The following is a 56,141-nucleotide window of genomic DNA, read 5'->3' as shown; positions in this document are numbered from 1 at the left end:
GCCTAAAAAGGACGTGCATATTCACGTCTATCAGCCCGAACACTCGCAGGTCAGCGACTATATTGCCCTGCGCAATCACCTGCGCGCTAATGCGGATGACCGTGATCTCTACGCGCGGACCAAACGTGCTCTCGCCGAGCAAACCTGGTCGGATATGAACGACTACGCCGATGCCAAAACCGACGTGATTTCGGAGATTCTGGGGCGAGCGCGGGGCCGCCTGGCCGAGTAGCCCCCAGGATTCACGCGCAAAAGCGGCCAGTCTTTCACAGAGAGCGGATCGCGATTACCCCAGGGGTCGCGCAATGTCGTCATGGAATTACTGCGGCTTTTTGTGGGACCGTTGCGCCGGACGTGGGCGAAAAGGGGTAAGCCACCACCAGCGATGGCGTGACGCTCTCTCGGCCCGTCGTTGCCCCCTGGCAAGATAGTCCTCCAACGCCGCATCAAAGACTTCCGGAACCAATTCGAGTGGTGCAACGCCCATCCTCTGTCCGGCCAAGGACTCATTGATTCTCCCGGGAATCTCGCGCATTCCGCCGGAAGTGTTCACCGAACGTCTCAGTTCCGCACCCGACTCCGTAAGCCGGATGTCCCAGGTGGATGGGTCAATCTCGGCCAACCCGGTGCCTACCAGTTTCGCCATTGCGCCTTCGACCCGTTCCCGAGAGGGAACATCGACGTCAAGCATGTCCCACCCCGACAGCAGGAATCCAATCGACAACGGACGCTTGGTGCCGGGCACCAGCGTCAGGATGATGGCAGCGTCGATTCTATCGGTGTCTTCCACACAGGCAGGTTAGTACATGGCGATCCGCTCGCGTGTCAGAACCACTCAACACGTCATCGCCGGCACCCCGCGCCGACGCACGATACCGCCCCAAAAAGCGTGGCCGCCGAGAACACAAGTTCACGGCGGCCACGTATAAGTTGACGGAGCGTCAAGGATTAGACGTTGAAGCGGAACTCCACCACGTCGCCATCCTGCATGACGTATTCCTTGCCCTCCATGCGGGCCTTGCCCTTGGAACGGGCCTCTGCGACCGAACCGGTCTCCACCAGGTCGGCGAACGAGATGATCTCGGCCTTGATGAAGCCACGCTCGAAGTCGGTGTGGATCACACCGGCGGCCTGCGGGGCCTTGGCTCCCTTGGGAATGGTCCAGGCGCGCGACTCCTTGGGGCCGGCGGTCAGGTAGGTCTGCAGGCCCAGGGTGTCAAAACCGATGCGGGCGAGCTGGTCGAGACCAGACTCGGTCTGGCCGGTCGAGGACAGCAGCTCGGCGGCGTCCTCCTCGTCCAGGTCGATCAGCTCGGATTCCAGCTTGGCGTCGAGGAAGATGGCCTGTGCGGGGGCCACCAGGGCGGCCAGCTCGGCGCGCTTCTCGGCGCTCTGCAGGACCTCCTCATCCACGTTGAACACGTAGATGAAGGGCTTACCGGTGAGCAGACCAAGCTCGCGCACGGGCTCCAGGTCGATCTTGGTGGCGGAGAGCGGGGTGCCGGCGTTCAGCGCGGCGAGGACCTCGTTGGCGGTCTCCAGGGCGGCGGGATCGATGCGCTTGCCCTTGACCTCCTTCTCCAGACGCGGGATAGCCTTCTCAACCGTCTGCAGGTCCGCGAGGATCAGCTCGGTGTTGATGGTCTCCATGTCGCCGGCCGGGTTGACCTTGCCATCCACGTGCACCACGTCGGAGTCGGCGAATCCACGCACAACCTGAGCGATCGCGTCGGCCTCACGAATGTTTGCCAGGAACTGGTTTCCCAGGCCCTCGCCCTCACTCGCTCCGCGCACGATGCCCGCGATGTCCACGAAGGAGACCGCGGCGGGCAGGATCTTCTCGCTGCCGAAGATCTCGGCCAGCTTGGTCAGGCGCGCGTCGGGGAGGTTCACCACCCCGACGTTGGGCTCGATCGTCGCGAACGGGTAGTTCGCCGCGAGCACCTGGTTCTTGGTCAGGGCGTTAAACAGGGTTGACTTGCCAACGTTGGGCAGTCCGACAATTCCGATAGTGAGGGCCACGAGGATCTATCGTACCCGGCGAGAAGGACCGGGGCCAGCCGAGCGCGCGCGGCGAAGGTTCTGAGCATCCGTTATTCTCACACGCTGCGTTGTTAGCCTGCGCTTCATATGCTCGCTCACGACGGCAACCTCGAGGACACTCATGCGCACATCAGGCACTCCCAGCACGCCCCTCTCGCTCACCCTGTCCCGAGAGGGAGAGGTCCCGCTCTACCGTCAACTCGCCGCCCAACTCCGCGGAGCCATTGCCGACGGGACGCTTCCGCCGGGGAGCCGGCTCGACAACGAAATCGTGCTGGCAAACCGGCTGGGCGTCTCTCGACCAACAGTGCGTCGCGCGATTCAGGAGATCGTGGAAGAGGGTCAGCTGACCCGCCGTCGCGGGGTCGGAACGCGCGTCGTCCACGTCCGCATCACCACGGCGGTCGAGACGCTGGGCATCGTCGAGACCCTGGAACGCGACGGACACCATCCCGAAGTCCGGATACTCGACCGGCACACCCTGCCGGCGATCACCCCCATTGCCCGGCTCCTAGGGTGCGCGGTCGACACCCCGGTTCTGCGCCTGCGACGTCTCCTCACCAACAATCAGGAGCCCTTCGCGGTCCTCACGGATTTTCTGCCCGCGGGGCTCGGCGGCCCCGCATCCCAAAATCAGGGACTCTCCGGCTTTGATTCGCTCCTGCACGCCGCGGGAATTCGCATCCGTAGCGTCGAGGAACGGCTAATCTCGCGGCCGCCCACCGATACCGAAACCGAGCTTCTTCGCCTCGGATCTGACGGAGTCATCCTGGAGCGAACCCGCGTACTGAAGGATCCCGAAGGCGGGCCGGTGACCGTGGGCATCCACGCGTTTCGGGGTGATCTGATCGCCGTGGGTGTCACCGCGAGCCTGGGCTCGCCGTGACCGTCGACGGGGCGGATGCCCCGGTCCACCCTTCCTCCACAACCTGGGGTTTCTCCTCGATTTTCCACAGATAGCCACTATCCACCGAGGGTGTCGGCGGTCTCGGGCACACTGAGGTCATGGACTCATTACTCCCACTCATCATCGGACTCCTGCTGGGCCTCGTGCTCGGTGGGGTCCTCGGCGGCGTTTTTGGCGGGCTGACCGCGCAGCGTCGCGCGACCTCGGCGCTGCGGGCGGCCGAGGTTCGCGCCGATGCCGCGCGCGCCGATGTTGAGGTGTTGACGGCCCAGCACTCCGCCGAGCTGATGTCACAGGGCGCGCGCGAGTCCGAGATTCGCGGCACCCTGCGAGCGGAGCTGGCTGCGCTCGAGGCCACCACGGCCGAGCTGCGCGATCAGATCGATACACAGCGACGCTATGCCGCCGATCAGGAGCGCCGCCGCGAGGAGGAGGCCGCGAACCTGCGTGCGCGTGAGTCTCAGGAAGGGCGAGTCTTGGAGGCCCTGGCTCCGGTCGCCGAATCCCTGCGCACGATGCAGACGGCGGTCTCCGCCATCGAAAACCAGCGCAGCCTGCAGCACGGCGAGCTCAGCGCACAGCTACGCGCGGCCACCGAGGCCGAGGAGCGTCTGCGGGCCACCACGGACACCCTGGCCGGTGCCCTGAAATCGAATAACGTTCGCGGGGTCTGGGGCGAGACCCAGCTGCGAAACGTGGTCGAGGCCGCCGGATTGATCGAGCGGGTTGATTTCAGCGTGCAGTCCTCGGTGTCCACCGATGCGGGGGCCGGCCGCCCGGACATGGTGGTGCACCTGCCCGGGGGCAAGAACATCGCCGTGGATGCGAAGGTGCCCTTCAACGCCTATCTGGAGGCCAGCGCGATTCCGGCCACCGCGACCGGTGCCGAGGCTGCCCGCCGCGATTCGCTGCTGCGTGATCATGTGAAGGCCGTGCGCGAGCATGTGACCGCGCTGGGCAATAAGACCTACTGGGAGGGCCTGCCCGCCTCCCCCGAACTGGTCATCGCGTTCATCCCTAGCGAGTCCCTGGTGTCCTCGGCGCTGGAAGCAGACCGCACCCTGCTCGACTTCGCGTTCTCCAAGCGGGTCGCGCTGGCATCCCCGGTGACGCTCTGGTCCGTGCTCAAGACCGTGGCCTTTAGCTGGCAGCAGGATGTGCTCACCAAGGAGGCCACCGAGCTCTTCGACCTCAGCCGAGAGCTCCACTCGCGTCTGGCCACCACCGCGACACGGCTGCAGAAGCTGGGGCGCTCGATCGAGCGCTCGGTGAAGGACTACAACGTGGTGATCGGGTCCCTGGAACATCAGGTGCTGCCCAGCGCCCGCAAACTCGGCCGCATCGACAAAACCAAGATCATCGCGGACCTCGTCTCCATCGAGGAACCCCTGCGCGAGATCACCGACGTTGACCTGGTTGCCGGCCTCGAAGAGGGCCGCTCCCCCGTCACCTCCATCCCCAACGAAACCGACGTTGAGCAGAGACAGCAGGAACATCCCGAAGCCTAAACGGGCAGCAAAAAGCGGGCGCACCGCCATTGGTACGCCCGCAGCTCGGGACCCGCGTGTGGGCGGGTTGGGATCAGCGGCTTAGCGCCACTTCTCCACCAGGTGGTCGGCCACGATCCGGCGGATCGTTCCCGACTTCGAACGCAGCACGATGCTCTCCGTGCGGATGATCGGGCCGCGGTGCTGAACACCCGCGACCAGACCGCCATCGGTCACACCGGTTGCCACAAAGAACGTGTTGTCGCTGCGCACCAGCTCGTCGGCACCATAGACGTAGTCCATCTTCAGACCGGCCTCGATGCCGCGCTGACGCTCGGCGTCGTCGCGGGGGTGCAGGCGGCCCTGAATGTGGCCACCCAGTGCCTTAATCGCACACGCGGTCACGATGCCCTCGGGGCTTCCCCCGGTACCCAGGCACATGTCGATGCGGGTGCCATAGCGGGCGGCGTTGATACCACCGGCTACGTCGCCATCCAGCATCAGACGGGTACCCGCACCGGCGGCGCGAATCTCCTCGATCAAGCCCTCGTGACGCGGACGGTCCAGCACCGCGACGGTGATGTCCGAAACCGGAACCTTCTTCGCCTGGGCCAGCGCCTGAATGTTCTCGGCCACCGACTGGCGAATATCCACCACACCGATACCCTCGGGGCCGGTCACGATCTTGTCCATGTAAAACACGGTGGACGCATCCAGCATCGAACCTCGGTCGGCCACCGCGATGACCGACAGGGCGTTCTGGCGACCGGCGGCGGTCAGGCTGGTTCCATCGATCGGGTCCACGGCGATGTCCACCGCCGGGCCCTGTCCGTTGCCCACGCGTTCGCCATTGAACAGCATCGGGGCCTCGTCCTTCTCGCCCTCACCGATCACCACGGTGCCATCAAAGTTGACGGTGCCGAGGAACGCGCGCATCGCATCCACCGCGGCACCGTCGGCACCCAGCTTGTCGCCGCGACCGATATACGGTTCGGCACGAATCGCCGCGGCCTCCGTTGCCCTCACCAGCTCCAGTGCAAGATTTCGTCCGGGCTGCAAATACAGGGACTCGGTGGTGGGCTGACTCATGAAAAACGCTCCTCAACATCTGGGCAAGGCGAACCGTTCCACACTAACCCCGCGCCCACAAACACGCCGCGGCGTGTGGGCCAATCCTGCTGTTAAAAAGCTGTGTTCTTAACGAATCGAACGTTTTACGCGGGAATTTCGGTTCCCGACCACGACCAGATTCGTGCATCCTGACCACGACCCTCGGCCGCGCGCAGCGGCGCACCGGGCACGATCAGACACTCGGTCACCGCACTCACCAGGATCGCCGCGCGTCTCCCACACAGCCGGTCAAGACTTAGCAGCTCGTCCAGGTTGATGCCCGCGGCCTCGATCCGGGTACGCTCCGACCGCGACTGCGGCGCGAACCGGGCCTGCATCGATCCGCCCAGCGCACGCACGGCGGCGGCAACCACCAGGCCCTCGGGGGCTCCTCCGATTCCGGCAACCAGGTCCAGATCCGCATCCGGCTGCAAGACCCGAAGCGATCGCTCGACCTCGCCGTGTTCAAAGAAGTCGCAGCGCACCCCGGCCTCGCGGGCGATCCGCATCAGCTCGGCGTTACGCGGACGATCCTGAATCGCCACGTGCAGCTCCTCGACCGGGACGCCGCGGTGGGCGGCAATGTCGGCGAGGGTCTGCTCAAAGGGCGCATCCAGACTCACCTCGGGTGCACGTGCACCCGCCACAATCTTCGACAGGTAGTAGGCCGGACCGATCTGCGCAAACGAGCCGGGCTCGGCAACACCCAGCACCACCATCGCGCCGGGCTCGCCGGCCGCCGCCAGGCGGGTACCGTCCACCGGATCCACGGCGATCTCCACCGCCGGGCCGCCGGTTCCAAAGGTCTCCCCGGCCGCGAGCATCGGGGCTTCGTCCTTCTCGCCCTCGCCGGCAATGACCACGCCGGAGAGCGCGAGCGTGTCGAGCTCGGCGCGCAGCGCGTGCACGGCGGCCCCGTCCACGGCGAGCGGATCTCCCGATCCCACGTGGTCCGCGGCCGCGGTGGCCGCCGCAACGGTGGCCAACCGCAATCCGCGCAGGGCCTCGGCACCGGGCCATCCCACGGGCTTCGCGGGCTTCGGCTTAGCCGAACGCGGTGCCGGAGAACCGGCGGGACGGAAGAACGCGGACCCCGGGCGCGGCCCGGTCGAAGAGTCACTCATACCCTCAATTGTGCCCGACGATTGGATCGATCCGCACGGACGTGCACCCAACGGGCCCCGGTGCCGGTCAGCATCCGACACCGCATCCGGCACTCCAGACGTATCCGCACGATTTACCGAGACATCCGGGAAGCCCGGTCGCTAGACTCGAAGTGTTCCCTGCAGACATTCCTTAAGGAGAAGTAATGCCTATCGCAACCCCCGAGCAGTACGCACGGATGCTTGACACCGCCAAGGAGAACGCATTCGCTTTCCCGGCGTTTAACGTGTCGTCATCGCAGACCATTCACGCAGTACTTCAGGGACTCACCGAGGCTGGCTCCGACGGCATCATCCAGGTCACCACCGGTGGTGCCGACTACTTCGCCGGCCACACCGTGAAGAACCGCGCCTCCGGTGCCCTCGCCTTCGCCAAGTTTGTGCACGCGATCGCCGACAACTACCCGATCACCGTGGCCCTGCACACCGACCACTGCCCCAAGAACGCACTGGACGACTTCGTGTACCCGCTGATCGCCGCCTCCGAGGAAGAGGTCAAGGCCGGTCGCAACCCGATCTTCCAGTCCCACATGTGGGACGGCTCGGCCGTGCCGCTGGGTGAGAACCTGGAGATCGCCAAGGAGATCATCAAGAAGACCAAGAACATTAACGCCATCCTCGAGGTCGAGATCGGTGTTGTGGGTGGCGAGGAAGACGGTGTCAGCCACGACATCAACGAGCACCTCTACACCACCCTGGAAGATGCCATCCAGACCGTCGAGGCCCTGGGCCTCGGCGAGCAGGGCCGCTACATGGCCGCGCTGACCTTCGGTAACGTGCACGGTGTGTACAAGCCGGGTAACGTGCAGCTGCAGCCGGGTCTGCTCAAGGAAATCCAGGAGGGCCTGGCCGCCAAGTACGGTACCGCCGCCAAGCCGCTGGACCTCGTCTTCCACGGTGGATCGGGTTCCACCGACGCCGAGATCAGCGAGGCCGTCGCCAACGGTGTCATCAAGATGAACATCGACACCGACACCCAGTACGCGTTCAGCCGCGCCATCGCCGACAACGTGCTGCGCAACTACGACAGCTTCCTCAAGGTCGACGGTGAGGTCGGAAACAAGAAGGTCTACGACCCCCGCGCCTGGGGCAAGATCGCCGAGACTGCCATGGCCGCCCGCGTCATCGAGTCGACCCGTCAGCTTGGTTCGCACGGCAAGTCGCTGACCATCTAGGTTCGCCACGAAGAACCCCGGTGATGCTGCGGCATCACCGGGGTTCTTTTATGGGCCGACGTGGTTACGGCTGGAACTTCTTCACGTATTCCTGGAAGGCCGGGTCATTGGCCATGACCGGGGCCAGCACCATGCTCATCACCAGGAGGGCAACCACGGCCCCGAGCAGCGGAATCCACCAGGAGGACTTGCCCGCTCGAATCCGGCGCATCGTCCACCATGCCGAGAGGCACCAGACGGCGATCATGATCGCCGCCATCACCCATCCCGACACGTTGATCGACTGCCCCAGCGAGTCGCCCGAGATACCGAGCTCCTTGAAATACTCAACAAACGCCTCGCGCAGGTTGAGCAGGGCGGGGACGCTGGTGAGGATCGAGAACGCCCCAAAGGCCAGCAGGATCAGCGAGATGAAGCGGTCCGCCGGGGCCTGGACGGGCAGCCCGTCGTTCGCGAGAGCGGCGGCGGGGCGTTTGGCAGCTCCGGCCGCCGGTGCCCCCGCACGGTTCACGCAGTTACCGACGGGCGCGCCGGCTCGTGCGCCAGCCGAAGCCTGGACGGCCGACCGGTTTCCCACGTTCACACCGCTGAAGGATCCCGCGGCATAGCGCGGAATTCCGTCGGCGGGGGCGGCGGGAGTTGACGGTGCCGAGGCGTGGGTCGGGGCGTCCGTGGTGCGCTCACCATATTCGGGCGGCGGCAGCTGCGAGGCGGCAACACGCTCGCCGTACTCGGGCGGCGGCAGCTGGGAGGCGGCCACTCGCTCGGCATGTGCGGGCGACGAGTCTGTGGCAGCGGGTTCGGTTCCCTCGGTCTTCTCCGGGTCCGTGCCCTCGGCCACCCGCTCACCGTACTGCGGAGCGGCGACCGCGCGCGGGGCAGAAGCGGATTCGGGATCCTTCGGCACAGCCGGCTCGCTCGGAGTCACGGCGGCAGCACCGTCCTCGATCCGCTCGCCAAATGATGGACGACGCGGGATCTGATCGACGGCGGGCGCCGACGCCTTCTCGGCGTCGGGCCCGTTCATCTGATCGCGTTGCTCCTCGGGAGTCGCGAATTCACCAAAACGGGGTTGCGGGGTCATCGTTGCCTCTCGAACAGCTCAAATGGAAATTAGGACGAGCGACGGCCACCCAGGGCGCGCTCGTCACGGTTGCCCTCGAGGTCCTTACGGAGCTCCTTGGGCAGGGAGAACATAAGGTCTTCCTCGGCGGTCTTGACCTCCTGGACGTCACCGTATCCGGCACCGGCGAGGTCTCGCAGGACCTCGTCCACCAAAACCTCGGGCACCGAGGCACCGCTGGTCACACCCACGGTCTGCACGCCATCGAGCCACTCCTGCTTGATCTCGCTGGAGTAGTCGACCCGGTAGGCGGCCTTCGCGCCGTATTCCAGGGCAACCTCAACCAGGCGAACCGAGTTGGAGGAGTTGGCCGAACCGACCACGATCACCAGGTCCGCACCGACGGCGACCTTCTTGATCGCAACCTGACGGTTCTGAGTGGCATAGCAAATGTCGTCCGAGGGCGGGTTCTTCAGGTTCGGGAAGCGCTCGCGCAGCAGACGCACCGTCTCCATGGTCTCGTCCACGCTGAGGGTGGTCTGTGAGAGCCACACCACGTTGTCGGGGTCCTTGACGGTGATCTTGTCCACGTCCTCGGGGCCGTTGACGATGGTGGTGCGCTCGGGAGCGTGCCCGGCGGTACCCTCGACCTCTTCGTGTCCCTCGTGGCCGATCAGCAGGATCTCCTGATCCGCGCGGGCGAACCGGACGGCCTCGCGGTGCACCTTGGTGACCAGCGGGCAGGTCGCGTCGATGGCCTGCAGCTGACGGTCGGCGGCCGCGTTCACCACGGCCGGGGAGACGCCATGCGCGGAAAACACGATGTGCGAACCCTCGGGAACCTCATCCACCTCGTCCACAAAGATGGCACCCTGAGCCTCGAGCTCGGAGACCACGTGGACGTTGTGCACGATCTGTTTCCGCACGTAGACGGGCGCACCGTAGAGGTTCAGCGCCTTCTCAACCGCAATAACGGCGCGGTCAACACCGGCGCAGTAGCCGCGCGGGGCGGCCAGCAGCACACGTTTGGGTCCGGCGACCGGGTTATCCTGGAGTCGGCTTGAAGCACCGGGGATCCTCGGCATCGGCAGGCTAATCGTCGTGTTACTCACGTCACCAATTGTAAGCCGAGTCGCTGGACTCCGAGTGAGAGGATTGCCGGATGGCCGTTTCTATGCCCGCACAGCCCGCTACTGCGGAGGATCCGTGGCCGATTGCGCTCTTGGGGAACAAGATCCGCGACTACATCGACCGGCTCGGCACGGTGTGGGTTGAGGGCGAGATTACCCAGTGGGGACAGTCCGGCGGCAACGTCTATGGCAAGCTCAAGGATCTGAACGCCGACGCGACCATTTCCTTCACCATCTGGTCCTCGGTGCGAGCGAAGCTCCCGGAGAATCTCAAGCAGGGCGACCGGGTGGTTGCGCTGATCAAGGCCAACTTCTGGGTCAAGGGTGGCAGCCTGACGATGCAGGTGATGCAGATGCGTCACGTGGGCCTGGGTGACCTGCTTGAACGGCTGGAACGCCTGCGTGCGAGCCTCACCGCCGAGGGTTTGTTCGCTCCCGAGCGCAAGAAGCGTCTCCCCTTCCTCCCGAACGTGATCGGACTGGTCACCGGCAAGGATTCCGACGCCGAGAAGGACGTGCTGCGCAATGCCCAGCTGCGTTGGCCGGCCGTGCAGTTCCGGGTGCGTCACGCCGCGGTTCAGGGCGATCGCACCGTCGGCGAGGTGGTTGCGGCGATCGAGGCGCTGGATGCCGACCCCGAGGTGGACGTGATCATCGTCGCCCGAGGCGGCGGCGACTTCCAGAACCTGCTGGGATTCAGCGACGAGCGGGTGGTGCGCGCGGCCGCGGCCGCGACCACCCCGATCGTCTCGGCGATCGGACACGAGGCCGACCGTCCGCTGCTTGATGATGTGGCCGACCTCCGAGCCTCCACCCCCACCGACGCCGCCAAGCGGGTGGTGCCCGATGTGGGCGAGGAGCTCGCCGGGGTCGCCGAGGCACGTTCGCGGCTGACCGGTCGCCTGGTACACCAGATCAACACCGAGATTTCTCGGCTGGAGCAGATCCGAACCCGTCCGGCGCTGGCAGACGGGGCATGGATCGTGACCTCCCGAAGCGAGGAGGTCACCCGCTATGTGGCGCGCGGTGCCGAGATGATCGATCGCCGAATCGAGCGCGCGGAGTCGGGATTGGCCGAGCTCACGGCACGGCTGCGCACCCTGTCCCCGCAGCAGACCCTGCGCCGCGGATATGCGATCGTGCAGACCCCGGACGGATCCGCGCTGCGTGAGACTACTCAGGCACCGACCGGTACCGATCTGCGGATCACCCTCGCCGAGGGTGTGCTGCACGCAACCGCGACAGAAACCGAGCGTTAGCCCGCCGGTTTCTCGGCGGGAGGACCCGCATGATTGCGGGAGAGTTCACCCGTTTCGCACCCAACCCGGGGAACGAGAGGTCGGTGCGGACGCGATAGGATGGCGGCATGTCTTCCAACCCCGAAATCGACGCCCTGAGCTATGAAGAGGCCCGTGACGAGCTGGTTCGGGTGGTGTCTGAACTCGAACAGGGTTCGGCAACACTCGAGCACTCGCTTGAGCTGTGGGAGCGCGGTGAGGCGCTGGCCGCCCGCTGCGAGCAGTGGCTGATCGGGGCCAAGGCCCGGCTGGATGCGGCCCGTGCCGCCTCGACCGCGAACGCCGATACCTCCGGCTCGGTATCCGCTTCCGGCGAGGAGATCTTCTAACCGTGGCAAAAAAGAAGTCCACCGAGCCGCGGGTAGTTGCCGAGCTGGGTCGCCCGGAAACGCCCGAGGAGACGGCCGAGCGCAAGGCCACTCAGTCGCGCAACTATCGGATGCGCAAGACCGTGAACAACCTGGTCTACTCGCTGCTGGCCACCGTCGCGCTGGTCGCGGTCATGGTCATCATCGTGCCGCGCAGCGATAAGCCCACCGATCGCTCGGTGGATTACACCGTCGTGGCTGGGCAGGTACAGGAGTCTCAGGAGGCCCACCTGGCCAACCCGAAGCTCCCCAAGTCGTGGAGCGCGAACTACGCCGAGGTGCGCTCGAAGACCTCGGTGAAGTCGTGGGAGATTGGTTTCCTCACCCCGGATCAGAAGTTCATCGGGATGGCCCAGGGCCTGAATGCGAACGATTCCTGGACCTCGCTGATGCTCAAGAACTCGGTGCCCACGGGTACCACCACGATCGATGGGGTCCAGTGGACCGTATACGACAACCGTGATTCACGGGATGACAAGATTGGAAACGTGCACTATGGCCTGGCTACCCAGGCCGGAAGCTCGTACTTTGTTCTGTTCGGGTCCGCCTCGAACGAGGAGTTCACCACCCTCGCGACCGCGCTGACTCCGGACATCGAGAAGGAGGCAAACCGCTAATGTCCACCATGACTCCGGGCCAGGCTTGGGCCGAAATGGTCGCCGGTAACGAACGCTTTGTGAGCGGTGAGCCGCTGCACCCGCGCCAGGATGTGGAGCGCCGCCACCAGCTGGCCAGTGTGCAGACCCCCGATGCCGCGCTGTTTGGCTGCTCGGACTCGCGCCTGTCCGCCGAGATTATTTTTGATAAGGGCTTGGGCGACCTGTTTGTGGTGCGTAACGCCGGACAGGTCATCTCCGATTCGGTGCTGGGCTCGCTGGAATACGCGGTGGGTGTGCTGAAGGTTCCGCTGATCGTGGTTCTCGGACACGACGCCTGTGGTGCGGTCCAGGCGGCGATTTCCTCCTGCGCCCCCGACGCCGAAACGCTGCCGCCGAACATTGCCGGTCTGATCCGCCAGATCGTGCCCTCGGTGGTCAAGGTCGCGGGAGTATCGGGAACCGAGATCTCTCACGCGGACCCGGCCGAGGTCGGAAAGAGCCACCTGCGCAGCACGGTGGCCGAACTCCTGACTCGTTCTGAGATGATTAATCGTGCGGTCGCCGAGGGAACCCTCGCGGTCGTCGGTGCCAACTACCGTCTGACGGAGGGCACAGCGGTTCCCGATGTGACATTGGGTAACCTGGATCCCACGGGTGCCACAAGCACCAAAACCCCGAACGCAGAGTAGCGTTCACACCTCGAGGAGAGCAGAACACCGTGTCTGAAAACGCATCCGCCGAATACCGCATCGAGCACGACACCATGGGTGAGGTTCGTGTGCCGATCTCCGCCCTGTATGGGGCGCAGACTCAGCGCGCGGTAGAGAACTTCCCGATTTCGGGCTCGCGTTTGGAAGCCGCCCAGGTGGTGGCCCTCGCCCGAATCAAGAAGGCCGCCGCCTCCGCGAATGCGTCGCTGGGTGTGCTTGACGGCAAAATTGCCGCGGCCATCGAGGGTGCCGCCGACCAGATTATCTCCGGTCAGCACGCCGACCAGTTCCCGATCGATGTGTACCAGACCGGCTCGGGCACCTCCTCGAACATGAACATGAACGAGGTGCTGGCGACCCTGGCCACCCGCTCGCTGGGTGCCCCCGTTCACCCGAACGACCACGTGAACTGCTCGCAGTCCTCCAACGATGTCTTCCCGACCTCGGTGCACGTGGCCGTAACCGGTGCCCTGATCGAACAGCTGGTGCCGGCCCTCGATCACCTGGCGGTTTCGCTGGAGAAGAAGGCCGAGCTGTGGAAGGACGCGGTCAAGCCCGGCCGCACCCACCTCATGGACGCCACCCCGGTCACCCTGGGTCAGGAGTTTGGTGGCTACGCCCGCCAGATTCGTCTGGGTATCGAGCGGGTTCAGTCGGCGCTGCCGCGCGTAGCCGAGGTGCCCCTCGGTGGCACCGCGGTCGGCACCGGCATCAACACCCCGCTGGGCTTCCCGCAGGAGGTCATCCGCCGCCTCGCCGCCGACTCGGGCCTGCCGATCACCGAGGCCTTGGATCACTTCGAGGCCCAGGCCAACCGCGACGGCCTGGTGGATGCCTCGGGCGCGCTGCGTACCATCGCCGTGAGCCTCACCAAGATCTGCAACGACCTGCGCTGGATGGGTTCGGGCCCGAACACCGGCCTGGGCGAGCTGCACATTCCCGACCTGCAGCCAGGCTCCTCGATCATGCCGGGTAAGGTCAACCCGGTGATCCCCGAGGCCGTGCTGATGGTATGCTCGCGCGTCATCGGTAACGACGCCTCGATCGCGATCAGCGGCGCGTCCGGCAGCTTCGAGCTGAACGTTCAGATTCCGATCATGGGTACCGCCCTTCTGGAGTCGATTCGTCTGCTGTCCAACGCCTCGACGGTGCTGGCCGATAAGGCCGTGGATGGTCTCCAGGCCAACGTAGAGCGCGCCGCAGCCCTGGCGGGCATGTCACCCTCAATTGTGACCCCGCTGAACAAGATCATCGGTTACGAGGCCGCCGCCAAGATCGCCAAGCACGCGGTTGCCGCGGGTATCACGGTCCGCGAGGCCGTCGTGGCCCTCGGGTTCGTGGAGCGCGGAGAGGTCACCGAGGAGCAGCTGGATGCCGCCCTCGACCTGCTCTCGATGACCCACGCCGGCTAACCTCTCGTAGCAGTAGCCACCGCCGCCTCGGGCGGGCACCCTGTGCCCACCCGGGGCGGCTTTTGTTGTGCGCTGGGTTCTCACGCCCCGGCCTACATCGGAAGCCCCGTTACAACCAGCGACAGCACGGTGCCCCATAACCCGCCCAGTAACACCGGCCCGAGCGGAATCGTGCGTGTACGGATCCCGGCGAAAGGTGCGTCCGGGTGCTTGGCCTCGACCGGGGGCGACGCCCCGCGCCTCCCGCGAATCCGTTTCAGTGCGTGAACGCATGAGATGACAATCGTGGCGAGGCCGCACAGCAGCGCAAACACGCTCAGTGCTCCCAGGGGATCGGTGGTCAGCGAGAGCGCGGCCAGACACACCGCCGCAAGCTTGCCATCGCCTCCTCCCCACACCCCGACGGCGGCCAGAGCGAGAGCAACAATCGCAAGGATGACAGCGGGGATCAGCTTAGCGAAGTCCTCCACCGGGCCGTCTCGCGCCGAGGCTGCGACAACATCCATGGGCCCCACGACGTTGGCCTCACGGCCGACGGATCCAACGATGCTGGGTCCACGATCGTTGGGCCCAAGACCGCCGGAAGCCATGGAGATAGCGTCGAACATCACTCCCCCGACCAGCAGGAGTGCTGCCGGAACAATCAGCCGGTTGGGAAGCCTGCGCTCACGCACATCGAGCCGGATCAGTCCGGGGGTGGTCAGCAGCAGCCAGAGCAGGCAGGGCCACAGCATGGCGGGAATCGGACCGGAGCCGGCAGTAACGAGTCTGTCCGTGGGCACGATGGGTTCGGCGATGGTCAGTGGAAAGGGCACATCAAAGGGGCCCGGATGCGGTGGCGCAAAGGGGACCGGGTAGTGAACACTGGCGAGGCGTGGGGTCGATGTGGTGAGCATGACCCCACGCTATACTCGGGCGGTCAGCTCGAGGCTCGCGGGGTGGAAACGGTGGATAACCGGACCAGAGCGGGAGGTTGTGGAGGAAGGGTTTGGTTCTAGGCGCGGAAGTCCGCGGTAATCTCCGCCGACACCACAAACGGCCGCGGAGTCAGATCAAACCCGCTGTCACCGCCCGCCATGTCCGCCGAGGCCATCGCGAAAGAGCGAGCCTTGGGCCGAAACCCTCCGTCGGAGGCTCCCCCCGAGGGGCGCAGTCCCGATTCGTATAGGGACTCGAGCACCGGGGTGCCCGCGCCGGCTGCCCGCGCGTACACGGCCGCCCGGGCGATAGCGTCGGCGACCGCGGCCCCGCGCACATCCGCAATCCGCTCCGCGCGGTCGGCCTCGGCGATGTCCCAGTCCACCCCGCTCACCCGCACCAGGGGTTCGGCTGCCAGCCGGGTGACCCAGTCCGTCAGCGCGGAAAAATCTTGAAAGCGCAGGGTCAGACCCGCGCTGGCCTTTTGGATATCGGCACCGCGCTGTCCGTCGGGGCCCCAGAACGGGCTGGTTCCCACGGCGACCGACTGCGCATGCCACCGGGTCGTCGCGCCCTGGTCGGCCAGCTGCTGCGCGGCCACGGTGAGCTCGGCATGGAGCCGGGAAGCGCGTGCCACGACGTCCGCACGCTCGGCCCCCTCAACCTCGATAAACGCGCTGACCTCGGCGCGCGAGGGCGGGTATTCCCGCTGTGCGAATCCGCCCACAACCACGCTAATTCCCGACATTCTGTCTCCTCCCGGTCACACGCGACACGCGGTATGCCGCTGCTCGGAGACTACTATGCCCGACGGGAAGAACACCAGGCACGCCTGAGCGTTATCCGCCGTATCGGCGCTGACGACGCGAGAAGTCTCGGACGGCACGGAGGAAGTCAACCTCACGCAGGTCCGGCCCCAGGGCCTCCACAAAATAGAACTCGCTGTGGGCGCTCTGCCACAGCATGAAGTCGCTGAGCCGCTGCTCCCCCGAGGTGCGAATGACCAGGTCGGGATCCGGCTGACCGCCGGTGTAGAGGTGGGCACCGATCAGGTCGGGGGTGAGGAGATCGGCGAGACCGCTGATGGTTCCGCCGTTGCTGCCCTCATAGTCCCGCACGATGGTGCGCATCGCCTCGACGATTTCGGAGCGTCCCCCGTATCCCACCGCCAGGTTAATGTGCAGCCCGGTGCGTTCCCGGGTCGCCTCCTCGGCGTCGTGCAGGGCCGTGCGCAGGGACTCGGGAAGCCCCGCCGTGGCGCCGACGTGCTGAACCCGCCAGTCTCGATAGCCGGCGAGGTCGCGGGCAAGGTCGGCGATGATCACGATCAGATCGCGCAGTTCCTCCGAGGAACGCTGGGTGAGGTTATCCGCCGAGAGCAGATACAGGGTGACGGTGCGGATTCCCAGATCGTCGCACCACTCGAGAAACTCCTGCATCTTGGCGGCACCCGCGCGGTGTCCGTGCGCCACGGTCTCGAGCCCGAGCTGCTTCGCCCAGCGCCGATTTCCATCGATAATCATGGCCACGTGGTGCGGAAGCGTCTCGGGAGCCAGGTTTCGACGCAGCATCTTTTGGTAGAGCGCGTAGAGGAGGCCACGTCCGGGTCGAGGTTCGCTATTCGTCACAGACCTACGGTAGTCCACATTTCCGTTGAGACGTATATTGGCTGGCGTAGTCTGGGAGTATGCCAGCAGATCGTGACCTTTCAGCGTCCGCCAACTCCTCGGAGAGCGGGGGCGCGTCCGGCGAGGATGAACGCCACGGTCTTCCGCTGATCGAGGCGGCCGATGCGGTCCCCGAGGAGATCAAGCCCACCTGGCGCGGATGGATTCACGCGGGTACCTTCCCGGTGACTATCGCCGCGGGCATCGTGCTCATCGTCCTGGCACAGGGGCCGGTGGCCAAGTGGGCGTCGGCGGTATTCATGCTGACCTCGATGCTGCTGTTTGGCAACTCGGCGCTGTACCACCGCATCAACTGGAAGCCGCGCACGAAGATGATCTTCAAGCGCATCGACCACGCCAACATCTTCCTCCTGATCGCCGGCACCTACACCCCCATCGCGCTGCTCGCGCTGCCCAATCCGCAGGGGATGATCCTGCTCATCTCGGTCTGGTCGGCCGCGCTGCTGGGGATCGCCTTCCGGGTGTTTTGGATCGGTGCCCCGCGCTGGCTCTACGTGTTCCTCTACCTGGCGTTGGGCTGGGCGGCGGTGATGTATCTGGGAGACATCATCCAGGCAAACCTCGCCAGCATGGTGCTCGTGGTTGTGGGTGGCCTGCTGTATTCGGTGGGGGCGGTGGCGTATGCGCTCAAGCGCCCCAACCCGTTCCCCGGACACTTCGGCTTCCACGAAATCTTCCACGTGTGCACGGTGCTGGCCTTCCTCTGTCACTGGACCGGGATCCTGCTCCTCGCCCTGCATCCGATTAGCGGGGCGTAGTCTCCACCGGCTCATACGCGGTTTCGGCCTGCCGACCGGGCAGGATGGGCAGCGCGATGATCGGTGCGAGTGCCAGCACCGCAAACGCCCCGCTGTAGCCGATCAGCGTGATCAGCGCGCCCACGGCCGGGCCCACCAGGGCGGTGGCCGCGAACTGGCCGGAGTTTTGGATGCCCAGGGCTCGTCCGGCCCAGCGGCTCCCGGAGATTTCGGCGACCGCGGTAAACGCCAGGCCGTTGTCGGCCACGGCGATGCAGCTGGCGAGGACGTAGGTGATCGCGACCGCCCAGGGCCAGTGCACGGCACCGGCCGCCGCGGTGAGCAGCAGGGTGGCCACCCCGATCAGGGCGATCCAGCGCAACGGCTGGAGTCGACTGCCCACCCGGTCCGAGAGCACACCCACGGCGATTCGGCCGAACGCGCCGAGCAGTTGAGAGACGGCGACCAGCGCGCCGGCGGCCAGGGCGCTCCATCCCTGATCCACGATCAGCCACACCAGCCCGAACGTGCTCAGGGCGGTCTGGGGAACAACCAGCAGGGCCGAGACCGCGTGTATGCGGGCCAGGGTGCCTGAACGGCGATACGGGTTGGTCTGCGCCGCGGTGGTACCCGGCGTTAGCGGATGACGGGGCGGGTCCACGATGACGATGGCACACGCGATTGCCGCGACCAGCACCAGCACCGCACACAGGATGAGCGCGGGAGCGAGTGACCCGCCCGCGATCAGCGCGGGAATGGCGAGGGCCGCAGCGGCGATGCCCAGCGGCTGACAGGTTTGCCGGATGCCCATTGCGAGTCCGCGACGGTTGGCCGGGAACCAGCCGACCACGACGCGTCCGCTGGCGACGTTCACCGAGCCCGTGCCCGCCCCGGCGATACCGAGGAGTACCCCGAGAATCCAGAGCGATCCGGTCGAGGTGCCCGAGACGAACAGCGCACCGAGTACCGCGAGGGTCGTGAGGAGAAGTCCGGCGACCAGGACTCCGCGTTCCCCGCGACGGTCGGCGATCCAGCCCCAGAGCACCAGGGTGAGGACCAGGCCGACGTTGGGTGCCGCGGCGAGCGCGCCCGCCTCGGCCAGACTCAACCCGCGCTGGGTATGCAGAAACGGGATGAAAAAGGCGGGGGCCGCGGCAACCACCGTCCCGGCAGCCTGGGCATACACCCCCACCCCCAGCATGAGCCAGGGACGAGCGGTACGAGGGGCGCGGGGCGGGGAGGCGACAGTCACCCTCCTACGCTAGACCCGTTTGCAGCGACGCCCCGACACACACGGACGCATATGCGTGTGGGCCGGGGCATCGATTGCGAGTCGACAGGTGCTAGCTGGTGCTGGTGCCCACCACCAGAATCGGATCGGTCGTGGGTGCCTTCGACCCACCCTTGGGCTCGACCGTCATGCCGACGCTGTCTCCCGGGTTGAGCGTGCCATCCAGCAGGGTCCAGGTAACTCCCGAGTCTCCGGGTGTGAAGGTCCCGGCGGCGCGGGCCCCCGATCCGTCGATCAGCCAGAGTTCCAGGACTCGATCCTTACCCAGGGCGGGCAGATCGCTGGTGGCGATCGCGGCCCGGGCGTGATCGGGTGACCACACCACGGTTGCGGTGCCGCCACCGGTAACCGGGGTCGAGGAGCGCTGCAGATCGGCCGAGGCGAGCAACGAGGTGAGCGCGTGATCGCTGGCCTCGGGGGTGACCGTGGGCGCAAACACGCTGCGACCGAGGCCCACTCCGGCGACAACCAGCAGCACCGCGGCGAGCACGCCGGTCAGCAGCCGGATCCCCCGCAGCCTGGACCCGCGGGCCCGGGTCACCGGGGTGGACTCGACGGAGCGGGTCGGCGGAACTGCGGGTGCCACCGAATCGGCCGGCACGGATGATGCGGACCCGGATACCGCGGTGTCGGCCGAGGGAACAGCGGAAGAACCAACCGAAGACACCGCGGCTGCCGAGGCCACCGTCGGGGTTGCGCTCGGTGCCGCCGAACCAACGGGTGCCTCGACACCCTGCGCGCGCTCCTGCGGCAGCGTCTGGATCGCATCCAGAATGCTTCCGCGCAGCGCGGCAGACGGCACCGCGGGGGCCACCAGTGCGGCCAGCCCGTCGGTCACGGAATCGAATGAGGCCACCTCGGCGGCAAAGGCCGGGTCGCTATTCAGGAGTGCCTGGGCGACACGAGTTTCCTCGGCGTCCAGCGCGTCCAGCGCAAAGCCGGCCGCGAGGCTTTCGCGCTCCTCGGGGGTCATGTTTGTGGTGGTCATGCTGTCACCTCCTCGCCTAAAATCTGTCGTAATTTGATCATGCCATCGCGAATTCGTGTTTTCACGGTTCCCAGGGGGATCTTCAGCCGCTCGGCGATCTCCGTCTGGGTGAAGCCCTCGTAGTAGGCGAGAAGTACCGCCTCGCGCTGCGGAGGGCTCAGGTGTCCAAGTGCCCGTTCGACCCGCGTGTGCTCGACCCGGGTTTCCACGGTCTCGGCCACCTCGTCCACAGGAATCGGGAGGTCGCGGATGCCGATGCGTTCATCCCGGTTACGTCCGGCCTGGGAGGCGCGAACCCGATCGATGGCCCGGCGATGGGCCAGGGTCATCAGCCAGCCGCTCACGCTGCCCCGTTCGGGATCGAACGTGGATGCGCGCTGCCACACCTCCAGGAACACCTCCTGCGTCACCTCCTCCGCCTGGGCATGATCCACGAGCACATGCCGCACCAGGCCCAGCACCCGGGAGACGAAGAGATCGTAGAGGGAGGCGAATGCTTCCCGATCTCCACCCTGCACCCGGAGCAGGAAGCCGCGCGCCCTGACCGCAATATCTGTGGAATCCGGGAGTGATTCCCGGTCTGTGGAGGAACGCAGCGACGCGGGGTCGGCGGCCGAATGTTCGAGGGACATGTCGCTAGTCTCCCAAACATCTGGCCGATCCGGGGAGACACGCGATCGAATCGGTGTCACATTTCCCCGACCGGGTCGGGACCCCTCCGCCGGGGGCGGGGTCCGCGCGGGGGCGGTATCGCTCGGATGGGCCTCCGATCCGAGCGTTCGAAAGGGCGGGGAGCTCGGGCTATCCGAACGTAAACGAGTACGCATCGACTCCCGCTCCCACCGTGACTTTGAGCTCTCCGGTATCAGACTTTTTCGAGGAGAAGATCTCATAGGATCCCGGAGGACCGGACACCGGAATCGTTTTAGTGCCGTTCTTATCGGTGACCGTAACCGTGCCCGATCCGCCCAGCACCATCCGGATCTGCTGCGCCGTATAGGCCAGCTTGATCGATCCCTCGGCACTCGAGATGCCCTGACTGGTGAGGGTCCAGGACCCATCCAGCGCAAACGTATCCTTGGCGAGCTTCTCGGGGAAGGCGAAGGTCGAGGTCCCGATCGAGTACGGTTCGGTTCCGCCGAAATTCACCATCTTGGTGGGGCTCAGGTAGGTTTCCGGAGTGGTCGAGCCTGCCTGGGGGGTATCGTCGGCCGTCTCGGTCATCGCCGGAAGCTTCACGTCGGGGGTGGTCTGAGTCAGCAGCTCGCGGATCAGCTTTTCGGTGGTCGCATAACCGCCCTCACCAAACTGAATCTGGCGTACGGTACCCGATGCGTCGATCAGGTAGTGGGCCGGCCAGTAGCGGTTGCGGTATGCGGTCCAGGTGGAGAGCTGGTTGTCCAGGGCCACGGGGTAGGTGATCCCCTGCTCCTTGATCGCCGCCGCCACATTCTCCGGCACCTTCTCGAACGCATATTCCGGGGAGTGCACGCCGATCACCGTGAGTCCGGCATCCTGATACGCCTTGGCCCAGGCACTCACGTGCGGGACCGAACGCAGGCAGTTGATGCAGGAGTAGGCCCAGAAGTCCACCAGTACCACCTTGCCGCGCAGATCGCTCAGCGCAATCGGCTTGTCGTCGGCGGTGTTGAACCACTGGTCGATCCCGCGCAGTGCCGGGGCCGGGCCACAGCTCTGGAGAACATCGGAACCGTTGGAGCACTTGGACAGGTCCTTGTTCTCGTCGGTCACCAGGCCACCGAGGTCGAGGGACTTGACCTGCTCGGAGTTGTTGAAACCGTCCTGAAGGCCCGCGGTGTAGTCGGGGATCAGGCGCTGCAGGGCCTGGGGCACGTTGAAGACCAGGCCGATGGCGAGCGCGATCATCAGCACACCGCCGGTGATCCGGATGCCCTTCTGCCGGGTGCGGAACGCCTTGACCCGCTCGGCCACGCGGCGTCCGGCCAGCGCGAAGAAGAGCAGCGGGATCGAGGTACCGACCGCAAAGGATACGGTGAGAACCACCGTTTCCCAGCCGATTTTCCCGGTCGATCCCGCCACGGTGATGGCCGCGAGGATCGGCCCGGCACACGGCACATAGACGGCACCGAGCGCGAGGCCCAGTCCGAATCCGCGGCGCTTGGGGCTGATCGCTCGCTGCGGGAAGCGGGCGAAGGGACGCTCCAGCAGGTGCTGCAGCGGTTCGAAGATGAGGCCCAGTCCGATCAGGATCAGGACGATCAGGGCGGCCCAACGCAGCACGTCCTGCGGGAGGCCGAGGAGATTCAGGATCAGCGAGCCCAGCAGGGTAAAGATGCTGAAGCTCAGGACCAGTCCGGCCACCACCTGGTAGGGACGCCAGCGTGAGGCTTCCTTAACCGGGGCCGCTTCGCCCTCGGTTCCGTCGGGGTTCCGGGCGCTCTGCGCGCCGCCGGAGAAAAAGATGACCGGCAGTACCGGCAGGATGCACGGGGAGATCCCGGTGATGAGACCTCCCACCACCCCGATCAAAGCCAATGTGAGCATGTCACCCACCCCTTCTGTGCCCCGGGGATGGGGCAGCGTCTGGCAGTGGTTCGGCACCAACCATCAAACGGATTGGATGTCCGAGTTTTCCGCGAGAATCCGGGTCTCAAAAAGTTTTTTGACTTTTTTCCCATCCGAATCTGGAGGGGCTCCGAACCCCTGACATCTCCCGCCGCTGACAGCACCGGGAGCCCCTCGCACCACATCAACCGTCAGGAGACGATCATGAAGACCCGTAACGCGCTTTTCACCGCGACCACTCTCGCAGCCCTGTCCCTGTTCGCGCTCACCGGCTGTTCCGCAGCCTCCTCGCCCTCGGCGAGCCCGAGCGCTTCCAACTCGGCGTCGAGTGAGAAGCCCTCCGCAACCCCCAGCCCCGATGCCGCGCTGACCAAGAACCTCGTTGGCCCCGGATGCGCCGCCTACGCCAAGGCCGTCCCGGACGGCGCCGGTTCGATCGTGGGTATGGCTCAGGACCCGGTGGCCGTCGCCGCCTCGAACAACCCGCTGCTGAAGACCCTCGTGGCCGCCGTCTCGGGCAAGCTGAACCCCAACGTGAACCTGGTGGACACCCTGAACGGTTCCGAATTCACCGTCTTCGCCCCGGTGGATGACGCGTTTGCCAAGATCGACCCGGCAACCATCGACACCCTGAAGACCAACTCCGATCTGCTGACCAAGATCCTCACCTACCACGTGGTTCCCGGCCAGATCCTCCCGGACCAGATCGCCGGCACCCACAAGACCGTTGAGGGTCAGGACCTGACCGTGACCGGTTCGGGTAACGACCTCAAGGTCGGCGACGCCTCGGTCATCTGCGGTGGCGTCAAGACCGCCAACGCCACCGTGTACCTGGTGGACTCGGTGCTGATGCCCCCGATGTAATACCCCACAACCACAAAAGCCCGGTGATGAAGATCACCGGGCTTTTGTGGTTGTTACTAGTTCTTGGGTTCTTCCGGAGCGTCCGGGATGGTGCGAATCGCGCCGGCGCGCTTGGCCTCCTCGGCGGCGTCCAGCTCGGCCTTCTCGGCCTCCAGACGCTCGACAATCTCGGCGCGGTAGTTGACCCGACGGACCCGACGGACCATGTCGAAGATCAGCAGGAACGCAACCAGGATGATCCCGATCACCACCAGGAATCCGCCCACACCCGGGGTCACCAGGTTCTCGTCGGGGGTCGTGGGGCTGGGAACCGGCGAGGGGGTGGCCGCCAGGTGCACGATGATCGATGTCAGGCTCATGAGAGGTCCTCAATTCCGGCGAACAGGTCGCTTTCGGGGATGGTGGTGGGGACGACGCTGCGAGCAAGCTCGAAGTCCTCGTACGGCCACGCGCGACGCTGTAAATCATTATCCCAGAAGAAAAAGCCCGAGTCCGGCGGCACCTGGCAGGCGTGGGCGCGCAGGGCGGCGTCGCGGCGCTCGAAGAAGTCACCCACCTCGACGTGGGTGGTAGCGCGATCGGGACGGTCGCTGATCCAGGCCATCCGCTCCTCCAGGGCCGCAAGCTCGTCGGGATCCGGGGATCCCGCGCGCAGCTCGGCCAGGTTGGCGCGCACCCGGGCGGGGTTGAAGATCTGATCGTAGTAGAGCTTGGAGATCTGCCAGGCCGGGCCCGCTTCGGGATAGCGGGTGGGGTCGGCGGCGGCCTCGAAGGCGTACTCGGCGATCTGGTTGGTGCGGATGTGATCCGGGTGCGGATATCCACCGTTTTCGTCATAGGTGGTGATCACGTGCGGACGATACTCGCGGATAATCCGCACCAGCGGCTCGGCCGAGATCTCCAGCGGAATCGACGCGAAGCTGCCCGGAGGCACCGTGCCGTCCTCGCTCGGCATCCCCGAGTCGTAGTAACCCAGCCAGCGGTGCTGGATGTCCAGGATCGAGGCGGCCTCGGCCATCTCCAGGCGACGCAGACCCGGGAGGTCGCGCTCCCCCAGCGCCTTACGCTCGATATAGGGGTTCTGGATGTCCCCGCGCTCGCCCCCGGTGCAGGAGACCACCATGACCTCGTACCCGCGATGGCGGTAGGAGGCGAGGGTAGCCGATCCCTTGCTGGACTCGTCGTCGGGGTGGGCGTGTACCGCCAGAAGTCGTGGTGCCACGGGTTGTTCTCTCCTCCGCTGAAATGGCCGGTTCGTCGGTCGGTGGATCACACACGGGTCCGGAAACGACTAGCCTAGAATCAAGTGTACTAATGCTTTGAACGGGTGTGAGTTGATGAGTCTTCCCAGTGGCCAGGCCACCAGTGCTCCGGAGAGCGCTCTGGACCAGCGCTATGGACGTACCAAGCGCACCGGAAAGCGCGACCGCCGCATCCTGGTGATCGCCGCCGCAGCGTTTGCCGTGGTGCTCGGTGCCTGGGTGGTGTGGGGTGCGCTGGACGGGCCCAGCGCCTCGCTAGAGTCCCGCGATACCGCACACATCGTGATCGACGAGCACAACGTGCAGATCACCTTCCAGGTCACCGCCCCCGAGAACACCCGGGTGGAATGCGCGTTGCAGGCCCTGGACCCGCAGTTCACCGTGGTGGGCTGGAAGATCATCGAACTGGACCCGGCAACCGTGCCGGTTCGCCAGTTCACCCAGCACCTGAAGACGACCCAGCTGGCCACCACCGGCATCGTCAAGAACTGCTGGATTCCCGAAGCGTCATAGTCTCCGCGTGTTCCACTCGGCGGCTTGCGTTTAGTCTGGGGCTCCCCTAGGCTCAATCAAAACCCGCCAAAATCGCGGGTTGGTTCTTGGCGCCTCGACACTGTCGGGGCGCCCGTTTATGTATTGAGGAGTTCACGATGGCTGACGACACCCAGGTCTCGTTCCTGACCCAGGAAACCTTCGATCGGCTCGCCGCTGAATTGGAAGCGCTTTCGACCACCGGTCGTGAGGAAATTGCCAAGCGTATCGAGGCCGCCCGCGAAGAGGGCGACCTCAAGGAAAACGGCGGCTATCACGCCGCCAAGGACGAGCAGGGCAAGCAGGAGGCGCGCATTCGCACGCTGACCGCGATGCTGCGCGACGCCGTCGTGGGCGAGGCCCCCGAATCCAACGGTGTGGTTGAGCCCGGCACCGTCATCTCGGCGATCATCGCCGGGGACGAGGAGCGCTTCCTGCTGGGAAGCCGCGAGATCGCCGCAAACTCCGAGCTCGACGTCTACAGCGAGTCCAGCCCGCTGGGTGCCGCGATCATCGGTCTGAAGATCGGTGAGAAGACCACCTACCAGGCACCGAATGGCCGCGACATCTCGGTGGAGATCACCGGGGTAGACACCTACACCGGCGAATAAGACCATCGGGCCGCCGCGCCCCACGGCCGGCCGCCACAGGTAAAAGGCGGACATCCAAATCTTGGATGTCCGCCTTTTGCGTGCGTGTGGTTCCTAGCGGCGCGCCTCGGCATCGCCGATCCGCGGCTCGTAGCCAGCCTCCCGCAGGGTGTCGAGCACCAGATCACGGTGCTCGGATCCGCGGGTTTCGACGCTGATCTTGAGCTCAACCTGACCGATCTGCAGGCCGCTACCGTGACGGGTGTGCAGCACCTCGATCACGTTGGCATTGGCGTGGGCGATCAGCTCGGAGATGCGTGCCAGCTGACCGGGACGGTCAGGCAGCGGGATGCTCAGCGTCAGGTAGCGGTCCGAGGCCACCAGGCCGTGGCTGACCACGGTCTGCATGAGCATCGGGTCGATGTTTCCGCCGGAGAGGATCACCACGGTTGGGCCGGTAGCCCGCACGTGCCCGGCGAGGATCGCCGCCACCCCCACGGCACCCGCGGGTTCCACCACGAGCTTGGCGCGCTCCAGGAGGACAACCAGGGCACGGGCGATGTCGTCCTCGGTGACCGTGACCACCTCGTCCACGAGTTCCTTGATGATCTCGAAGTTCAGCGCACCCGGTCGCGCGACGGCGATTCCGTCGGCGATGGTCGGACTGGTCTTGATCGTGGTGACCTCGCCGGCTTCCAGCGACACCGGATACGGTGCCGAGTTGGCGGCCTGCACGCCGATCACCCGGATCTCGCGTCCCTCGGCGGCCGCGCGGTGCTTGGCAGCGGCGGCGACACCGGAGATGAGGCCGCCCCCACCGATCGGCACGATGATGGTCTCGGCCTCGGGCACCTGATCAAAGATTTCCAGGCCCAGGGTGCCCTGGCCGGCGATCACGTCGGCGTGGTCAAAGGGCGGAATGAAGATCGCACCGGTCTGCTCGGCATATTCCGCGGCGGCGCGCAGCAGCTCCTCGACGCTGTGGCCGTCCAGGCGCACCTGGGCACCGTAGTTGCGGGTGGCCTGGAGCTTGGGCAGGGGCACACCCTTGGGCATGAAGATCGTGGCCCCGATGCCGAGCTCACGCGCGGCGAGGGCGACCCCCTGCGCGTGGTTGCCGGCGGAGGCGGCGACCACACCGCGGGCGCGCTCCTCCTCGGTCAGCGCCGAGATGCGGTTGTAGGCGCCACGGATCTTATACGATCCGGTGCGCTGCAAGTTTTCGCACTTCATGTGGACGGGGAATCCGAGGAGCTCGGCCAAAAAGCGCGAGGATTCCATCGGGGTGACCTCGGCGACGCGGCTGACAACCTCACGGGCTGCCTCGAGTTCGGCCGGAGTGGGTCCGGGGATGGTGCTCATAACGTATTTCTCCCGGTGCGTGGACGCACCTAACTTCGTCAACAGGTTGGGTTAGCGTTCGCTGGGCTCATCCGAGCCCGGGGTCTTTTCCGTGGATGCATCGGCGGTTGCGGATCCATCGCTCGGGACGGTCGCGGCATCGTCTTCACCCTGCTCGCGACTCTCCGACTCGGAATCGGCCCCGTCGGTAATGGCGGGGTCATCGCCGTCGTCACCGCCGTCGGAGCGGTCCCCGGCGGGTGGTGTACGCCAGCGTCCCCCGGCGATATAGCGCGTCATCTCGTTGACCACGGCGGCCAGCGGCACCGCGAAGAGCGCACCGGGGATCCCGGCCACCAGCGCACCGGCGGTCACTACGAGGACCACGGCGAGCGGGTGCAGTTTGACGGCGTTACCCATCAGAATGGGCTGGAACACGTGACCCTCAAGCTGCTGAATTCCCACAATAATGATGAGCATGCCCAGCGCCTGCCAGGGTCCGTTGTAAACCAGCGCGAGGAACACCGCGATGGTTCCGGTGAGAATCGCACCCACAAACGGGATGAACGCACCGAGGAAAACCAGCACACCGATCGGAATGGCCATCGGCACCCCGAGGATGGCCGCACCGGCCGCGATACCCACCGCGTCCATCGCCGCCACGAGCATCTGCGTCCGCGAGTAGTTGGCGAGTGCACGCCAGCCGTCCCGGCCGGCACCGTCGATGGCCGCGCGGGCGTTACGCGGCATCAGGCGCACAACCCAGCGCCAGATGCCGGGTCCGTCCAGGAGGAAGAAGAGGAGCGAGAAGATCGTCAGCAGGGCACCCGCAGCCACGTGGCCCACGGTGGATCCGACCGAGAGAGCCCCGGTCCAGATCGCCTTATTGTTCTCCTTGATGATGTTCCAGAGCTGGCCCAGATACTCGTTGATCTGGGTGTCGTCGAGGTGCAGCGGAGAGACCTTGAGCCACTCGCGTAGCGACTGGTAACCCTCAACCGCCCGGTCCTTGACCTCGCCCGACTGCGCCGAAATCTGCGTGATCGCCAGGTAGAACAGGCCCACCACCACGGCTATCGTGACCAGAAGGGTGATGATCGTGGCCAGCACGCGCGGCACCTGCCAGCGGCGCAGCAGGTTCTGCAGCGGCATCACCAGCGAGGCGATCAGGATTGCGATCAGGATCGGAATCACGATCAGGCGCAGCTCGACAATGGCCAATACGGCCACCACGATGATCGCCACCAGGGCGAGTAGACGCCAGGACCAGGCACCGGCGATCCGAATACCGCGAGGCAGCGATTCGGTCACACTCTCGCTCGGCGCGGGAGTGCTCGCGCGCGATACGCCATCCGGCTTTACCGCCGGCTTGCGGTTTTCTCCAAGGTTTGACACAGGATCAGTCTAAGACCGTACATATGCTGATCCCAGCACCTATCCCCCGGAATCCTGGAATTCATATTCCACGCTCAGACTCGCCGCGTTTTTCCGCGGTTTCGCCGAGGGCGGAGCGGACCTGCTCGGCGTGATTCTAACGCGGCGCCACGGTCGGGATAGTGGGGTCTTCCGGCAAGGCCACATTCCATCCTGGACCGGCGATCGGGTCGAGTCCCAACGCGGCACGGCGCTGAGTGATCAGCGCTCGCCCCCGCGCCACAATTTTCGGAGCATGGCGAGCGAAGTGCACGTTGGTAGCGAAGGCGCGGGTGCGACCACCGCCTGTGACGGTCACCGCCGGAATCAACCCCGCCCACAGAAAATCGGGAAGGAACGCGGCACTGACGTGCACGGTCCCGAATCGTTCCAGGCTTTCAAGAGGGAACACACTCACCCGGGTGAGACCGATCATGATGACGCTATTCTGCGTGACATACACCCCGATCAGGGCCGCCGCTAGGAGGGCGATACAGCTCAGGACAATCGCCGCAATCCAGGTAATCTTCTGCTCAACCGGATTCGACACGGGCGCGACAACAGGGACCACCAGAACGATAACGCTCCACATAAGCATCACCAAACGTCCCATCAGGCCGGCGTATTTGATTCGAGTCACGCGAACAGTATGACGCATGAGTGGGCCGCCGTGTCTCTGCGACGACCCACGCGCCCTGCGGCTAGAGACCCAGCTGAGAATTGAAGAGCGTGTTGTCCCAGAACAGTATTTCCTGGGCGATGCGTCCGTCCTCCCAGCGCGCGAACGTGGCCATCTGCAGTTCCAGTCGTTTCCCGGTGGGTTCGACCCGGGTGCCGTTGGGGAGAATCATCGGCGCGGTGAAGGTGCCCGCGGTCACTCCGATCACCGCAGTCCAGTCCCCCTGAGCGACCTTGATCGGGTGCGAAAGCACCCGGGCATCCGGCATGAACGACACCATAAACTGCATGTCTCCCACGTGGGCATCGAGGTCGTGCACCGCGGTGCCGTCGGGCATCACCACGTCGGGGGCGGCGGAGTGCAGGTCGCGAAAGAGCGACCAGTCGTGGGTGCTGTAGGCGTCGAAGTCCATCCGGTCAAACAGCTCGGTGTTTTTCGCCGCGAGTTCCTTTTCCGCACGCAGCTCGGCAATCTCGGCTCCGAGTGCGGCAATGCGGGCGGTGGCGGTTTCCAGGTCGGTCATGGTTCCCCTCTCCTTCTGCCGTCCCGACGCGTTTCGGGACGGCGATCTGGGTTCAGCCTACGTCCGGATCACGTCCGCAATTATTAAATTCGGATAACAACTCGGAATTAGCGCGAGGGTCAGGAATACAGCCCAAAATAGTCCCGGTCGGTCGCCTCGCGAGCGAAGGCGGGATCAAAACCGGGTGCGTCCTCATCGATGTTGAAGGGCAGGGCACTGTAAATAGGCCAACGAGTCCTCCGCGCAAATGCAGATTCGCACTCCTCACGGCTCCCGGGTGCCCAGATGGTGCGGAAAACTCCGGTTGTTTGCAGGATTCCCCAGTTCCCCACGTCGCAAATTAGGGCCCAGACCCGCTCAATGCCGTCGCAGGTAAAGTGTGTCCCGCGTGTCCGGATTCCCGTCCCGAAATCCGCGTTGGTGTCCACCCAGAGCGACTTCCCTGCCTGCTCAAATACCCGCACCGGCCAGGAACGCGGATCAACCGGCTCGATCAGGATCGAGCGGATTCCCGGGGTGAGTTCAATCATGGGCACGATCCGCACCGCGTCGCCCCACTCGGCCACCGCGCGCGAGGCAATCTCTGCAAGTGCATCGCCCACGAAGGTTTCGACGTGTGCTCGCCGCCGCGACCGGGGAATCATCCCGCGTCTCCCGCAGCCGTCGGCTTCGGGCCACGGCCCGCGAGCATCCGGGCACGTGCGGCCTCGATGATAATCGCCGGCAACTCGGGCTCGTGCCAGGTCGGGTCCGAATCAATAATCCGCCCCAGCGTTTCCCGTGAGGATTCGACCTCACCCTCCAGCGCCTGCGTCAGGGCAGAGTGTACCCCGGTGACCGCCGAGGCGATGCGGATCAATGATCCAGCCCACACGTCCTGGTTCAGTTTTTTACGGGCCCTGATGTGGCGGCGGCGAGCGCGAAACCCCCGCGGAGCAAAGTACCACCGCACACCGGGATAGCGCTTCAGGCTCTCCGCCTCGACCGCGGCCACCGCATCCTCGATAGCGAGGGTTCCGTCCCGGTAGGCCTCAACGATCTCACCGAGGAACCGAGTCTCGTTTCTGACTTCCGGTGTTCCACCCGCAAGCCCGGTCATCAGCACCGAGGACTCCACGCACGCGTCCAGCCAGGCCTGTCCGGCTGGACTCACGGGTAGGAGCTGGGAACAAAAATCCGCGTCGAAAACCATACTGATGAGCGCGTCGGTATCCGCCGCGGGCGCCGGGATGAGGCGGTCCATCAGGCCATCGCTACGATGCCAGGTCCCCACATCAAACATCAGGTCTCCGGGGGAATCCAGCCACAGGATATCGACCACCAGGCCATCATCTCGAGGATTCTTTCCTTCAAAGTTGACCGAGATGAGTCGCCCGGTCGCGATCACCGTACCGTGCCAGTCGTCCACGGTTCCCCAGACGATCCCACCCTCGATAAGGGTGTCCCAAGCTGTGCGCTCAGTCATGTGGGGACTCCGTTCTGCCCTCGGCCAGGAAGGCGGTGATGTTGGATTTCAGGGCGCGGGAGTTCTCGCGAGTGCCCGAGTTCCGGAGCATCCCGTTCCACTCGGGCAGGCTGTCCAGAGCCTGGGCCAGCTCCCCCAGGCTGGAACGCATGTGACGGTGCCGGGACCACTGCCGCAGCGCCTGCCGCAGAACGATGCGGAACAGCGCCGCATCGCTCACCAGGTCGGATTCACCCCGGGCCGAGACCTCATTCATGATGCGTGGGAGTCGTTCCTCCAGCCGGCCCAGATCGGCCGGATCCACCCATCCGAGTTCCCGCATCCGGCGCACCTCCCCCGGCGTAATCCGGCCCGAGCGCACCTCGATTTCCAGCCGCATGCCGCGCGGGGCAAGGACAAGCGTGGTGCTGCTCGGCTTCGACCGGAACACCACCCGAGCCACGGTGTCCACCAGGATCTGAATCAGCGCAACCAGCATGCCGACTACAAACTCGATCAAGCCGAGGAGAAACATGGCCTAGCCTCCCGTTTGGTCGTCGGTGCAAATACCTCGGACATCGTCTCCCGGGGCGATCATGCCGAGGTGCCGATTTTCGAATCCAGATAGCTCACAATGCTCGTCCTGAGCGCCCGCGCGTTTGGACGGGTGTCGGTGTCGCGCGCGATGGCCTGCCACAGGGGAAGGACTCCGAGCTCTTCGGCGACTCCGGCGAGCGAGGACCGCATCTCACGATGCCGACCCCACTGTCCGAGAGCGTTGCGCAGCACCAGGCGAAACATCGCCTCATCCGATGCGGCGGCGCGCATCTCCGGGGTTTCTTGCGCCGAGATGAACTCCGGTGCCCGTTTGCGAAGGCGATCGATGTCCCGTGGCGAAATCCACCCCATGTCCCGACACCGCTCGAATTCGCCGGCTGAAATGCGTCCTGACCGCAGGGCAAGCTCGAGACCCAGCCCGGTGGGCACGGGCTCGAATGATGACGCTCGTCGTGCACGGATCCCGAACAGGAGATCCATCAGGGACCCGGTGACGTACGCGACCGCTTCGCGAATGGTGTGGAAAACTGACAGGACGAAAAAACCTGCAAATGGCATATCTGACCTACCCCATCACCAAGGTGCGCCCGAGGCGGTCCGAAAAGAGATCGACAATTCGGCGGATGTCCCACTCGTCCCACCGGGTGTCCTCAACGAGGTCTAACCGCTGGGTCGGACCTGGAACCATCGCGGAAACCCCCGGCTCGTAGGGAGTGACAGGCCACCCGTTCGAGGGATCATCGTTATCCAAAATGGGTGGCATGCGGGAAGGGTTCACAATCTCGTGGGGATAAGAATCATCCGGGTGGGAACAGGATAGCGTGGACGGCACCCCAGCGGTTTCGGCGGCCTCTTCCTCAACTCTCCTGCCGGGGTGACGGCTTGGTGAAGGCAGAGAGCCGGGAGATGATTGATGGCTCCGCGCATTGGGACCATTTTCTTCGGCGGTCGGCATCATGTGGTGATCGTTCGACGACCGCTCTCACGATTCATGGGGTGAGACGAACCCCGAACCGATCCGCCATGAGCCGCCAGGCCTCGGCATCACTCAGGTCAAAAATATCGGCGGCTTCGCGGGGACTCGCACTGCGGGTGCGCCCCCGGCGGCCCCGCCATCCACGACGGCCGGTCGGCACGCTTCTGATCAGGGCAAGGTCCACAAATCGGCGAACGTCCACGCGCCTGTCACTCACGGTAAAGATCACCCGCTCGATCACCTGTTCACGACTGCCCGGGGCCGGCACGATCTCCAGGTTGATCACATGGCCGGCCGCGTCCAGGCAGAAATCCACCTCGTCCCACCAGGTGTCCTCGTAGAGGTCGATCAAGCCGGCCGGAGCGGGAATCACCAGGGGGAGGCCGCTTTCATAGGCGATCAGGGGCCACTCGATCGCGGGATCGTCGGTGTCCAGAATGAGCGACATTTGGGAGGGTTCGCAATCTCTCGGGGTAATGACCAGTCTGATGGGATCAGGGAAACGTGGGACGGGATGGGAACGTCCCGGATTAGGGGGTGCCCGCCGGAGCGAGCCACTCCTGAATCTTGACCTTCAGTTCGGGTGAGGTCTCCCCCTCCCCGCTCCCCCGCTCGATCGCGTTCCAGACCTGCACGTGCCCGAGCGCCACGGCGGTTTCGGTGAGCCAGCCGCGCGCACCACCGGCCGTATCCCACGTGTGCAGCGCGCTTTCCAGCGCGATCTTGAACACCCGATAGCGCTGCGCATCCTCGGTCTCGGCGGAACCGGGTACGGCATCGAGTTCCCCTGCGATCTCGGCGGCCTCATCCTCGGTAATCCACCCCAAGACAACGGCCTGGTGGATGCCCGCGGTGTCGAGGCGGTAGGTCCGCGCGAAGAAGGCAAATTCCGCGGGCGTTGGCATGATGCGAGGGTCGTCTACCGGTCGCGGTGCAGGCTTGTCCCGTGGTTTACGGATCAACGGCCCACACAGTCCAACGAGCGCGAAAATCGAGAGAATCAGGATTCCCACCATTGGGTAATCGATGGTCATGGGTCAACGGTCTTTCGGCTAGGTGTGTGCGGGGATACGGACGATTCGCTAAACGGCGGCACGGTCACCCGGACCCGCCAGGCGGGAAGGGGCTCCGGCCAGAACGCCAACTCACCCGAGGGCGGACTGACCCGGGTGGTGAAAAATGGCAGCGTCACGCCCTCCACGAGACCAAGGTTGCCCAGGTCTAGAAGTACCTTCCAGGTGTCCTCCAGAACGTCCGAGGGTGCGAAGCTCTCGGTGTCCTCGCTTGAGTTCCACCCGAACCCGGGTTTCGCGCTGACCATCAGCATGTTGTCATGGCCGAACACGTGGATCTTGAGTCCGTTGTCGTTCACGCTGTCGATCCACATGCCACGCATCGGCTCATCGGGAGCCCCCGCCATCTCAGAAACCTCAAGCGTCACCGCTCCCGGCCATTCGTTCTGCACTCGCTCGGTGAGTGCGGCAACAAATGTGTGCGTGAACTCATGCGGGCGCAGATCCGCGGCATACATGGCGAGCGCATACCGAGCACGCGCGCTCTGCAACGGGATATGGCGGGAGCCATCGTGCCAGAAACCATAGGGGTCATCGCTACTCCACTCGGGCACCTCCTCATACACGCAGATCGGTGGTCCGTGCCGTTCCAGATAGTCTGCGTCCGAGGACAACAGCATCTCCACGCAGGACCACGGCAGCTGGAATTCCTTCCAGTGCTCGTCGATGTAGCGCAGAATCGAGCCGACAACCAGCGCCCGCGTTTTGTCACGCTCGCCCGATTCGGGCCGGTTGGTTCGCACCCAGTCCTCGAACTCGGTGCGTTCGCTGCCCCACATCTCCACCAGTGCAAACATTGCTGGGTCACCATCGATCAGGCCGGTACCGTAGAGATCGCTCGCGAGATTCAGCGCATCCTGGCGTGAGACCACGCCGATCTCCCACGCGTAGGCCAAGACCGGTGCGGTGATCTCCGAGAGTTGGAGGGTGTCCCCGATGGCGTCGCTCAGCAGGGTGATCGAGCGCCGAAGGTAGCGTTTGGTGGTCGCCGAAGCTTCGGGATTTCGCCCGCCGAGTTCCCCCGACTCCGCATCGATCCAGCCGCGGATCTCCCTGAACGCAGACTCAACCGAACTCGCGGTGACCCGCCGTAGTCCGGTCCAGGCATCGCTCTCCACCGCGAGCAAGACGCCACCGCGTGAATCGAGCACCCGAATCCTCTGGATCGATCCGCGCGGCATCCGGCGCACCAGGAACGAGCCCACCACGATCAGCGAGCGCCGGGTCAGGTAGAGCCCGTTGAACACGAGCACGAGGAGGCAGCAGAGCGTCACCATACCGGCGATTCCCCAGCGCACCGCCGGGTTGTGCCCGGCCAGAATCCCCACGATGGCGAGCACAAGATCCACGCCGAACACCACGATGGGGAATTTCAGTACCCGGTGGGTGCCGGGAACGCGCCCGATCATCCGATATTCGGTCATGGTTTTTCCTCCTCCGCCTCGAAGCGGCGAGGACGGTGCAAAACCTAAGAATAGTGGGTGTTATGAACTATTCGGGAGCGTTTCATAATTCGGCCCCATCCCGCCGGAATCATACGTGCCGAGCACCTAGTGCAGCCGTTCCGTCAGCCGATCACGATCGGCCGTGCTCTGGAGGATCGGCCGCTCGGGAAACAGCGCTCGAAATTCGGGGGCGTCCACGAGGAAGGTCTGGCCGTTATCGATCCCCAGGTGTGTCTCGCCTCGATGATCTGTGAGGACCTCGGCCTCCAGCTCCCCGGCCCCCTCACCCGTAAACGGCACCACAATCACGGCGACCGAACACGAATCCGAGATGCGAACACCGATGCTCTCACCCGCGGCCAAGAGCGCTCGAATCTGGTTCCAGGATCTCGGCCCCGCGGGCACGATGCGATCCTCGCCACGGGTGCGCACGGGGAGGATCTCGGGAAAATCCCACCGCCCATCCGAATCCGAGACGCTCGTGCGGAATGCCTCACCAAACGCATTTCGCCCGATCACGTGAACACGCCCGCGCGTGAGTTTCGCGAGGGCTTCCACACCGTGGATCGTGGGGCAGTTTTCGATAAACACCTTCTCCAGCCGGGGAAGATCCAGCAAGGCTTCGATCCCGGTGATCTCGCCGATTCCGTGCAGGGTGAGACTTCTCAGGGCACTCATCTCGGCCATGCGACCAAGGTCAATCCGTGGCATGAGGGAGAATTCCAGGGTGTGCATTCGCTCGGGCATCGCGAATTCGGGCAGGGCCGTCAGATGACGGGCGCCCACGACCTCAAACCTTTCCAGCGGAGCGGCAACCGTGGTGAGGTCCATATTGCCCCACTCCACCAGACCCGCGAAGCGAAGGGTCGGGGTATCGAGAAGATAGCGCGCCCGATTGGCGTTTCCCCAGAACCGTTCAAGCACGGGGACCTGATCGGGATCAACTCTCCGGTCGCCCCGCGTTTGCAGGGTCAGGCCGCGCAGGTGTGGCAGGACCCCGGCGCGGCGAAAATCCAGCACCGCATCATCCAAGATTCCTAAATGCGGGAGCCAGGTCATCGTGGACACTCGGTCCAGCGCTCGGGTGGCATCGGGTAGCAACCACAGGTCCAGCCCCATCCCGGCATAGCGCATGACCCAGCGCTCCACGGCATTCGGAAGCCGCCCGCGGAGGCGCAGGGATGTGAGGTTCAGGTCGGGTTCATTCTGGAGTTGCATACGGTCCCTCAATCGGCGGCAGGCTGGCGGGTGTTGCGCGACCCGAGTGTATCCACCGAACATCCCAGCAGGCGCGATTCAGGCACCACACCGGTCACCTACCCGTTCGCGAAGTGGATGTTCCAGCAGCGTGCGCAACGTATCCACCGTGCACTCTCGACGTGCGCGGGTGGCATACCAGGACGCGGTGGGAAACGTACGCTCGATGCCGTCGGTATCGACCACACGCAGCATCCAGACGAACCCCAGCTCGATCTCGGCCGTGCCAAACCAGCTCTCGGGGAGTCTCGACGAGTACGCGGTGGAGGTTACCCGGTCGATTCGGGATCGTTTGATTCGACGCAGATGCAACCAGGAAACAACCACCAGATATTTCGGAGTCACATACGCTCCGACCACTGCCGCGTTCACCACGCCGATCAGGGCAAGCACCATGATCGCCTCGCGCCCGGCCCCTGCCCCGGCCGTAACGAGAACCAACACGCCCATAAACAACGCCATCGACGTGCGCGACAACTGACCCATCCGCCACACGCGTGCGAGGTTCATTGGGTGGCACTCCGAACGTCTGGGGCGAGAAATACTAAATCGTGTGTGTACCGCGGAGGCTCCCGCGCGCACTGCATAACGCACATAATAGCGGCGGCCGCCCGATGCTCGTGTTCGGCGCAGAAATCCGCTTCGCAGAGTCCCCGCGCTCACTCGTTTTCGGGTGGGTCCCCATCCGGGTCGTGTCGATCATGTCGACCCTTCGACTGTCCCGACCTCACCATCCTGACCACGAGAAGGCCCAAGAGCCCGATGATCGCCAAGGTCATCGCGATATCGAGTGCACCGTCGCTGACCCTCGATAGGTCAAACCAGGGCTGGTCGGCAAGGTACGGACTCATCGTCGCTCTCTCCCAGGCGTTCGTTCCGATGAACAACCTATGCACCACTCTCACGCACCCAGGTCTGAAGCTTATGGCGCAGCACCGTGGAATTATCGCGATCGCCGGTGTCACGCGTGATATTCGCCCACTCCTCGGAAATCCCCAGCTCAGTGGCGAAGCTAGAAAGCAGGTTCCGCATGCCACGAACGCGCTTCCAGTTCGCCAGAGAACGGCGCACGATGATCCGCATCAACGCAAATGCGTCGCGATCAGAATCATCCAGATCGGCTCGTTCGGTGGTTCCAGCCCGCAGCGTTGAGGCTTCCTCCGCGCTCATCCAGCCACGTTCCTCAGCCATTTCCACCCCGCGCGCACCGAGGTCTCCCCGCACATAGACGCGCTGAATCTCTGCTGCGGAGGGGATGAGCCGTTCGGGATTCCACGGCACAAACGGACGCAGCGGTCTCGGCGCATCAGCCGCGGTTTCCCAACCCAGTTTGCGCTCGATGGCGTCAATCAAAAAGGACAACGGGAGGCGCACCAAAACCACAAACGCGATGGTGAGCAGCGTCCCCGAGGTCAGCGGATAGCGATTAGCTAGCTCCCAGAACTGGTCCATGCGTTCTCACCGTCCCCGTTGATCACGAATCCGCTCGGCACCGATCAACGCGGCCAGCGCGCGCTCCACCTCGGCGCGTTTGCTGGTCCGAAACGACAGCGAGGGCAGGTGTCGCTGCCGATCACGGTTTCCCTCCACGGAAGCCGGGCTCAGAGCCAGCACCGGCATCGAGTAGAACGGCACGGAATCGAATACACCCTCGAGGAGGGCGGTACGCAGGGGCACACAGGAGAACCATTCGATCGCCGCAAGTTCGTACCTCCGAGTGCGCCAAAACTGGCGAACCACGAGGACCGACCCATCGGAATAGAGCCCCATCAGGGCGGACCGGATGATGACCGTGGCCAGGAGCACAATCAAGACACCTCGAAAAGCCAGTGCGGCGAGGGTTGTATCCGCGACGAATCCGGAGGCGACGCCCAGCAGGACCAGCCCGGGAATCGGCATCGCCCACAGCAGTGTCCAGGCGTTCGTGTGTCTGATTTTTCTCATGTCAGGATTCACCATAGTGGGCGCGCGCCCGCCGCATGGCTCGCCGAACCGCGGATCTGCGGACCGCGAGCGCGGTACCGATCTCTCGGTGTGCCCGGCCGATCGACCGCGTCACCGCCTCCTCTACCCCGAACCCTGCCGAGATCTCACCGAGCGCGTCGGGGTCGTCCTCGGCGGTGGCCCGCAGGGCCAGCACCAGCAGATCGCGGCTCAGCGCCCCATCCACCCGCACCGAGACGTGTCGCCCATCCCGCGAAGCCTGGACCCAGAAGAAACGCTCATCCCGAACGATTACGAGGTACTCGGTGGGGTCATCGGGAAGGATCAGCGCCAACACCAGCACATCGCCCGCGTTCTGGACCTGGCCGGCGCGCCAGGACGAGCCCGAGTCACCCGTGGGATTCTCGCCGCTAACAACCGCCCGAATGTGCTCGGCGTCAAAGACGAGTTCCTCCGCGGAGACCAACAGCTCAACCGACACGTTTTTACCGTGAAGTGTGGCCTCGATCGGATAGACACCGCGTAGTTCCACCGCGTCGTCACTCCGAGAGATGTCCTCGATGGTCAGCCAGCCGGCAGCAATCCCATACGGATCGGCGACCGACACCGATTCCGCCCCGTGTACCCGCAGCTTCAGCCGCCGCCACCCCTGCCGGTCGGAGAAATACACCATCGGCGCGATACCGCGAACGTCGCGTGCGTGCGTTCCCTCCAGGTCGGCAATGGCGATGATCGGATCGCCCAGATGATCGATGTCGGTGTGTACCCACCTCATAGGTTGCACATTTCAGGTCGTGGTGGGCGATTGTTGGTCGAGCCAGCTCTCAATGTGGTGACGCAGCTCGGAGGCATCCACCGAGGATCCCGGCTCTCGGATAATGAGCTGCCAGGTGGGGTCCTGGTGGAGCAGGTGCGCCGTTTCTTCGAGCCAGACGGCCGCGGCCGGGGCGAGATCTTCGGTGCGCAGGGAGCTTTTCAGGGCGACCTTGAACACCCGGAACCGCTGGGTTGAAGGCGTACCGGGTTCGGCGGGAGCGGCCAGGATTCTTGCGGCAATCGACTCGGCCTCCGCCTCGCTCACCCACCCCAGCCGGCATGCCTCATCGAGGCCGCCGGCGTCGAGGTCGTAGAGCAGCGCCAGTTCGTAGAGCTCCTCGGGGGTCGGGGCGATTCGATCATCGTTTTCGGCGCGGAGGCGTCGCTTGCGGCGTGCGTTCCGGATCATCGGGACCAGCCCGACCAGCACCACCACAACCAGGGCGGAGGTCAGAGCGCCCACGGCGTTAATCACGTCGATCATGCTATTTCTCCCACGGCCCCTCGAGCCAGCGCGCGTCATACTGATAGGCACCCGGATCGGCGCGGGATCCCGCACAGTTGCGCAGTACCCGATCCGCGGCCGCGAGGGCAGCGTCGGTATTGGTGCTCAGCGTGAAATCGACGGGCACGATGGCCAGGGAATACTCGGCTCGGGCATTCAACATCAGGCGCAGGGCGAGGAGGCCCGGTTGTGTCCGCCGACGACGAAGTCGTTGCTGATCGGTTCCGGTTGCGCGGACCAGGCTCACAATCCGATCGGGATCGGTGATCACCTTCTCCGGTATCCCCTCGCCCGGGGTGCCCGGCACCACCTCGTGGTGGTTGGGGATCAGCGCAATCCGCAGCCCAAATGTCTCAAGACGCCGATTCAGCGAATCCAAAGTTGGCTCCTCGCGCAACAGCGTGCGCATCCGCCAGCTCGATTGCTCGGTGGCGGCGGCCTCCCCCGCCCAGATCGCGAGCCCAGCCGCCAGCGATCCGGTGTGCACGGTCATCGGCACCGGTGATTTCGGCACGGGGAGGAACGGCCGAGAAAGCCGAAGACGCGGGAAGAACACCGCCAGTGGAAGCTCGTACTGAGTGTTCTCCCATGCCCCGCCGTAGACATCAAACCGATACCCAAGCAGGGCACCCGTGCCACGCTCGGGAATCCATTCGATCGTTTGCTCCCGCAGCAGAGCCTGCTCCTGAGCCAGGAACTTTTCCCGGTCGATGTTGCCAAAATCCCGAGCCAGCGCGGAACGCTTCCGCGGCGATCGAATGACCCAGCGCGTGCTGGGATGCTCGGATAGCCGCGTATCGGAGCGAATCAGCGGCCCAGCCACCAGGGCGAATTCCGTGGTTGTGTCGCCGCCTATACGGCCGATATCCACGCGCGTCTCGGGGGTGAGTCCCAGGCGTTCCCGCAGTGTCAGTGCCAGGTGCAGCGCATTGGCACCCCGAGCGCCCAGCGCTGCCGAGTGGATGACCCGTTCACCGTTATCAAGCACCAGGGTGACCCAGCAAAACAGGTCCCACATTCTAAACGCGCCATAGGGCCGGGCCGCCCGAGACAGATACACGTCGGTGATGCGCTCGCGCGGGATGCGTCGAATCCGGAAGGGGCCGATCAGGACCAGTGTGCGCGGCCCCAGATACGCGCCGGTTCCCAGCAGCACGACCAGGAGAAGGACCAGCACGGCGGCGAGCACGATATCGCCCGGCCCCCAGAGGCCGGGAACCTGCCAGAAAATGTATGCCGCGATCGCAAACTCCACCACCGGAATCCATCCCCACCTGGCGGCGTCTCCGCCGTGGCGCAGCCGAGTGGCGCCCCGCTGCGGCGCGCGCCGAGGAACCCGGTTCGGGCTCGCGGTCCGGGTGGCTTCGTGCATGTCATGTCCAATGGATTCGGGGATAACGGTGATCGTATCGGGTATCGGGATGGCGGACAGGGCAACGCGCCCGTCCGGTTTTACCAGATGGGTCTGACGGCTTCGATGCGCACCAGGGCGCAGACGATCCGCAGCGGAAGGTCGGGTCCCGAGCCGAGGGCTTGCAGGCGCACTCCGGAGGAGGGAACCCCGAGGGGCACAATCACGAGGCTCACGCCCACGTCCCCGCTCAGCGCGGAGAACAGTGCCAGAAGCCCCAGGTTCTCGGGCCGGGTCCGGCGCAGCCGCCGACTGAGTAACGTCCACCATCCGTACTCTCGCGCCAATTTCTTCAGGGTGAGCATCGTCTCGCGGGTGAGATAGTTCTCGTCCACGAGGGTGATGTCTTCGCGGCCCAGGTGTAGGGATCCGTCCGGCAGCATGCGCGTAGACCGGGTCAACGCGAGGGCAAGTCCACGTTCCTGGAGCACTCCGGACACCCGCCGAATCGACGGCTCCCGGAAGAGAAGCATGCGCGCGGACACCCGATGTCTGATGCGCAGCAGCCCGAGGCTTTGATAGAGCGCCAGCACGCTACCTCGATGTGGCAGAACCCCGGCGGCAACCGTCTCCATCCGCGGTAGGAAGGCCGGTTCCACTCCGAGTCCGCGCTCCCCTGCCCGGCGCCGCCTTGTGAGTTCGGTCCAGGTGCGATGGTTCGGATCAAACTCGGTGACGATTTCCCGGGCCAGGGCATCGGCGCGTGCGTCGCTCAGGTCGGTAAACCTCTCGCCAAGCTCCTCATCCGGGTTCAGCTGACGGACGGTTAGCGAGTCGCGTTCGGGGCTCACCCGGTTCCAGCTCGCGCTCGAGTTTCCGACGGTCAGGGCCGCTCGAACCGGGCTTCCATAACGAGACTCGCCGCCGTAGCGCATCGAGACCCGGAGCGGATCGGCATCGGATCGCCACAGGTTCGAACACACCAGCGCCACCCGAGCCACCGCACGTTGACTGGACCGAGGACGCACATCGAAACGAACATCTCGCCGACCGGGTCCGCAGTCGAGCACAATCCGGTCGATCCACCACGAGCCGGATTGTTTCCCGGTCATATCCACCTTGTGCACCAATATCTCCGCCACCTCGACGGTCCGAGCCACGCGCACCACGGGCAGATTCACCACCACGATGAGGCGGGGACCTACATAGGCACCCGCGGTCAAGAAATACAGCAGGCCACAGGACACGAATACAACCGCACCGATCTCAAAAGGGCGCGAGAGCTGAGAGGTCAGAATTCCCCCGACCCCGCACCCTGCCAGGAATAGGAAGATCATCACCAGGTCACCGCGTGCGGCGGCACCGGTTCCGGCTAGCTTTCGCACCCGTGTCACTCTCAGGAAGCGCGCTTTCGGCATCGTACTCACACGCTAAACATAGCGGGGAACACCGATAGCCCGGAGAAACTCTCCGGGCCATCGGTGTTGCGAGTGGGGTTAGAACTCCCCACCCATCTTCTGCAGACGGGCGATCCGATCGGGGATCGGCGGGTGGGTGCTGAAGAGCTTAGCCGCACCGCCAGACTTCAGCGGGTTGGAAATCCACAGGTGCGCCATCGAGGAGTTCTGACGCTGCATCGGACGCCCATAGGCGTCGAGCTTGGCCAGCGCGCTGGCCAGGGCATCGGGGTGCCGGGTGGTCATCGCACCGGTGGCATCGGCCAGATACTCGCGCTGGCGCGAGACGCTCAGCTGAATCAGGCTGGCCAGCAGCGGGGCGATCAGCATGGCAACCAGGCCGATGATCATGACCACCGGGTTACTGCCGCCGCCGTTGTTGTTATTGTCGTTGCGGCCACCGCTCAGGCCACCCCAGAAGGCCATCCGCATGAAGATGTCGGAGATGAAGCCGATCACCACCACCAGGGCAAACACGATCATCGAGACCCGGATGTCGTAGTTGCGCACGTGCCCCAGCTCATGGGCCATCACGCCCTCCAGCTCGGCATCGGTCATGATCTCCAGCAGCCCGGTGGTTGCGGCCACCGAGGCGTGCTGCGGATCCCGGCCGGTCGCAAACGCGTTGGGTGCGGGGTCATCGATCAGATACACATCCGGCATCGGGGTGCCCGTGGTGATCGCCAGGTTCTCCACGATTCGATACAGCCGCGGCTCATCGGCCAGGGTGATCTGGTGACCACCGCTGATCGTGAGGGCCTGACGCGAACCCATGAAGTACTGGAAGATCGCAAACACGGCGCCGCCGATCAGGATACCGATGGTGATCGAGGGGCTGCGATTCAGGTATCCCACCAGCCATCCCAGCGCACCGATGATCAAGACAAACAGGATCATGATGATGACCGTGTTGATCTTGTTTTCGCGTATAGCTCGATACATGTGTTGCGGGGAAAACTAGAACTGAATGCGCGGCGGCTCGGCGATGGCCGCGGCGTCGGCAACCTCGAAGAACTCACGCTCGGTGAAGCCCAGGTTGCGCGCAAACATGTTGTTCGGGAACACCTGGATCTTGGTGTTGAGCTCACGCACGCCACCGTTGTAGAAGCGACGCGAGGCCTGAACCTTGTTCTCGGTGTCTACCAGCTCGCCCTGGAGCTGAAGGTAGTTCTGGTTGGCCTGCAGCTGCGGGTAGGCCTCGGCCACGGCGAAGACGGACTTCAGGGCCGACTGCAGGTGGTTCTCGGCGGCGGATGCCTCGGCCGGGCCCTGAGCGGTCAGGGTCTCCGAACGGGCACGGGTCACGGCCTCAAAGACACTCTTCTCGTGCGAGGCGTAGCCCTTAACGGTTTCCACCAGGTTCGGAATCAGGTCCGCACGGCGCTTGAGCTGCACGGTGATGTCGCTCCAGGCTTCATCGACCCGGACCTTGAGTGCCACCAGCGCGTTATAGGTCGACCAGAGGTAGATGCCGATCACGACGATAAGCGCGACCACGATCAGGACGGGAATAAGCCAAGATGGCACGGTGGGACCTTCCAAGATTTGAATGATATTCGTACTGAATATCCAGTGTACGCGTCCGGGTGGTTCTCGGCCCCTCTTCGCCACCACCCGGCACTCAATTCGCAGGAATGTGTGGGCGGATGACGTAAATCTTTGACAAAGACCGGATTTTTGCATGGAATAGAGACACCGTGCATTCCGTTCCGAGGAAGTTCCCCGTCCCGGTTGCTGCTGTGCTCTGCCTGGCCGCGATCACGTTGAGCGTGCTCGTGAGCGCCCAGGTCCCCTCCTTTGCCGAACCGGCACAGCCCGCCTCGGGGTCCTCGACCAGTGCACCTTCCAGCCCCGATCCATCGTTGCGGCCCACCATCTCGGCACCCGCCGCCGGCGACGTCATCGGCCGAGCCAGCACCACGGTCCGCGGCACCGCTGCGCCCGGTGCCTCGCTGACGGTGCTGGCCGACGGGAAATCGGTCTGTACCACCAACGCCGGTACCGACGGCACCTACTCCTGCCAGATCTCGGGCCTGACCACCTCCCCCTCGGTGACCCTGGTGACCCGCGATAACGGGGCCGCCCCCGGCGCACCCGACTCCGTCTCGGTGGTATTTGCGGTGGTCACCCCACCCACCATTTCCGGTGATGCGGGCTCGGCCAAGGTGGGGCTGGTGCAGGGCACCGGCTATCCGGGCGCAACCGTCAAGCTCACCGTCACCGGGGTGGGGGCCTGGGATGTACAGGTAGCCCAGTCCGGGCGCTGGGCGCAATCACTCCCCCTGCAACTTCACGGCACCTATTCGATGAGCGCGACCCAGCGCACCTCCTTTAGCGGAACAACCTCCTCGGATCCGAGTCCCACTGTCTCGCTGGCGGTGGATACCACACCGCCGCCCGCACCCACGATTACCGCGCCCGCGGCGGGCAGCGCGCTCACCTCGCGGACCACGTTTGCCGGCGGCGGGGAAACCGGCGCGACGGTCACCGTCTACGCGGTTCCCGATTCCGGCGGGGACGCGGTGCTCTGTTCGGCCCCGGTCACGGCGAGCCGATGGAGCTGCGCGGCCGAGGTTCCCTCGAGTGGACCCGCGACCCTGATCGCCTATCAAACCGACGCTTCGGGAAACCCGGGCGATACCAGTACGCCGATCCGAATCGTGTTTGGAGCAAACCCCGGCGGGACCATTCCCCCGCCGCCACCCGCTCCGGGTACCGGGCAGGATCCCGGACAGGGCCAGGGCAACACCCCGGCTCCTGGCCACTCGGCGACCCCACATCCCACCCCCACCCCGAGCGCCCCGCCCAGCTCCTCCGCTCCCGCGCAGCCGCCCACCGGCGGCGGCGAGGCGGGTCCGGCGGTCCCGACGCGCCCCTGGGATTGGGACGCCCGCTCGGCCTTCACCCACGCGGTGGCACCGGTGCTCGGCCCCACGGCCGCCTCGGGCTGGCTTGGCGCGTTCCTCCTCGCGCTGGCGGTGATCGCGCTGGTCCTCATCCCCGCCCGCTTCCTTGCCGGCGGATTCCGCTCCCGTGGGCCGCTGAGATTCACCGGGCGAAATCGTGAGCGTCCGGCACCCGAGGATCCCGAGGGCGCACTCTCGGTGCGCCATCCGATCATCGCCGGGGCCGCCCTGGTCCTGGTCCTGGGACTCGTGGTGGTGTTCGCGATGCCGCTGCGCCAGGATGCCGCCCAGCTGCGCCTGTTTGGTGCCGCGGTGATCGCGCTGATCTTCGTGAACACGGCCGCCTCGATCCTCCCCGTGCTGCTGAGCACTCGCCGTTTCGGCGGCACCGCCACGGTGACCGTCGCGCCACGCTACCTGGGCGCGGCCGTCGCCGCCTCGGTGGTGTCTCGGATGCTGGGGATGGAGCCCGCGCTGGTCTTCGGCATCGCGTTCGCCGTGACCCTGGTCCCCGAGGCCGCCCGGGCCCAGCGCGCCGGGGCCGCGGCGCTGCGCGTGTTCAGCGTGTTTGGGTTGGGGGTTGCCGGATGGATCGCGTCCAGCCTGTTGGGCTCGCCCACCGGAATCGCCGGGTCCTTCCTCGCCGAGGTTGCCAACGTGACCGCGATGGCGGGTATCGGTTCGGCGGCAATCCTGCTCATTCCGCTGGGCCAAACCAGCGGCCGCGCGATCCTGGCCCTCGGCCCCTGGCGCTGGCTCGCCTCCGCCCTGCCCGTCTACACCACCCTGTTTGCGCTGCTGTGGCCGGCGTTTAGCCACCTGCACTCCCCCGATATCATCCCGGCCGCGCTCATCCTGGGGCTGCTGTTTGGGGGGATCGGGCTCGGCGCGTACCTGTGGCGCACCTCGCTGCGCACACTCTTTATCTCCTCCCGCTAGGCCCGCCTGAATCCCGAGGTCGGTGGCTCGGTCCAGAATAGGGGTATGCCCCTCGTTCTCACCGGTTCCCCGCTCGGCCTCACAGTGCTGCGCGAGGTGGACGAGGCGGGTACCGTGCTGTCCGAGCCAGTGGAACTGCGCGGAACCGAGAACATCCTCCGGGCCATCGGCGAAGCCGAGGCCAGCCACCCGCGCTGGGTATGGTCGGGCACCAACGACTGGTATCCGTGGCTGTTGGAACACAACCTGCACATCGAACGCTGCGTGGATTTGCGGCTGGGTCACGCGCTGCTCCGCCTCACCTCGGCCCTGCCCGCGGGCGAGTATCCCAGCGCCCCGGACAGCCCGTGGCGATACGAACCCTTCCCCAGCGGCGCGCCGGTCGAGCAGGGTCTGACCCTGTTCGACGAGGTGGACCGCGCGGACACCGTGAGCGCCGACGAGGTTCTGGCCGAGTTTGCCCGTCAGCGCGCGGCCGTCGCCCGCGCCGCCGAGCGGGATCCGATTGCCGGAGGAAAGCTCCGCCTGCTGCTCGCAGCCGAGTCCTCGGGGGCGCTGGTTGCCGCCGAAATCCACCACTTCGGGCTGCCGTGGAGCCGGGAGGAACACGATCGGATCCTGACCGAGGCCCTCGGCGAGCGTCCGCGGTTCGGCGGGCGGCCCGCCCACCTGGCCGCCCTCGCCGACACCATCCGGGAACTCCTCGACGCCCCCGATCTCAACCCCGATTCCCCACCCGAACTGCTGCGCGCCCTCGCCCGGGCGGGCATCTCGGTGCCCAGCACCAGCAAGTGGGTGCTGCGGGACATCAAGCATCCGGTGGTGGAACCGCTGCTGCGCTATAAGTCACTCTCGCGCCTGCTCAGCGCCAACGGCTGGGTGTGGCTCGACACCTGGGTGCCAGAGGATCGCTACCGTCCCGAATACGTGGTTGCCGGCACCGCGACCGGACGCTGGGCCACGAACGGCGGCGGGGCCATGCAGCTCCCCGCGCAGATCCGCGCGGCCGTCCGAGCCGATCCCGGACACCTACTGGTGGTCGCCGATGCCGCCCAGCTGGAGCCGCGGATCATCGCCGGCATGTCCCGCGACACCGCGATGGCCGCCGCGGGCGCCGGCAAAGACCTGTATCAGGGCCTCGCCGACGCGGGCGTGGTGCCGGGCCGAGCCGAGGCCAAGCTCGCGATGCTCGGGGCGCTCTACGGTGCCACCAGCGGCGAGAGTGGCGCGCTGATGCCGCGGCTCAAGCGCGCCTTCCCGCAGGCCATCGCCGCCGTGGAAAACGCCGCACGCGAGGGCGAAAAGGGAAGATCGGTCTCCACCTGGCTGGGTCGCGGGGCGCCGCTGCCCGATGCCGGCTGGTTCGAGTTTCAGCGCACCGCGGGGCAGGTTGATGCCACCGACGCGATGCGTCGACGTGCGGGAACCCTGGCCCGGGACTGGGGCCGGTTCAGCCGCAACTTCATCGCCCAGGGTACTGCCGCCGAGTGGGCGCTGTGCTGGATGGCCGGGCTGCGCCAGCGGCTGGCCCGGCTGGGCACCCCGGGCGATCGCCCCCACCTGGTGTACTTCCTCCACGATGAGGTGGTTGTGCATGCCCCGGCAAACGTAGCTGACGAGACGGCCGCGGCCATTCGGGACGCCGCCGCCGAAGCCGGACGCCTGCTGTTTGGCACCTTCCCGATCGACTTCCCGCTCAGTGTGGCGATCGTCGAACGCTATTCGGAGGCCAAATAACACAGCACCGGCCGGGCAGCGATGCCCGGCCGGTGTGGACGTGGACGGCCCGCGACCGGGAATGCCCGACCGGAGCCTAGTGGTGATGCCCGAAGCGCTTGCACCCTCCGAACATGCCCCCACGCTACGGAGCGTGTCTGAACGCCGGCTATGCCGCGGCTGAACAGCGCGTTAACGCACCCTCGCCCCCGCCTGGGAACGCACAAACGCCGGCACCTCGCGGCGCACCTCGGGCGAGGGCACGGTGCTGGTGTGATCGGCTCCGGGCAGCGCGAGCAGTCGCGCGGCGGGCAGGGCCGCCGCCAATGCACGCGCCGGCTCGATCGGAACGGTGCGGTCACGCTCCCCGTGCACGATCAGCGTGGGCATCGTGATCCGGGCCGGATCGGGGGCCACAAACTCCGCCGCATATCGGGTGTCGCTCTCGGTCCCGCGTATCCGCGGCGCATAGGGGAAGCTGGCGGCGGTGATGGTGCGCACCACTGCGCGCGCATCCCACCCATCGGCATCGGGCCCGGGTATTCCCCGTGCCAGGAGGCGCTGGATCGGCCGCGTGGTGGCTGCACGCGCGATGCCGCGCCGGGTGAGCAGGAACCGGGCACCCGGAGGCATCGAGATATCCTGGGCGGCCACCAGGGCCTCGATCAGCACCAGGGCGCTGACCCGGTCGGGAAGGTTGGCGGCGGCCCAGAGCGCGGCCATGCCGCCCCCGGAGATGCCCGCCACGGCGGCCGAGTGCAGGTTGAGCGCATCCATCACCGGGCCCAGCAGCAGACCCTGCCGACGCGGCCCGGGGGCCAGCTCGAGCGGGGTGCGAAGATATCCGGGACGGGAGATCGCGATGACGCGCACACCGGCATCGGTCCCGATGGTTTCGGCGAGGGACAGTCCCTGGTCAAAACCACCCGGCGTCCCGTGCAGGACGATCAGCGGAACCCCGCTCCCGCGCTCGGCATATTCCACCGGGCCGGCCGAGGTTTCCAGGATGTGTGAGGACTGCGACGCGGACATGATTCTTCTTTTCCGGCGTCGATCCATGGCGCCACTCACGAAGAGCATAGCCCCGCTATCCAGAACCCACTGTGCGATAGCTGTGTAAAGCCTATGCGGCAACCCGGGGACGGATCATCCACACGTCGACCTCGTCCTCGTCGCTGAGCACAAATCCCAGCCGTGCATAGAGCGCGGCGGCCCGGCTGCCCTGGAGCACGTTGAGGCGGAAGGGCTGCGTTCCAGGCTCGGCCAGCACCGATTCCAAGACCCCGCGGCCGATTCCCCGACCCTGCAGCTCGGTGGAGAGGTAAAAGTGTTCGATCCAAATCCCGTCGGTTTCGGGGCGCACGGTGATCGAGCCCACCCCGCGCCCCTCAACCTCGATCACCCGGGTAAGTTCGGGGCGGAATGCGGCGGTAAACCGCTCGCGCACCCGCTGGGGATCATAGCGTCCGAGACGTTCCAGGTCGGGACGTAACACCTCGGCGCGCAGCTCGGCAATCCAGATCGAATCGTCCGGGGTACTCGCGCGCAGGGTCCACTTCATAGCGATATGCTATCCGGTTCCGGGGCCCGATTTCCCACCCAACTGCGTGGCCCTGCACGCGCCTCTCGCGCAGATGACATAACTCGCACTATCGTTATCCTCGCCGCTCATTGGGGGCGGCAAGAATCGTTGAAAGGTTTAGCGTGTTCTCTCACCTCTCGCTCCTCCCCGCGGAAATCAACACCGACGTGCAGGACGGTCTGAACCAGATCACCACCACGACCGGTACCGGCGGATTCATCTTCTACGTCATCTCGGTCATCGGTCTGTGGGCAGTGTTCAGCAAGGCCGGACGCCCGGGCATCCTGGCCATCATCCCGATCGTGAACGTCATCTTCACCCTGCGCATCGTCGGTCGCAGCGGATGGCTGGTGCTGCTGTACCTCATCCCGATCGTCAACATCGTGATGGCGATCATCGTGGCCTTCGATCTGGGGCGTAAGTTCGGCAAGGGCGGGGCATTCTCGTTCTTCCTGCTGTTCCTGTTCCCCTTCATCGGCTACCTGGTCCTCGGTTTCGGCCAGGCGCGTTACAACCAGAACGCGTAACCACCAATTTCGTGAGGCCGGGGCCGAAGGGTCCCGGCCTCACGTCGCGTGTACCCTTCCTTCGTTCCTGATCGGTCGCATTTTCGACCGATAATCAACCCAGAAAGTCACCCGATGTTTGTTGTTGCCCTGCTCCTTTTGGTGGTGGCTATCGTGGCCGCCATCGTCTTATTTGCCACCCCGAATCGTCGATCCCTGGCGCTGGGAGTGACCGGTATCGCCGGGGTCTTGGCCGTGGGCATGCTGTTTTTCACGTCGTTTTATACCAACGATGAGGGCCAGGCCAAGGTCATTCGATCCTTCACCGGCGAGGTTCAGGGGCAGGTCACCGAGGCCGGTGCCGGGTTCCATGCTCCCTGGCAGGACACCATCTCCTACGACATCCGCAATCAGCAGGTGGTTTTTGCCGGCACCGAGAACGATGAGGTGGACCTGCAGGGATCCCAGGTGACGGTGCAGGACCGCGAGGGCGTCTCGGCGAATATCGATATCAGCGTGCGTTACTCGATCAAGCCCGATGCCGTGAGCGCGGTCTATAAGCAGTACGGCAGCCAGGAGAACTTCATCTCCAAGTTCATCGTCAACGATATCCGTGCCGGCGTACGCACGGTCCCCACCGCCTATGGCACCCTGGATCTGCTGAACTCCCGCGCCAAGGTCGAGAAGGAAATCACCGACTATCTGGAGCAGCGCTGGACGTCCAAGGGTGTGCTGGTGGACTCGGTCTCGCTGCAGGAGATCCGCTATCCCGAGGATGTGCAGAAGCGCTTTGCCGATGCCCAAAACGCCCGCACCGAGGTGGAAAAGGCCAAGGCGGAGCTGGAGGCAACCGAGGTTTCGGCCAAGCAGAAAATCGTGCAGGCCGAGGCCGAGTCGGAGGCGAACCGCAAACTTGCCGAATCGCTGACCGACCCGGTGCTCAAGCAGCGCTACCTGGACACCCTCAAGGAACTCGGTAAGGGTGGCAACCTGGTGGTGGTCCCCGACGGGTTCAACGGTTTGGTGAACGTCAGCAAATAGACTGCTCGCGCCGAAAATCCCCCGCACCAACCGGTGTGGGGGATTTTTCTATCGGTGGCCTCCGGCGGCCTTGATCAGCGCCGCGAGCTTTGCTGAGCCGCGATCCTCGGCGTTTTTCAGCGGGGTGTTGCCCGTCGAATCGCGCAGGTTCACATCCGCTCCACCGGCGATCAGCAGCTTCACGCTCTCCTGATGATCGGGCCCGTCGGTGCCCAGGAGCACCGCTTCCTGAAGCGCCGTCCAGCCCAGATTGTTGATGTGGTCGGGGTCCACGCCCGCGTCGAGCAGCAGCCGGATGGTCTCCACATGTCCGTGCTCCCCCGCCGGGATCAGCGCGGTGCCGCCGTAGCGATTGGTGCTGGCAAGGTCGGCGCCGTTGGCCAGGGTGAGGGTGAGGATCTCGTTATATCCCTCGGCACCGGCATACAGATACGCGCTGTCCTGGATCCCGTCCTTGGCATTCACATCGGCCCCGGCCTCGATCAGGGCGCGCGCGGCGGCGATGCTGTTGGCCTTCGTTGCGGCGATCAGCGGCGTCTGGTTGCTGCCACTTCGCGCCTCGATGTTCGCGCCATTCTCCAGCGCGCGGGTCACCCCGGCGGCGTCATTCGCCGTCACCGCGTCAATCAGCGCGGCGGTTGCCTGCGAGTTCTCGGAGCCGGAACCGCCCGGCTGCCCCGTGCTCACGGATGGCGCTGTCTGATTTCCCATAGTGCCCTCCGTTTCTGCAGCGCAGCCCGCCAGGAGCAGCGTTGCCGCCGCCCCCACGCCCAGCAGTCCACCGCCCACTCGTCCGGTCCGTATCACTACGTAAAACCCCCTGATAAAAGCGGAAATAATTACCACCATTATAGGATTACAGCCGTACAAACCTCTGGGAGACCGCCGCCATTCACCTGCGCGCGGCGGCGGTATGTCGATCATTCATGCCGACAGACTCAGCGTTTTCCCGTCACAAAAGGCACTTGCTCGCTCAGCCTTTCTGGACCGTGGATCGCCCAAGCTGTGGGTTGTACGGGGTAGTGCCGTCGCTAGTGAGCAGTTCTGTGTCGTTCAGAAAACTGACGGATCTGTTCCCGGCGAACAATGATCTCGATTTCTTTTCTTCGGTCAGCGCGCTCGATTGCAGCCTTGGCTTCGTCGGCTTCTCGCTTGGCCCGCTCCGCTCTAATCGCGGCGGAGAGAGTGATTCTATTAGTCATTTTGCCTCCTCCAATAGACATTCTATGCAGAATGCCCCTGTTTCGCATCCATACGGGTGTTATCGAGGACCAATAATGAACGCATTGGCAAGAACATGGGCGAGGACCTCCAGAATTGGAATGTGTGTCTCTGAGAGATTTCCCGGCTCTGGCGCATCCACCGTGAGCATTCCGTAGGGGACTCCCGCGGCCGCGATTGGTGCAGAGATGAATGTCTTGTACCCACGTCCCGTACCGCCCCAACCGTGCGCGGGGTCCTGATCAAGATCGGGCACGAGACGAGTTTGCGGGTTGTTTTCTAGCCAGGCAAATGCTTTCGCCCCTCGACCGGTGTCGTTAGAAACGAAATCGGAGGGCTGGTCGACGGCTCTCCCGGAAAAGTCAACTACCTCCAATCGTTTCACGGAATCAACCGTCTTGATTCTAAAGATGACCATTCTCACGCCGTGTGTATCGCCAAAGATCACCGGTCGGGCCAGCAACACCTGAGAGACCATTTTTGCCATCTGCTCATTACGTGCTTCCGACGGCAGGCTGGAGAGCTTAGCCACTGAGCGAAGTGACGGGATAACGGCCTCGCGGAGCTGTTCCTGTGCAGACACCTTCGCTGCGATCTGGCCTGATTCCTGCCCCCTTCGCGATGCGTCAAGAGCCCACGTCGACAGGGCTGAACTCAGTAGTGACAGGACGAGCCCGACAAATAGCCACACGGTATGGGAATTGTTTTCAGTACCAGAGGGCCAAGTCGTGCCAATCAAAATCCCAAAGACCGTTGCAACAATCGACGCAGCTATCGAAAACAGACGAAGCCATCCCTTGAGATTAAGGGCGCACCAGTCCACGACCCGATGTACCGTTGCGATCGGACCGGTATCTTCGCGAGTGAGCTTCGATGTCGAGGGAGGCACAATGGACACCCTACTGCACAGTTGCCTATGTGGCTGGACGCAAAGTGGCGTCTAACAATTGCGCAATGCCCAGCATCTTCTGATATTCACTGTCTACCCGACCGAGCCGCCCCCTCCGCAGCTCCGTCTGTTGCATAGTGATCTGTCCCGAGACACGGGTCCGAAAAGCCAGGTGCAGGGTGAAACGTCCACACACGCTACTCAAGCACCACGGGAGAAAAGCTAGGGCGAGGGTGTGAGAGCACCAGCCGCGTTGAGCGGAAAAACCAAAACACGGGGGGGGGTGCTGATGCGGACAAGAGTTGTCCATCATCGGCACGGGTACGGTGAATTTCCGCAGCGGTGAGATATGACACAAGCGTAAGCTTGCGGGTCAGGGAAAGGGCCCGGGATCGTGATGATCCCGGGCCCTGATGGTACCCCCAGTCGGACTCGAACCGACACTGGAGCGATTTTAAGTCGCCTGTCTCTGCCATTGGACTATGGGGGCGTGATTGCTCATCAGTGTAGGGCAATCAGCATGGCGGACGCATTCAGGGGATCCGATCCGCGGATCGAACCCCCTGAATGACGGCAACTACTTGGCTGCCGAAGCCTCGGCCTTTTCGGCCTTCGCGGGCTTCTCGGCCTTGGCGGGCTTTTCGGCCTTGGCGGGCTTCTCGGCCGGAGCCTCGGGCGCAGCCTCAACCGGCGGCTTCGGACGGGAGGCGAACTCCTCGAACGCGCGACGCGGGGTCAGCGTGGCCGACAGGCCGACGATGTCGCGACCCAGCCACACGTTGTGCCACCAGCCCCAGATGACGCGCCACTTGCGCTCCCAGGTCGGCATGGCCAGACCGTGGTATCCGCGGTGAGCGCCCCAGGCGAGGAAGCCCTTCATCGAGAACTTGCCCGACTGGAACACGCCGATGCCGATGCCGAGACCGGCGACCGCACCCATGTTCTTGTGGTTGTAATCCTTGGGCTTCTCGCCACGCAGAACCGCAACCAGGTTCTTGGCCAGCAGGCGGCCCTGACGCACGGCGTGCTGAGCGTTGGGCACGCACATGCCGCCCACGCCGCCACCGGAGAGGTCCGGAACGGCGGTGACGTCACCGGCACCCCAGGCACCCTCGACCACGTTGTCCTCGGTACCGAGGCGCAGGTCGGGACGGGTGACCAGACGGCCACGGGCCTCGATCTCCAGGTCGGTGTTGCGGACGATCTGCGGGGTCGCCATCACACCGGCGGTCCAGATGATCAGGTCCGACTCAAACTTGGTGCCGTCCGAGAGCTCGACGTTGCCGTCGACGCAGGAGGAGAACTGGGTCTCCAGGAAGACCTTGGCACCACGCTCGGCGAGGTTCTTCAGCACCCAGTGGCTGGTCTCCAGCGACACCTCGGGCATGATCCGCGGGGCGGCCTCAACCAGGTTGAAGTGCACGTCGTCGAAGGTCAGCTCGGTGTACTGCGAGAGCAGGTCCGAGGCGAAGCTGCGCAGCTCGGCGAAGACCTCGATACCGGCGAATCCACCACCGACGACGGTGACGGTCAGGAGGCGGTCGCGCTCCGGGCCGGCTGGCATCTGGGCCGCACGGTCAAAGTTGGTGAGCATGCGGTCGCGGATCGCGACGGCTTCCTCGATGGTCTTGAGGCCGATGGCCTCATCCGCGACACCCGGAATCGGGAAGGTACGCGAGACCGCACCGGCGGTGATCACGATCTGGTCGTACTCGAACTCGTACGCCTCACCGATCGGCGGCTGAATGGTCGCCTTCTTCTCGGCGTGGTTGATGTAGGTGACCTTCGCGGTGACGATGTGGGTCTTCTTCAGGTGACGACGGTGAGCGACAACCGCATGACGCGGGTCAATCGAACCGGACGCAACCTCGGGGAGGAACGGCTGGTAGGTCATATAGGGCAGCGGGTCGACCATGGTGACCTCTGCTTCCCCGGCCCGAAGGTGCTTTTCCAGCTTCCACGCGGTATAAAAACCCGCGTAGCCGCCGCCGACGATCAGAATTTTAGGCACTGTGAGATTTCTCCTGTAGCGAGGGGTGTTTGCAAATCGAGGCGTTCCGACACGGGAGCGTCCGAGGGGCTTGCGGCAGCAGCACTGGCACCAAGCAGATTCAACGATAGCACTGCCCCGACGTTAACCCCGCGTTCACGCGGGAAACGGGCGGATGTGCAGGCGGTGAAACACTAATGTGCGGCCATCGAATGACCCGTGCCGTCTCCCGCGGGGACACGCACAATCGCGCGTGTCCCAAAGGGTGTTATTCGGCGGCCGAGTAGTCGGGGCACTCGCAGACATCCGGCGACCAGGTGGCGCGCTCGAGTGCCAGGTCACCGATCGGGTTGACACCCGGTCCGGCGGCCAGCGCGTGACCGGCGAGGGCGTGCAGGCACTTCACACGCACGGGCATGCCACCGGCGGAGATGCCGTGCACCTCGGGAATGTCCTCGATGCTGTAGCGGTCGGCGAGGAAGGCCTCATGCGCGGCCGCATAGCGGGTGCGCAGGTCCTCGTCCTCGGCCAGCAGGTCGTTGAACTCGTTCATCACGTGCTCGGCCTCAAGCTGCGAGATTGCGGCGGTCGCGGCCGGGTGGCACAGGTAGTAGAAGGTGGGGAACGGGGTACCATCGCTCAGGCGCGGCTTGGTCGACACCACCGTGGGGGCCCCACACACGCAGCG

60 protein-coding genes and 1 tRNA gene (2 of these 61 running past the window's edge) are annotated in these 56,141 nt (G+C 65.1%); 17 read left to right on the top strand and 44 right to left on the bottom strand.

Annotated features, from left to right (window positions below; all coding sequences use genetic code 11):
* Positions 1-232: the 3' end of a GrpB family protein gene (locus IE92_RS0110560; RefSeq protein WP_030148465.1), read on the top strand. 323 nt of this gene lie to the left of the window's left edge; 232 of the gene's 555 nt are visible here — the last part of the coding sequence; the start codon falls outside the window, past its left edge; the stop codon is at positions 230-232.
* An 87-nt stretch (positions 233-319) separates the two neighbouring features.
* Here the strand turns inward: IE92_RS0110560 and IE92_RS0110555 are convergent, their stop codons facing one another.
* Positions 320-790: a hypothetical protein gene (locus tag IE92_RS0110555; protein ID WP_030148464.1), complete on the bottom strand. Its 471-nt coding sequence runs from the start codon at positions 788-790 to the stop codon at positions 320-322.
* Between the two features lie 158 nt (positions 791-948).
* Complete coding sequence (gene ychF / locus IE92_RS0110550; RefSeq protein WP_030148463.1) at positions 949-2,022, bottom strand: redox-regulated ATPase YchF; 1,074 nt, start codon at positions 2,020-2,022, stop codon at positions 949-951.
* A gap of 142 nt (positions 2,023-2,164) precedes the next feature.
* Between ychF and IE92_RS0110545 the strand changes: the two genes are divergently transcribed.
* Entirely contained in the window at positions 2,165-2,929 is a 765-nt protein-coding gene (locus IE92_RS0110545; protein WP_030148462.1) for a GntR family transcriptional regulator, read from the top strand.
* A gap of 119 nt (positions 2,930-3,048) precedes the next feature.
* On the top strand, positions 3,049-4,458 hold the full coding sequence (locus IE92_RS0110540) for a DNA recombination protein RmuC (RefSeq protein ID WP_030148461.1): 1,410 nt from the start codon (positions 3,049-3,051) through the stop codon (positions 4,456-4,458).
* Between the two features lie 81 nt (positions 4,459-4,539).
* On the opposite strand, the gene glpX is transcribed toward IE92_RS0110540, so the two are convergent.
* Together glpX and IE92_RS0110530 are read right to left on the bottom strand one after the other, a co-directional pair.
* Positions 4,540-5,526 (bottom strand): class II fructose-bisphosphatase, encoded by a 987-nt coding sequence (gene glpX, locus IE92_RS0110535; protein ID WP_030148460.1) that lies wholly within the window; start codon positions 5,524-5,526, stop codon positions 4,540-4,542.
* A 125-nt stretch (positions 5,527-5,651) separates the two neighbouring features.
* Positions 5,652-6,671 carry a fructose-bisphosphatase class II gene (locus IE92_RS0110530; protein ID WP_081863891.1) on the bottom strand — a complete coding sequence of 340 codons (1,020 nt, stop codon included), beginning with the start codon at positions 6,669-6,671 and terminating at the stop codon, positions 5,652-5,654.
* A gap of 185 nt (positions 6,672-6,856) precedes the next feature.
* Here IE92_RS0110530 and fbaA point away from each other — a divergent pair, with 185 nt between their 5' ends.
* A complete protein-coding gene (fbaA, locus tag IE92_RS0110525) occupies positions 6,857-7,885 on the top strand; it encodes a class II fructose-bisphosphate aldolase (protein ID WP_030148458.1) in 1,029 nt (342 codons plus the stop codon).
* Positions 7,886-7,949: 64 nt separating this feature from the next.
* Here fbaA and IE92_RS16710 read toward each other — a convergent pair whose 3' ends face one another.
* Both IE92_RS16710 and IE92_RS0110515 read right to left on the bottom strand, forming a co-directional pair.
* Positions 7,950-8,969: a DUF6264 family protein gene (locus IE92_RS16710; protein WP_043321549.1), complete on the bottom strand. Its 1,020-nt coding sequence runs from the start codon at positions 8,967-8,969 to the stop codon at positions 7,950-7,952.
* Positions 8,970-8,998: 29 nt separating this feature from the next.
* The gene (locus IE92_RS0110515) at positions 8,999-10,033 is read right to left on the bottom strand and encodes a 4-hydroxy-3-methylbut-2-enyl diphosphate reductase (protein ID WP_030148457.1); all 1,035 of its coding nucleotides are present in this window, start codon (positions 10,031-10,033) and stop codon (positions 8,999-9,001) included.
* A gap of 77 nt (positions 10,034-10,110) precedes the next feature.
* Here IE92_RS0110515 and xseA point away from each other — a divergent pair, with 77 nt between their 5' ends.
* The 5 genes from xseA to IE92_RS0110490 all read left to right on the top strand — a co-directional run bounded on the left by xseA (position 10,111) and on the right by IE92_RS0110490 (position 14,465).
* On the top strand, positions 10,111-11,337 hold the full coding sequence (xseA, locus tag IE92_RS0110510) for an exodeoxyribonuclease VII large subunit (RefSeq protein WP_030148456.1): 1,227 nt from the start codon (positions 10,111-10,113) through the stop codon (positions 11,335-11,337).
* Positions 11,338-11,444: 107 nt separating this feature from the next.
* A complete protein-coding gene (locus IE92_RS0110505; RefSeq protein ID WP_030148455.1) occupies positions 11,445-11,705 on the top strand; it encodes an exodeoxyribonuclease VII small subunit in 261 nt (86 codons plus the stop codon).
* Positions 11,706-11,707: 2 nt separating this feature from the next.
* On the top strand, positions 11,708-12,361 hold the full coding sequence (locus IE92_RS0110500; RefSeq protein ID WP_030148454.1) for a DUF4245 domain-containing protein: 654 nt from the start codon (positions 11,708-11,710) through the stop codon (positions 12,359-12,361).
* Positions 12,361-13,032, top strand: coding sequence for a carbonic anhydrase (locus IE92_RS0110495; RefSeq protein WP_030148453.1), 672 nt, complete (start codon positions 12,361-12,363; stop codon positions 13,030-13,032). Before IE92_RS0110500 ends, IE92_RS0110495 begins: the two co-directional genes overlap by 1 nt.
* Before the next feature lie 29 nt (positions 13,033-13,061).
* Positions 13,062-14,465: a class II fumarate hydratase gene (locus IE92_RS0110490; RefSeq protein ID WP_030148452.1), complete on the top strand. Its 1,404-nt coding sequence runs from the start codon at positions 13,062-13,064 to the stop codon at positions 14,463-14,465.
* A 92-nt stretch (positions 14,466-14,557) separates the two neighbouring features.
* Here the strand turns inward: IE92_RS0110490 and IE92_RS0110485 are convergent, their stop codons facing one another.
* The 3 genes from IE92_RS0110485 to IE92_RS0110475 all read right to left on the bottom strand — a co-directional run bounded on the left by IE92_RS0110485 (position 14,558) and on the right by IE92_RS0110475 (position 17,011).
* Positions 14,558-15,361 (bottom strand): hypothetical protein, encoded by an 804-nt coding sequence (locus tag IE92_RS0110485; protein WP_030148451.1) that lies wholly within the window; start codon positions 15,359-15,361, stop codon positions 14,558-14,560.
* 98 nt (positions 15,362-15,459) lie between these two features.
* Positions 15,460-16,131: an SIMPL domain-containing protein gene (locus IE92_RS17360; protein ID WP_051701601.1), complete on the bottom strand. Its 672-nt coding sequence runs from the start codon at positions 16,129-16,131 to the stop codon at positions 15,460-15,462.
* A gap of 91 nt (positions 16,132-16,222) precedes the next feature.
* On the bottom strand, positions 16,223-17,011 hold the full coding sequence (locus IE92_RS0110475) for an isoprenyl transferase (protein WP_030148449.1): 789 nt from the start codon (positions 17,009-17,011) through the stop codon (positions 16,223-16,225).
* A 59-nt stretch (positions 17,012-17,070) separates the two neighbouring features.
* Here IE92_RS0110475 and trhA point away from each other — a divergent pair, with 59 nt between their 5' ends.
* Positions 17,071-17,829, top strand: a complete 759-nt coding sequence (trhA, locus tag IE92_RS0110470; protein WP_081863892.1) for a PAQR family membrane homeostasis protein TrhA — start codon at positions 17,071-17,073, stop codon at positions 17,827-17,829.
* Here trhA and IE92_RS0110465 read toward each other — a convergent pair.
* The 4 genes from IE92_RS0110465 to IE92_RS0110450 form a co-directional block, all read right to left on the bottom strand.
* Positions 17,816-19,060 carry an MFS transporter gene (locus IE92_RS0110465; protein WP_030148447.1) on the bottom strand — a complete coding sequence of 415 codons (1,245 nt, stop codon included), beginning with the start codon at positions 19,058-19,060 and terminating at the stop codon, positions 17,816-17,818. The genes trhA and IE92_RS0110465 overlap by 14 nt on opposite strands.
* A gap of 91 nt (positions 19,061-19,151) precedes the next feature.
* Positions 19,152-20,087: an anti-sigma factor domain-containing protein gene (locus IE92_RS17355; RefSeq protein ID WP_051701604.1), complete on the bottom strand. Its 936-nt coding sequence runs from the start codon at positions 20,085-20,087 to the stop codon at positions 19,152-19,154.
* Positions 20,084-20,719 carry an ECF RNA polymerase sigma factor SigK gene (gene sigK / locus IE92_RS0110455; RefSeq protein ID WP_081863893.1) on the bottom strand — a complete coding sequence of 212 codons (636 nt, stop codon included), beginning with the start codon at positions 20,717-20,719 and terminating at the stop codon, positions 20,084-20,086. The genes IE92_RS17355 and sigK overlap by 4 nt, the downstream gene beginning before the upstream one ends.
* 169 nt (positions 20,720-20,888) lie before the next feature.
* On the bottom strand, positions 20,889-22,613 hold the full coding sequence (locus IE92_RS0110450) for a cytochrome c biogenesis protein DipZ (RefSeq protein ID WP_030148444.1): 1,725 nt from the start codon (positions 22,611-22,613) through the stop codon (positions 20,889-20,891).
* A 225-nt stretch (positions 22,614-22,838) separates the two neighbouring features.
* Between IE92_RS0110450 and IE92_RS0110445 the strand changes: the two genes are divergently transcribed.
* A complete protein-coding gene (locus tag IE92_RS0110445; protein ID WP_030148443.1) occupies positions 22,839-23,498 on the top strand; it encodes a fasciclin domain-containing protein in 660 nt (219 codons plus the stop codon).
* Between the two features lie 56 nt (positions 23,499-23,554).
* Here IE92_RS0110445 and IE92_RS0110440 read toward each other — a convergent pair whose 3' ends face one another.
* Entirely contained in the window at positions 23,555-23,857 is a 303-nt protein-coding gene (locus tag IE92_RS0110440; protein ID WP_051701605.1) for a hypothetical protein, read from the bottom strand.
* Complete coding sequence (gene mca, locus IE92_RS0110435; RefSeq protein ID WP_030149628.1) at positions 23,854-24,720, bottom strand: mycothiol conjugate amidase Mca; 867 nt, start codon at positions 24,718-24,720, stop codon at positions 23,854-23,856. Before mca ends, IE92_RS0110440 begins: the two co-directional genes overlap by 4 nt.
* Positions 24,721-24,835: 115 nt before the next feature.
* Between mca and IE92_RS16700 the strand changes: the two genes are divergently transcribed.
* Positions 24,836-25,273, top strand: a complete 438-nt coding sequence (locus IE92_RS16700; protein WP_051701606.1) for a DUF4307 domain-containing protein — start codon at positions 24,836-24,838, stop codon at positions 25,271-25,273.
* A gap of 137 nt (positions 25,274-25,410) precedes the next feature.
* Positions 25,411-25,902, top strand: a complete 492-nt coding sequence (gene greA / locus IE92_RS0110425; protein WP_030148439.1) for a transcription elongation factor GreA — start codon at positions 25,411-25,413, stop codon at positions 25,900-25,902.
* Positions 25,903-25,995: 93 nt separating this feature from the next.
* Here greA and ilvA read toward each other — a convergent pair whose 3' ends face one another.
* The 21 genes from ilvA to IE92_RS0110310 form a co-directional block, all read right to left on the bottom strand.
* Positions 25,996-27,243, bottom strand: a complete 1,248-nt coding sequence (gene ilvA, locus IE92_RS0110420) for a threonine ammonia-lyase (protein WP_030148438.1) — start codon at positions 27,241-27,243, stop codon at positions 25,996-25,998.
* A 51-nt stretch (positions 27,244-27,294) separates the two neighbouring features.
* The gene (locus IE92_RS0110415) at positions 27,295-28,617 is read right to left on the bottom strand and encodes an AI-2E family transporter (RefSeq protein WP_051701607.1); all 1,323 of its coding nucleotides are present in this window, start codon (positions 28,615-28,617) and stop codon (positions 27,295-27,297) included.
* Between the two features lie 136 nt (positions 28,618-28,753).
* Positions 28,754-29,275, bottom strand: a complete 522-nt coding sequence (locus IE92_RS0110410; protein ID WP_156027504.1) for a hypothetical protein — start codon at positions 29,273-29,275, stop codon at positions 28,754-28,756.
* Positions 29,276-29,336: 61 nt separating this feature from the next.
* Positions 29,337-29,837: an ester cyclase gene (locus IE92_RS17350; protein ID WP_051701608.1), complete on the bottom strand. Its 501-nt coding sequence runs from the start codon at positions 29,835-29,837 to the stop codon at positions 29,337-29,339.
* 119 nt (positions 29,838-29,956) lie between these two features.
* Complete coding sequence (locus IE92_RS0110400; protein ID WP_030148434.1) at positions 29,957-30,439, bottom strand: hypothetical protein; 483 nt, start codon at positions 30,437-30,439, stop codon at positions 29,957-29,959.
* Positions 30,440-30,477: 38 nt separating this feature from the next.
* Positions 30,478-31,245, bottom strand: coding sequence for a hypothetical protein (locus IE92_RS0110395; protein ID WP_156027503.1), 768 nt, complete (start codon positions 31,243-31,245; stop codon positions 30,478-30,480).
* Between the two features lie 49 nt (positions 31,246-31,294).
* Positions 31,295-31,816 carry a hypothetical protein gene (locus tag IE92_RS0110390; protein WP_030148432.1) on the bottom strand — a complete coding sequence of 174 codons (522 nt, stop codon included), beginning with the start codon at positions 31,814-31,816 and terminating at the stop codon, positions 31,295-31,297.
* Between the two features lie 59 nt (positions 31,817-31,875).
* A complete protein-coding gene (locus tag IE92_RS18345) occupies positions 31,876-32,397 on the bottom strand; it encodes a hypothetical protein (RefSeq protein WP_156027502.1) in 522 nt (173 codons plus the stop codon).
* A gap of 431 nt (positions 32,398-32,828) precedes the next feature.
* The gene (locus tag IE92_RS0110375) at positions 32,829-33,263 is read right to left on the bottom strand and encodes a hypothetical protein (RefSeq protein ID WP_030148430.1); all 435 of its coding nucleotides are present in this window, start codon (positions 33,261-33,263) and stop codon (positions 32,829-32,831) included.
* 82 nt (positions 33,264-33,345) lie between these two features.
* Entirely contained in the window at positions 33,346-33,720 is a 375-nt protein-coding gene (locus IE92_RS0110370) for a hypothetical protein (protein ID WP_030148429.1), read from the bottom strand.
* A gap of 125 nt (positions 33,721-33,845) precedes the next feature.
* Positions 33,846-35,312: a hypothetical protein gene (locus tag IE92_RS0110365; RefSeq protein WP_030148428.1), complete on the bottom strand. Its 1,467-nt coding sequence runs from the start codon at positions 35,310-35,312 to the stop codon at positions 33,846-33,848.
* 126 nt (positions 35,313-35,438) lie between these two features.
* Positions 35,439-36,551 carry a hypothetical protein gene (locus IE92_RS0110360; protein ID WP_030148427.1) on the bottom strand — a complete coding sequence of 371 codons (1,113 nt, stop codon included), beginning with the start codon at positions 36,549-36,551 and terminating at the stop codon, positions 35,439-35,441.
* A 78-nt stretch (positions 36,552-36,629) separates the two neighbouring features.
* The gene (locus IE92_RS0110355) at positions 36,630-37,100 is read right to left on the bottom strand and encodes a hypothetical protein (protein WP_030148426.1); all 471 of its coding nucleotides are present in this window, start codon (positions 37,098-37,100) and stop codon (positions 36,630-36,632) included.
* Positions 37,101-37,478: 378 nt separating this feature from the next.
* Positions 37,479-38,042 (bottom strand): hypothetical protein, encoded by a 564-nt coding sequence (locus IE92_RS0110345; RefSeq protein WP_030148424.1) that lies wholly within the window; start codon positions 38,040-38,042, stop codon positions 37,479-37,481.
* Positions 38,043-38,048: 6 nt separating this feature from the next.
* Positions 38,049-38,534, bottom strand: coding sequence for a hypothetical protein (locus IE92_RS0110340; protein ID WP_030148423.1), 486 nt, complete (start codon positions 38,532-38,534; stop codon positions 38,049-38,051).
* Between the two features lies 1 nt (position 38,535).
* A complete protein-coding gene (locus IE92_RS0110335; protein WP_030148422.1) occupies positions 38,536-39,309 on the bottom strand; it encodes a hypothetical protein in 774 nt (257 codons plus the stop codon).
* A gap of 12 nt (positions 39,310-39,321) precedes the next feature.
* The gene (locus IE92_RS0110330) at positions 39,322-39,834 is read right to left on the bottom strand and encodes a hypothetical protein (RefSeq protein WP_030148421.1); all 513 of its coding nucleotides are present in this window, start codon (positions 39,832-39,834) and stop codon (positions 39,322-39,324) included.
* A gap of 1 nt (position 39,835) precedes the next feature.
* On the bottom strand, positions 39,836-41,227 hold the full coding sequence (locus tag IE92_RS0110325) for a hypothetical protein (RefSeq protein WP_156027501.1): 1,392 nt from the start codon (positions 41,225-41,227) through the stop codon (positions 39,836-39,838).
* Positions 41,228-41,307: 80 nt separating this feature from the next.
* Positions 41,308-42,591: a hypothetical protein gene (locus IE92_RS0110320; protein ID WP_030148419.1), complete on the bottom strand. Its 1,284-nt coding sequence runs from the start codon at positions 42,589-42,591 to the stop codon at positions 41,308-41,310.
* A gap of 111 nt (positions 42,592-42,702) precedes the next feature.
* Positions 42,703-43,605: a M48 family metalloprotease gene (locus IE92_RS0110315; RefSeq protein WP_030148418.1), complete on the bottom strand. Its 903-nt coding sequence runs from the start codon at positions 43,603-43,605 to the stop codon at positions 42,703-42,705.
* Positions 43,606-43,620: 15 nt separating this feature from the next.
* The gene (locus IE92_RS0110310; protein WP_030148417.1) at positions 43,621-44,190 is read right to left on the bottom strand and encodes a LemA family protein; all 570 of its coding nucleotides are present in this window, start codon (positions 44,188-44,190) and stop codon (positions 43,621-43,623) included.
* Positions 44,191-44,360: 170 nt separating this feature from the next.
* Here IE92_RS0110310 and IE92_RS0110305 point away from each other — a divergent pair, with 170 nt between their 5' ends.
* Together IE92_RS0110305 and IE92_RS0110300 are read left to right on the top strand one after the other, a co-directional pair.
* Positions 44,361-46,508 (top strand): hypothetical protein, encoded by a 2,148-nt coding sequence (locus IE92_RS0110305; RefSeq protein WP_156027500.1) that lies wholly within the window; start codon positions 44,361-44,363, stop codon positions 46,506-46,508.
* A 45-nt stretch (positions 46,509-46,553) separates the two neighbouring features.
* A complete protein-coding gene (locus tag IE92_RS0110300; RefSeq protein ID WP_030148415.1) occupies positions 46,554-48,245 on the top strand; it encodes a bifunctional 3'-5' exonuclease/DNA polymerase in 1,692 nt (563 codons plus the stop codon).
* Positions 48,246-48,416: 171 nt separating this feature from the next.
* On the opposite strand, the gene IE92_RS17345 is transcribed toward IE92_RS0110300, so the two are convergent.
* Positions 48,417-49,256: an alpha/beta fold hydrolase gene (locus tag IE92_RS17345; RefSeq protein ID WP_051701609.1), complete on the bottom strand. Its 840-nt coding sequence runs from the start codon at positions 49,254-49,256 to the stop codon at positions 48,417-48,419.
* 91 nt (positions 49,257-49,347) lie between these two features.
* Entirely contained in the window at positions 49,348-49,785 is a 438-nt protein-coding gene (locus IE92_RS0110290; protein ID WP_030148413.1) for a GNAT family N-acetyltransferase, read from the bottom strand.
* Between the two features lie 143 nt (positions 49,786-49,928).
* Here IE92_RS0110290 and IE92_RS0110285 point away from each other — a divergent pair, with 143 nt between their 5' ends.
* Positions 49,929-50,333 (top strand): DUF5684 domain-containing protein, encoded by a 405-nt coding sequence (locus IE92_RS0110285; protein ID WP_245601256.1) that lies wholly within the window; start codon positions 49,929-49,931, stop codon positions 50,331-50,333.
* 114 nt (positions 50,334-50,447) lie between these two features.
* Complete coding sequence (locus IE92_RS0110280) at positions 50,448-51,353, top strand: prohibitin family protein (RefSeq protein WP_051701610.1); 906 nt, start codon at positions 50,448-50,450, stop codon at positions 51,351-51,353.
* A gap of 48 nt (positions 51,354-51,401) precedes the next feature.
* On the opposite strand, the gene IE92_RS0110275 is transcribed toward IE92_RS0110280, so the two are convergent.
* The 6 genes from IE92_RS0110275 to IE92_RS0110255 all read right to left on the bottom strand — a co-directional run.
* A complete protein-coding gene (locus IE92_RS0110275) occupies positions 51,402-52,040 on the bottom strand; it encodes an ankyrin repeat domain-containing protein (protein WP_030149633.1) in 639 nt (212 codons plus the stop codon).
* Between the two features lie 344 nt (positions 52,041-52,384).
* Positions 52,385-52,555: a hypothetical protein gene (locus tag IE92_RS18340; protein WP_156027499.1), complete on the bottom strand. Its 171-nt coding sequence runs from the start codon at positions 52,553-52,555 to the stop codon at positions 52,385-52,387.
* Positions 52,556-52,614: 59 nt separating this feature from the next.
* Complete coding sequence (locus IE92_RS18335) at positions 52,615-53,463, bottom strand: GAF domain-containing protein (protein WP_156027498.1); 849 nt, start codon at positions 53,461-53,463, stop codon at positions 52,615-52,617.
* A 414-nt stretch (positions 53,464-53,877) separates the two neighbouring features.
* Positions 53,878-53,953 (bottom strand) — tRNA-Leu (locus IE92_RS0110265).
* An 87-nt stretch (positions 53,954-54,040) separates the two neighbouring features.
* Positions 54,041-55,474 carry an NAD(P)/FAD-dependent oxidoreductase gene (locus IE92_RS0110260; protein WP_030148408.1) on the bottom strand — a complete coding sequence of 478 codons (1,434 nt, stop codon included), beginning with the start codon at positions 55,472-55,474 and terminating at the stop codon, positions 54,041-54,043.
* A gap of 247 nt (positions 55,475-55,721) precedes the next feature.
* Positions 55,722-56,141: the 3' portion of a DUF501 domain-containing protein gene (locus IE92_RS0110255; protein ID WP_030148407.1), read on the bottom strand. It continues 99 nt past the right edge of the window; only the last 420 of its 519 coding nucleotides appear in the window; its start codon lies off the right edge, out of view; the stop codon is at positions 55,722-55,724.

Source organism: Mycetocola saprophilus, assembly GCF_000718085.1.
GTDB classification, from domain to species: Bacteria; Actinomycetota; Actinomycetes; order Actinomycetales; family Microbacteriaceae; genus Mycetocola; species Mycetocola saprophilus.
The sequence above is the reverse complement of the archived record's forward strand: the minus strand, read 5'-3'. Positions and strand labels throughout refer to the sequence as shown.

Excerpts from the sequence above, each read along its gene's own strand:
- IE92_RS0110545 (WP_030148462.1), top strand. The coding sequence starts at position 2,165 with ATGCGCACATCAGGCACTCCCAGCACGCCCCTCTCGCTCACCCTGTCC.
- IE92_RS0110540 (WP_030148461.1), top strand. The coding sequence starts at position 3,049 with ATGGACTCATTACTCCCACTCATCATCGGACTCCTGCTGGGCCTCGTG.
- glpX (WP_030148460.1), bottom strand. The coding sequence starts at position 5,526 with ATGAGTCAGCCCACCACCGAGTCCCTGTATTTGCAGCCCGGACGAAAT.
- IE92_RS0110530 (WP_081863891.1), bottom strand. The coding sequence starts at position 6,671 with ATGAGTGACTCTTCGACCGGGCCGCGCCCGGGGTCCGCGTTCTTCCGT.
- fbaA (WP_030148458.1), top strand. The coding sequence starts at position 6,857 with ATGCCTATCGCAACCCCCGAGCAGTACGCACGGATGCTTGACACCGCC.
- IE92_RS16710 (WP_043321549.1), bottom strand. The coding sequence starts at position 8,969 with ATGACCCCGCAACCCCGTTTTGGTGAATTCGCGACTCCCGAGGAGCAA.
- IE92_RS0110515 (WP_030148457.1), bottom strand. The coding sequence starts at position 10,033 with ATGCCGAGGATCCCCGGTGCTTCAAGCCGACTCCAGGATAACCCGGTC.
- xseA (WP_030148456.1), top strand. The coding sequence starts at position 10,111 with ATGGCCGTTTCTATGCCCGCACAGCCCGCTACTGCGGAGGATCCGTGG.
- IE92_RS0110505 (WP_030148455.1), top strand. The coding sequence starts at position 11,445 with ATGTCTTCCAACCCCGAAATCGACGCCCTGAGCTATGAAGAGGCCCGT.
- IE92_RS0110495 (WP_030148453.1), top strand. The coding sequence starts at position 12,361 with ATGTCCACCATGACTCCGGGCCAGGCTTGGGCCGAAATGGTCGCCGGT.
- IE92_RS0110485 (WP_030148451.1), bottom strand. The coding sequence starts at position 15,361 with ATGCTCACCACATCGACCCCACGCCTCGCCAGTGTTCACTACCCGGTC.
- IE92_RS17360 (WP_051701601.1), bottom strand. The coding sequence starts at position 16,131 with ATGTCGGGAATTAGCGTGGTTGTGGGCGGATTCGCACAGCGGGAATAC.
- trhA (WP_081863892.1), top strand. The coding sequence starts at position 17,071 with ATGCCAGCAGATCGTGACCTTTCAGCGTCCGCCAACTCCTCGGAGAGC.
- IE92_RS17355 (WP_051701604.1), bottom strand. The coding sequence starts at position 20,087 with ATGACCACCACAAACATGACCCCCGAGGAGCGCGAAAGCCTCGCGGCC.
- sigK (WP_081863893.1), bottom strand. The coding sequence starts at position 20,719 with ATGTCCCTCGAACATTCGGCCGCCGACCCCGCGTCGCTGCGTTCCTCC.
- IE92_RS0110450 (WP_030148444.1), bottom strand. The coding sequence starts at position 22,613 with ATGCTCACATTGGCTTTGATCGGGGTGGTGGGAGGTCTCATCACCGGG.
- IE92_RS0110445 (WP_030148443.1), top strand. The coding sequence starts at position 22,839 with ATGAAGACCCGTAACGCGCTTTTCACCGCGACCACTCTCGCAGCCCTG.
- IE92_RS0110440 (WP_051701605.1), bottom strand. The coding sequence starts at position 23,857 with ATGAGCCTGACATCGATCATCGTGCACCTGGCGGCCACCCCCTCGCCG.
- IE92_RS16700 (WP_051701606.1), top strand. The coding sequence starts at position 24,836 with ATGAGTCTTCCCAGTGGCCAGGCCACCAGTGCTCCGGAGAGCGCTCTG.
- greA (WP_030148439.1), top strand. The coding sequence starts at position 25,411 with ATGGCTGACGACACCCAGGTCTCGTTCCTGACCCAGGAAACCTTCGAT.
- ilvA (WP_030148438.1), bottom strand. The coding sequence starts at position 27,243 with ATGAGCACCATCCCCGGACCCACTCCGGCCGAACTCGAGGCAGCCCGT.
- IE92_RS17350 (WP_051701608.1), bottom strand. The coding sequence starts at position 29,837 with ATGACCGACCTGGAAACCGCCACCGCCCGCATTGCCGCACTCGGAGCC.
- IE92_RS0110390 (WP_030148432.1), bottom strand. The coding sequence starts at position 31,816 with ATGTTTCTCCTCGGCTTGATCGAGTTTGTAGTCGGCATGCTGGTTGCG.
- IE92_RS18345 (WP_156027502.1), bottom strand. The coding sequence starts at position 32,397 with ATGCCATTTGCAGGTTTTTTCGTCCTGTCAGTTTTCCACACCATTCGC.
- IE92_RS0110375 (WP_030148430.1), bottom strand. The coding sequence starts at position 33,263 with ATGTCGCTCATTCTGGACACCGACGATCCCGCGATCGAGTGGCCCCTG.
- IE92_RS0110370 (WP_030148429.1), bottom strand. The coding sequence starts at position 33,720 with ATGCCAACGCCCGCGGAATTTGCCTTCTTCGCGCGGACCTACCGCCTC.
- IE92_RS0110365 (WP_030148428.1), bottom strand. The coding sequence starts at position 35,312 with ATGACCGAATATCGGATGATCGGGCGCGTTCCCGGCACCCACCGGGTA.
- IE92_RS0110360 (WP_030148427.1), bottom strand. The coding sequence starts at position 36,551 with ATGCAACTCCAGAATGAACCCGACCTGAACCTCACATCCCTGCGCCTC.
- IE92_RS0110355 (WP_030148426.1), bottom strand. The coding sequence starts at position 37,100 with ATGAACCTCGCACGCGTGTGGCGGATGGGTCAGTTGTCGCGCACGTCG.
- IE92_RS0110345 (WP_030148424.1), bottom strand. The coding sequence starts at position 38,042 with ATGGACCAGTTCTGGGAGCTAGCTAATCGCTATCCGCTGACCTCGGGG.
- IE92_RS0110340 (WP_030148423.1), bottom strand. The coding sequence starts at position 38,534 with ATGAGAAAAATCAGACACACGAACGCCTGGACACTGCTGTGGGCGATG.
- IE92_RS0110335 (WP_030148422.1), bottom strand. The coding sequence starts at position 39,309 with ATGAGGTGGGTACACACCGACATCGATCATCTGGGCGATCCGATCATC.
- IE92_RS0110330 (WP_030148421.1), bottom strand. The coding sequence starts at position 39,834 with ATGATCGACGTGATTAACGCCGTGGGCGCTCTGACCTCCGCCCTGGTT.
- IE92_RS0110325 (WP_156027501.1), bottom strand. The coding sequence starts at position 41,227 with ATGCACGAAGCCACCCGGACCGCGAGCCCGAACCGGGTTCCTCGGCGC.
- IE92_RS0110315 (WP_030148418.1), bottom strand. The coding sequence starts at position 43,605 with ATGTATCGAGCTATACGCGAAAACAAGATCAACACGGTCATCATCATG.
- IE92_RS0110300 (WP_030148415.1), top strand. The coding sequence starts at position 46,554 with ATGCCCCTCGTTCTCACCGGTTCCCCGCTCGGCCTCACAGTGCTGCGC.
- IE92_RS17345 (WP_051701609.1), bottom strand. The coding sequence starts at position 49,256 with ATGTCCGCGTCGCAGTCCTCACACATCCTGGAAACCTCGGCCGGCCCG.
- IE92_RS0110290 (WP_030148413.1), bottom strand. The coding sequence starts at position 49,785 with ATGAAGTGGACCCTGCGCGCGAGTACCCCGGACGATTCGATCTGGATT.
- IE92_RS0110280 (WP_051701610.1), top strand. The coding sequence starts at position 50,448 with ATGTTTGTTGTTGCCCTGCTCCTTTTGGTGGTGGCTATCGTGGCCGCC.
- IE92_RS18340 (WP_156027499.1), bottom strand. The coding sequence starts at position 52,555 with ATGACTAATAGAATCACTCTCTCCGCCGCGATTAGAGCGGAGCGGGCC.